Origin of the sequence: Methylotuvimicrobium sp. KM1 (assembly GCF_044788715.1) — a bacterium.
Lineage (GTDB): Bacteria > Pseudomonadota > Gammaproteobacteria > Methylococcales > Methylomonadaceae > Methylotuvimicrobium.
On the sequence record NZ_CP173170.1, the window covers coordinates 3,747,922 to 3,805,592 of the forward strand.

General features: G+C 48.2%; 57 protein-coding genes and 1 riboswitch (3 of these 58 cut by a window edge). Of the genes, 9 read left to right on the top strand and 48 right to left on the bottom strand.

Annotation, left to right across the window (positions count from 1 at the left end):
* The 8 genes from ACINK7_RS16050 to ACINK7_RS16085 all read right to left on the bottom strand — a co-directional run.
* On the bottom strand, nucleotides 1–566 hold the beginning of the coding sequence (locus ACINK7_RS16050; RefSeq protein WP_404356775.1) for a fused MFS/spermidine synthase. 1,006 nt of this gene lie to the left of the window's left edge; 566 of the gene's 1,572 nt are visible here — the first part of the coding sequence; its start codon is at nucleotides 564–566; its stop codon lies beyond the left edge, outside the window.
* 240 nt (nucleotides 567–806) lie between these two features.
* Complete coding sequence (locus ACINK7_RS16055) at nucleotides 807–1,703, bottom strand: VPLPA-CTERM sorting domain-containing protein (RefSeq protein WP_404356777.1); 897 nt, start codon at nucleotides 1,701–1,703, stop codon at nucleotides 807–809.
* 1,360 nt (nucleotides 1,704–3,063) lie between these two features.
* Nucleotides 3,064–3,816 carry a VPLPA-CTERM sorting domain-containing protein gene (locus ACINK7_RS16060; protein WP_404356779.1) on the bottom strand — a complete coding sequence of 251 codons (753 nt, stop codon included), beginning with the start codon at nucleotides 3,814–3,816 and terminating at the stop codon, nucleotides 3,064–3,066.
* 350 nt (nucleotides 3,817–4,166) lie between these two features.
* The gene (locus tag ACINK7_RS16065; RefSeq protein ID WP_404356780.1) at nucleotides 4,167–4,883 is read right to left on the bottom strand and encodes a VPLPA-CTERM sorting domain-containing protein; all 717 of its coding nucleotides are present in this window, start codon (nucleotides 4,881–4,883) and stop codon (nucleotides 4,167–4,169) included.
* A 225-nt stretch (nucleotides 4,884–5,108) separates the two neighbouring features.
* A riboswitch (cyclic di-GMP riboswitch) is annotated at nucleotides 5,109–5,190 on the bottom strand.
* Nucleotides 5,191–5,968: 778 nt separating this feature from the next.
* On the bottom strand, nucleotides 5,969–6,832 hold the full coding sequence (locus tag ACINK7_RS16070; RefSeq protein WP_404361464.1) for an FAD:protein FMN transferase: 864 nt from the start codon (nucleotides 6,830–6,832) through the stop codon (nucleotides 5,969–5,971).
* A gap of 312 nt (nucleotides 6,833–7,144) precedes the next feature.
* Nucleotides 7,145–7,576, bottom strand: coding sequence for a hypothetical protein (locus ACINK7_RS16075; protein WP_404356782.1), 432 nt, complete (start codon nucleotides 7,574–7,576; stop codon nucleotides 7,145–7,147).
* Between the two features lie 407 nt (nucleotides 7,577–7,983).
* Nucleotides 7,984–10,716, bottom strand: coding sequence for a DUF3570 domain-containing protein (locus tag ACINK7_RS16080; protein ID WP_404356784.1), 2,733 nt, complete (start codon nucleotides 10,714–10,716; stop codon nucleotides 7,984–7,986).
* Nucleotides 10,703–10,930, bottom strand: coding sequence for a DUF4266 domain-containing protein (locus ACINK7_RS16085; protein ID WP_404356786.1), 228 nt, complete (start codon nucleotides 10,928–10,930; stop codon nucleotides 10,703–10,705). The genes ACINK7_RS16080 and ACINK7_RS16085 overlap by 14 nt, the downstream gene beginning before the upstream one ends.
* A 221-nt stretch (nucleotides 10,931–11,151) precedes the next feature.
* Between ACINK7_RS16085 and ACINK7_RS16090 the strand changes: the two genes are divergently transcribed.
* Nucleotides 11,152–11,421: a hypothetical protein gene (locus tag ACINK7_RS16090; protein ID WP_404356788.1), complete on the top strand. Its 270-nt coding sequence runs from the start codon at nucleotides 11,152–11,154 to the stop codon at nucleotides 11,419–11,421.
* A 120-nt stretch (nucleotides 11,422–11,541) separates the two neighbouring features.
* Here the strand turns inward: ACINK7_RS16090 and ACINK7_RS16095 are convergent, their stop codons facing one another.
* The 7 genes from ACINK7_RS16095 to coaD all read right to left on the bottom strand — a co-directional run bounded on the left by ACINK7_RS16095 (nucleotide 11,542) and on the right by coaD (nucleotide 17,385).
* A complete protein-coding gene (locus ACINK7_RS16095) occupies nucleotides 11,542–12,042 on the bottom strand; it encodes a TlpA family protein disulfide reductase (protein ID WP_404356790.1) in 501 nt (166 codons plus the stop codon).
* Nucleotides 12,043–12,383: 341 nt separating this feature from the next.
* Nucleotides 12,384–12,857, bottom strand: a complete 474-nt coding sequence (locus ACINK7_RS16100; protein WP_404356792.1) for a hypothetical protein — start codon at nucleotides 12,855–12,857, stop codon at nucleotides 12,384–12,386.
* Nucleotides 12,858–12,969: 112 nt separating this feature from the next.
* The gene (locus ACINK7_RS16105; protein ID WP_404356794.1) at nucleotides 12,970–13,836 is read right to left on the bottom strand and encodes a HEAT repeat domain-containing protein; all 867 of its coding nucleotides are present in this window, start codon (nucleotides 13,834–13,836) and stop codon (nucleotides 12,970–12,972) included.
* Between the two features lie 50 nt (nucleotides 13,837–13,886).
* Entirely contained in the window at nucleotides 13,887–14,636 is a 750-nt protein-coding gene (locus ACINK7_RS16110; RefSeq protein WP_404356796.1) for a VPLPA-CTERM sorting domain-containing protein, read from the bottom strand.
* Between the two features lie 462 nt (nucleotides 14,637–15,098).
* Nucleotides 15,099–16,619 (bottom strand): DUF4080 domain-containing protein, encoded by a 1,521-nt coding sequence (locus ACINK7_RS16115; RefSeq protein ID WP_404356798.1) that lies wholly within the window; start codon nucleotides 16,617–16,619, stop codon nucleotides 15,099–15,101.
* A gap of 32 nt (nucleotides 16,620–16,651) precedes the next feature.
* Nucleotides 16,652–16,897: a YfhL family 4Fe-4S dicluster ferredoxin gene (locus ACINK7_RS16120; protein WP_125220380.1), complete on the bottom strand. Its 246-nt coding sequence runs from the start codon at nucleotides 16,895–16,897 to the stop codon at nucleotides 16,652–16,654.
* Between the two features lie 2 nt (nucleotides 16,898–16,899).
* The gene (gene coaD / locus ACINK7_RS16125; protein WP_404356800.1) at nucleotides 16,900–17,385 is read right to left on the bottom strand and encodes a pantetheine-phosphate adenylyltransferase; all 486 of its coding nucleotides are present in this window, start codon (nucleotides 17,383–17,385) and stop codon (nucleotides 16,900–16,902) included.
* A gap of 350 nt (nucleotides 17,386–17,735) precedes the next feature.
* On the opposite strand from coaD, the gene ACINK7_RS16130 reads away from it, so the two are divergent.
* The 3 genes from ACINK7_RS16130 (at nucleotide 17,736) to ACINK7_RS16140 (ending at nucleotide 19,953) form a co-directional block, all read left to right on the top strand.
* Nucleotides 17,736–19,028, top strand: a complete 1,293-nt coding sequence (locus tag ACINK7_RS16130) for an IS4 family transposase (protein WP_404361465.1) — start codon at nucleotides 17,736–17,738, stop codon at nucleotides 19,026–19,028.
* Between the two features lie 392 nt (nucleotides 19,029–19,420).
* Nucleotides 19,421–19,633, top strand: coding sequence for an antitoxin MazE family protein (locus ACINK7_RS16135; protein ID WP_404356802.1), 213 nt, complete (start codon nucleotides 19,421–19,423; stop codon nucleotides 19,631–19,633).
* Nucleotides 19,630–19,953 carry a type II toxin-antitoxin system PemK/MazF family toxin gene (locus ACINK7_RS16140; RefSeq protein ID WP_404356804.1) on the top strand — a complete coding sequence of 108 codons (324 nt, stop codon included), beginning with the start codon at nucleotides 19,630–19,632 and terminating at the stop codon, nucleotides 19,951–19,953. The genes ACINK7_RS16135 and ACINK7_RS16140 overlap by 4 nt, the downstream gene beginning before the upstream one ends.
* Before the next feature lie 292 nt (nucleotides 19,954–20,245).
* Here ACINK7_RS16140 and rsmD read toward each other — a convergent pair whose 3' ends face one another.
* The 3 genes from rsmD to ACINK7_RS16155 are packed head-to-tail and all read right to left on the bottom strand — an operon-like array spanning nucleotide 20,246 to nucleotide 23,467.
* Nucleotides 20,246–20,803, bottom strand: coding sequence for a 16S rRNA (guanine(966)-N(2))-methyltransferase RsmD (rsmD, locus tag ACINK7_RS16145; protein ID WP_404356806.1), 558 nt, complete (start codon nucleotides 20,801–20,803; stop codon nucleotides 20,246–20,248).
* A gap of 4 nt (nucleotides 20,804–20,807) precedes the next feature.
* Nucleotides 20,808–22,106, bottom strand: coding sequence for a M16 family metallopeptidase (locus ACINK7_RS16150; protein WP_404356808.1), 1,299 nt, complete (start codon nucleotides 22,104–22,106; stop codon nucleotides 20,808–20,810).
* A complete protein-coding gene (locus ACINK7_RS16155) occupies nucleotides 22,106–23,467 on the bottom strand; it encodes a M16 family metallopeptidase (protein ID WP_404356810.1) in 1,362 nt (453 codons plus the stop codon). The genes ACINK7_RS16150 and ACINK7_RS16155 overlap by 1 nt, the downstream gene beginning before the upstream one ends.
* A 97-nt stretch (nucleotides 23,468–23,564) precedes the next feature.
* On the opposite strand from ACINK7_RS16155, the gene cyoE reads away from it, so the two are divergent.
* Nucleotides 23,565–24,455 carry a heme o synthase gene (cyoE, locus tag ACINK7_RS16160; RefSeq protein WP_404361466.1) on the top strand — a complete coding sequence of 297 codons (891 nt, stop codon included), beginning with the start codon at nucleotides 23,565–23,567 and terminating at the stop codon, nucleotides 24,453–24,455.
* A 6-nt stretch (nucleotides 24,456–24,461) separates the two neighbouring features.
* Nucleotides 24,462–25,454, top strand: a complete 993-nt coding sequence (locus ACINK7_RS16165) for a glycosyl transferase family protein (protein ID WP_404356812.1) — start codon at nucleotides 24,462–24,464, stop codon at nucleotides 25,452–25,454.
* 196 nt (nucleotides 25,455–25,650) lie between these two features.
* Here ACINK7_RS16165 and ACINK7_RS16170 read toward each other — a convergent pair whose 3' ends face one another.
* A complete protein-coding gene (locus ACINK7_RS16170) occupies nucleotides 25,651–26,286 on the bottom strand; it encodes a PilZ domain-containing protein (protein ID WP_404356814.1) in 636 nt (211 codons plus the stop codon).
* A gap of 360 nt (nucleotides 26,287–26,646) precedes the next feature.
* Between ACINK7_RS16170 and ACINK7_RS16175 the strand changes: the two genes are divergently transcribed.
* Together ACINK7_RS16175 and ACINK7_RS16180 are read left to right on the top strand one after the other, a co-directional pair.
* Nucleotides 26,647–27,267, top strand: coding sequence for a transglycosylase SLT domain-containing protein (locus ACINK7_RS16175; RefSeq protein ID WP_404356815.1), 621 nt, complete (start codon nucleotides 26,647–26,649; stop codon nucleotides 27,265–27,267).
* Between the two features lie 263 nt (nucleotides 27,268–27,530).
* Nucleotides 27,531–27,950 (top strand): FKBP-type peptidyl-prolyl cis-trans isomerase, encoded by a 420-nt coding sequence (locus tag ACINK7_RS16180; protein ID WP_404361467.1) that lies wholly within the window; start codon nucleotides 27,531–27,533, stop codon nucleotides 27,948–27,950.
* Nucleotides 27,951–28,444: 494 nt separating this feature from the next.
* On the opposite strand, the gene ACINK7_RS16185 is transcribed toward ACINK7_RS16180, so the two are convergent.
* The 23 genes from ACINK7_RS16185 to ACINK7_RS16295 all read right to left on the bottom strand — a co-directional run bounded on the left by ACINK7_RS16185 (nucleotide 28,445) and on the right by ACINK7_RS16295 (nucleotide 49,941).
* Nucleotides 28,445–28,822 (bottom strand): DUF2802 domain-containing protein, encoded by a 378-nt coding sequence (locus tag ACINK7_RS16185; protein ID WP_404356817.1) that lies wholly within the window; start codon nucleotides 28,820–28,822, stop codon nucleotides 28,445–28,447.
* Nucleotides 28,822–28,995 (bottom strand): hypothetical protein, encoded by a 174-nt coding sequence (locus ACINK7_RS16190; protein ID WP_017842651.1) that lies wholly within the window; start codon nucleotides 28,993–28,995, stop codon nucleotides 28,822–28,824. The genes ACINK7_RS16185 and ACINK7_RS16190 overlap by 1 nt, the downstream gene beginning before the upstream one ends.
* A 57-nt stretch (nucleotides 28,996–29,052) precedes the next feature.
* Complete coding sequence (locus tag ACINK7_RS16195) at nucleotides 29,053–29,529, bottom strand: chemotaxis protein CheW (RefSeq protein ID WP_014149575.1); 477 nt, start codon at nucleotides 29,527–29,529, stop codon at nucleotides 29,053–29,055.
* A gap of 151 nt (nucleotides 29,530–29,680) precedes the next feature.
* A complete protein-coding gene (locus ACINK7_RS16200; protein WP_404356819.1) occupies nucleotides 29,681–30,406 on the bottom strand; it encodes a chemotaxis protein CheW in 726 nt (241 codons plus the stop codon).
* Nucleotides 30,406–31,209 carry a ParA family protein gene (locus ACINK7_RS16205; protein WP_404356821.1) on the bottom strand — a complete coding sequence of 268 codons (804 nt, stop codon included), beginning with the start codon at nucleotides 31,207–31,209 and terminating at the stop codon, nucleotides 30,406–30,408. The genes ACINK7_RS16200 and ACINK7_RS16205 overlap by 1 nt, the downstream gene beginning before the upstream one ends.
* A 142-nt stretch (nucleotides 31,210–31,351) precedes the next feature.
* Nucleotides 31,352–32,245, bottom strand: coding sequence for a flagellar motor protein MotD (gene motD / locus ACINK7_RS16210; protein ID WP_404356823.1), 894 nt, complete (start codon nucleotides 32,243–32,245; stop codon nucleotides 31,352–31,354).
* A gap of 15 nt (nucleotides 32,246–32,260) precedes the next feature.
* Nucleotides 32,261–33,013 (bottom strand): flagellar motor protein, encoded by a 753-nt coding sequence (locus ACINK7_RS16215; RefSeq protein ID WP_404356825.1) that lies wholly within the window; start codon nucleotides 33,011–33,013, stop codon nucleotides 32,261–32,263.
* Entirely contained in the window at nucleotides 33,013–34,116 is a 1,104-nt protein-coding gene (locus tag ACINK7_RS16220; RefSeq protein ID WP_404356827.1) for a chemotaxis response regulator protein-glutamate methylesterase, read from the bottom strand. Before ACINK7_RS16220 ends, ACINK7_RS16215 begins: the two co-directional genes overlap by 1 nt.
* Before the next feature lie 10 nt (nucleotides 34,117–34,126).
* Complete coding sequence (locus ACINK7_RS16225; RefSeq protein WP_404356829.1) at nucleotides 34,127–36,394, bottom strand: chemotaxis protein CheW; 2,268 nt, start codon at nucleotides 36,392–36,394, stop codon at nucleotides 34,127–34,129.
* Between the two features lie 10 nt (nucleotides 36,395–36,404).
* On the bottom strand, nucleotides 36,405–37,130 hold the full coding sequence (locus ACINK7_RS16230; protein ID WP_404356831.1) for a protein phosphatase CheZ: 726 nt from the start codon (nucleotides 37,128–37,130) through the stop codon (nucleotides 36,405–36,407).
* 15 nt (nucleotides 37,131–37,145) lie between these two features.
* On the bottom strand, nucleotides 37,146–37,532 hold the full coding sequence (gene cheY, locus ACINK7_RS16235) for a chemotaxis response regulator CheY (RefSeq protein ID WP_341326107.1): 387 nt from the start codon (nucleotides 37,530–37,532) through the stop codon (nucleotides 37,146–37,148).
* Between the two features lie 849 nt (nucleotides 37,533–38,381).
* Nucleotides 38,382–39,125 (bottom strand): RNA polymerase sigma factor FliA, encoded by a 744-nt coding sequence (locus ACINK7_RS16240; protein ID WP_404356833.1) that lies wholly within the window; start codon nucleotides 39,123–39,125, stop codon nucleotides 38,382–38,384.
* Nucleotides 39,122–39,955, bottom strand: coding sequence for a MinD/ParA family protein (locus ACINK7_RS16245; RefSeq protein WP_404356835.1), 834 nt, complete (start codon nucleotides 39,953–39,955; stop codon nucleotides 39,122–39,124). The genes ACINK7_RS16240 and ACINK7_RS16245 overlap by 4 nt, the downstream gene beginning before the upstream one ends.
* A gap of 31 nt (nucleotides 39,956–39,986) precedes the next feature.
* Nucleotides 39,987–41,441, bottom strand: a complete 1,455-nt coding sequence (gene flhF / locus ACINK7_RS16250) for a flagellar biosynthesis protein FlhF (protein WP_404356836.1) — start codon at nucleotides 41,439–41,441, stop codon at nucleotides 39,987–39,989.
* 16 nt (nucleotides 41,442–41,457) lie between these two features.
* Nucleotides 41,458–43,551 carry a flagellar biosynthesis protein FlhA gene (gene flhA, locus ACINK7_RS16255; RefSeq protein ID WP_404356838.1) on the bottom strand — a complete coding sequence of 698 codons (2,094 nt, stop codon included), beginning with the start codon at nucleotides 43,549–43,551 and terminating at the stop codon, nucleotides 41,458–41,460.
* Between the two features lie 709 nt (nucleotides 43,552–44,260).
* Entirely contained in the window at nucleotides 44,261–45,391 is a 1,131-nt protein-coding gene (gene flhB, locus ACINK7_RS16260; RefSeq protein ID WP_404356840.1) for a flagellar biosynthesis protein FlhB, read from the bottom strand.
* Nucleotides 45,392–45,400: 9 nt separating this feature from the next.
* Nucleotides 45,401–46,174: a flagellar biosynthetic protein FliR gene (fliR, locus tag ACINK7_RS16265; RefSeq protein ID WP_404356842.1), complete on the bottom strand. Its 774-nt coding sequence runs from the start codon at nucleotides 46,172–46,174 to the stop codon at nucleotides 45,401–45,403.
* Between the two features lie 4 nt (nucleotides 46,175–46,178).
* On the bottom strand, nucleotides 46,179–46,448 hold the full coding sequence (gene fliQ / locus ACINK7_RS16270; protein ID WP_014149590.1) for a flagellar biosynthesis protein FliQ: 270 nt from the start codon (nucleotides 46,446–46,448) through the stop codon (nucleotides 46,179–46,181).
* A 17-nt stretch (nucleotides 46,449–46,465) separates the two neighbouring features.
* Nucleotides 46,466–47,212 carry a flagellar type III secretion system pore protein FliP gene (gene fliP, locus ACINK7_RS16275; RefSeq protein ID WP_404356844.1) on the bottom strand — a complete coding sequence of 249 codons (747 nt, stop codon included), beginning with the start codon at nucleotides 47,210–47,212 and terminating at the stop codon, nucleotides 46,466–46,468.
* Nucleotides 47,205–47,642: a flagellar biosynthetic protein FliO gene (fliO, locus tag ACINK7_RS16280; RefSeq protein ID WP_404356846.1), complete on the bottom strand. Its 438-nt coding sequence runs from the start codon at nucleotides 47,640–47,642 to the stop codon at nucleotides 47,205–47,207. Before fliO ends, fliP begins: the two co-directional genes overlap by 8 nt.
* Nucleotides 47,642–48,079 carry a flagellar motor switch protein FliN gene (gene fliN, locus ACINK7_RS16285; protein ID WP_404356848.1) on the bottom strand — a complete coding sequence of 146 codons (438 nt, stop codon included), beginning with the start codon at nucleotides 48,077–48,079 and terminating at the stop codon, nucleotides 47,642–47,644. The genes fliO and fliN overlap by 1 nt, the downstream gene beginning before the upstream one ends.
* A 378-nt stretch (nucleotides 48,080–48,457) precedes the next feature.
* Nucleotides 48,458–49,438: a flagellar motor switch protein FliM gene (gene fliM, locus ACINK7_RS16290; RefSeq protein ID WP_404356850.1), complete on the bottom strand. Its 981-nt coding sequence runs from the start codon at nucleotides 49,436–49,438 to the stop codon at nucleotides 48,458–48,460.
* A gap of 2 nt (nucleotides 49,439–49,440) precedes the next feature.
* Complete coding sequence (locus ACINK7_RS16295) at nucleotides 49,441–49,941, bottom strand: flagellar basal body-associated FliL family protein (protein ID WP_404356852.1); 501 nt, start codon at nucleotides 49,939–49,941, stop codon at nucleotides 49,441–49,443.
* A 1,597-nt stretch (nucleotides 49,942–51,538) separates the two neighbouring features.
* Between ACINK7_RS16295 and ACINK7_RS16300 the strand changes: the two genes are divergently transcribed.
* Nucleotides 51,539–52,411 (top strand): diguanylate cyclase, encoded by an 873-nt coding sequence (locus tag ACINK7_RS16300; protein ID WP_404356853.1) that lies wholly within the window; start codon nucleotides 51,539–51,541, stop codon nucleotides 52,409–52,411.
* 220 nt (nucleotides 52,412–52,631) lie between these two features.
* On the opposite strand, the gene ACINK7_RS16305 is transcribed toward ACINK7_RS16300, so the two are convergent.
* Nucleotides 52,632–54,383 (bottom strand): TadG family pilus assembly protein, encoded by a 1,752-nt coding sequence (locus ACINK7_RS16305; RefSeq protein WP_404356855.1) that lies wholly within the window; start codon nucleotides 54,381–54,383, stop codon nucleotides 52,632–52,634.
* Between the two features lie 391 nt (nucleotides 54,384–54,774).
* The gene (locus ACINK7_RS16310; protein ID WP_404356857.1) at nucleotides 54,775–55,053 is read right to left on the bottom strand and encodes a DUF3613 domain-containing protein; all 279 of its coding nucleotides are present in this window, start codon (nucleotides 55,051–55,053) and stop codon (nucleotides 54,775–54,777) included.
* A gap of 32 nt (nucleotides 55,054–55,085) precedes the next feature.
* Complete coding sequence (locus ACINK7_RS16315) at nucleotides 55,086–55,838, bottom strand: tetratricopeptide repeat protein (protein ID WP_404356859.1); 753 nt, start codon at nucleotides 55,836–55,838, stop codon at nucleotides 55,086–55,088.
* On the bottom strand, nucleotides 55,825–56,760 hold the full coding sequence (locus tag ACINK7_RS16320; RefSeq protein ID WP_404356861.1) for a type II secretion system F family protein: 936 nt from the start codon (nucleotides 56,758–56,760) through the stop codon (nucleotides 55,825–55,827). The genes ACINK7_RS16315 and ACINK7_RS16320 overlap by 14 nt, the downstream gene beginning before the upstream one ends.
* A 9-nt stretch (nucleotides 56,761–56,769) precedes the next feature.
* Nucleotides 56,770–57,671, bottom strand: partial view of a type II secretion system F family protein gene (locus ACINK7_RS16325; protein ID WP_404356863.1) — the 3' portion only. 1 nt of this gene lie beyond the right edge of the window; 902 of the gene's 903 nt are visible here — the last part of the coding sequence; the start codon is cut by the window's right edge — 2 of its three bases fall inside, at nucleotides 57,670–57,671; the stop codon is at nucleotides 56,770–56,772.
* Nucleotides 57,665–57,671, bottom strand: partial view of a CpaF family protein gene (locus tag ACINK7_RS16330; RefSeq protein ID WP_404356865.1) — the end only. It continues 1,283 nt past the right edge of the window; only the last 7 of its 1,290 coding nucleotides appear in the window; its start codon lies off the right edge, out of view; it ends in the stop codon at nucleotides 57,665–57,667. The genes ACINK7_RS16325 and ACINK7_RS16330 overlap by 8 nt, the downstream gene beginning before the upstream one ends.

Here is a 57,671-nt window from a genome sequence, read left to right on the forward strand (position 1 = left end):
CCATACAGCACCGCGCGTGATCCGGTTATCGGCAATAAATAAAAACCCAACGCGATCGTGCCGATCACGCTACCGATCGTACTGACTGCATACACCGAACCCGACAAGGCGCCGACATTCGCCAATTGCCGGGCGGCCAGCTTGATTACATAAGGCCCCGTCATCGCCAACAAGGTCAAAGGCAGCGTAAACAGTAAAAAAGCGCTGAAAAAAGCGCCGGCTCTAAGACCCATCGGATCGGTCAGCAGCAACACCGGCCGGGTCAAGGCCGGAATGATCACGGTCGTCAACGCGGCCAAAGCGATCAAATAAGACAAACGAATACGCGGCATGCGGTCGGCAATCCGGCCGCCGAGCCAATAGCCGAACGCCAACGCGATCATCGTTACCGAAATCAACGACGACCAAACATACAAACTGACGCCGTAAAACGGACCGATTAGCCGCGTGCCGAGCAATTCCAGCACCATTACCGAAGCACCGGTCAATGAAACGGTCAAATACAGTACGATCCTATCGAAAACTGAGATAGTTAAACCGGAAGAAAGAGCACGCGATTTAGACATAAAATACCTATAAAACAAGAGTCATCATCAAGTCAATTAAGATTCCAAACAGAACACCGCAGACTAGGATGCCAACGCCGTAGTGAATCGGAAAAATTATAAAATAAGAAATTCATGCATCGATTGAAAATCGACCTTGAAAGATGACATCCTTGTCCGGGGGATGCCGCATCCCAGCGGCATTAACTGATGTAAAAAAGCCCGAGGGCTTTTTCAAAAAGGCTAAATTCTAGAATTGAATTAAGCGACCGACGAGCGTCTTCTAAACCCGATTAAACCGACTAATGCCGATCCCATTAACCAAACTGCGGCCGGAACAGGAACGGGCTGTAGCGATGCCGCCCTGACTGTTAAATCGACATTAAAGCCTCTATTAGCTAGATCTAGATCATTATGAGTGCCCAAATAATTATGAGCCGTCAGGTCAGGAGCGCGGCCGTCGCCCGCAGTGTAGTAATTCCAAGCTTCGCTTGAAGTGCCGCCAACAGCTACGGAATACCAACCGGCGGTTAGGAAAATATCCGCAACAGAGATCGAATCGGCCGTAGTGTTCACACCGCCAGCAAAGTAGCCGGTAAATGCTTGCGTACCGCATTCCCCGGCATTATTACACATGGTGATATCGCCCAAGGCTCTGAACGCACCTTCTTTACCGAAATCGGCGGCATTATTAAATGTAGTCCAATCAAAAGAGCTGCCGGGCACTAAGTTATGATCATTATGCGCACCCGCACTTGCATCATGATGCGCACCGTTTCCTTTATAAATCGAAAACGCAGGGTTCAAATCGGCCAACAAAGAAGAAGGATCCATCATATCGTCATCATTTCGATTTCTGACTTGATCGGTCCCCCAAACGTCGACATTAACAAATGAATCTTGCTCTAAATAGAATTTGGTAAAACGAATGCGATGGCTATCGCCCCAATCGGCATCCAAACCGTCAGCCCAACCGAAATTACCCGCAACTACACCCCGGTCGAAATGATAAGTGGTCGAACCGTCACCGTTATTCGTCGAAGAATAAGCATCGGTTATTAAATCGCGACCATTCCAGCCCACATGCGCCGAAGCCTCTTGTATCGACACCAAGGCGGTAACGCCTATTGCCAATGCAGCAAATATATTTTTATTCATAGATCACCATTTTTGTTATTAAGTTACGAATAGAAAGGAATTTGCAAAACAACGATCCGGCAAGTCCCCCCGTTGACTTATAACAACGCCATGTTATTTCACACCCTTATTACTTATTCATTTACTGTGCCAAGCATAATTTTTTTAGTCCTTATTTTTTGCTACTACTTCACAAATTCAACAAAACCAAGTAAATAGCTTGGAATTAATTTTAATTTCGACTCTCGCCCTAAACTAACTCCAAGCCTAATTCGCAATATCACTCAAAAGATTTACGTCATATGCCACAATAATGCGTGAAATGACACACATTTTCTTTGAGCGCCCTTTATTCCTCGTCATAGACATAAAGCTAGTAGGGTGTGCATCGCGCACCTTTTTACAAGATATTGACAAAACTTTGAAAAACACCAAATGGCATGTCCGGGGAAAGGGTGCGCGGTGCAGCACCCTACTTCAATTGTTTCGGCGCAGGAAAAGGAATAGCTTGGCGCTAAGCATCGCGCAACTTTCCTAGAAAAATACAAACGGAATAAATGGCGAAAGATGGGCGGCAACACCATACTAACTCCAAGCATAATTCGCAATATCACTCAAAAGATTTACGCCATATGCCGCAGTAGTGTGTGAAATGACACGCATTTTATTTGAACCCCCTTGCTCCTCGTTATAAACATAAAGCTGGTAGAGTGCGCATCGCGCACCTTTTTACAAGATATTTCCTGATTAGCAAGTTTCTTCAGCTAAAGCCCAAAGATCAGCATATCCTTAGCAGGACGGGGTTCGCAAGCCATGCGCGTCAAGCTAAAACGGCCACCCCACATCACGCTCTTTCCCAAGCTGGAGCTTGGGAAAGACACACCGGAAGCTCCCCCTTCGACAAGCTCAGGGCAAGCCTTCGACAAGGCTCTCCTGAGCGCAGCCGAAGGGCTCAGGGCAAGAGCTTCCTGAACAGGTTACCCAAGCTGGAGCTTGGGTAACAGCATATTGTAGTTTTTGCGACTACGACTGGCCCCTGCTCGGACACTTGGCTTCGGCAAGCTGAAGCATCTTGCTAATCAGGAGATATTGACAAAACCTTGAAACACACCAAATGGCATGCCCGGGAAAGGGGGCGCGGTGCGGCACCCTACTTCAATTGTTTCGGCGCAGGAAGAGGAATAGCTTGGCGCTAAGCATCGCGCAACTTTCCTAGAAAAATACAAACGGAATAAATGGCGAAAGATGGGCGGTGCCACCTTACGAATTAGAGAGAAAAGGTCGGAGGTGGGGCGGATTTTGGTACACGCAAAACCCGATCCCACTCCCAATCACAGGGAAAGAAGAACAATATCGATCTTTAAAATACGACAGAACACCATTAAACGGCTAGAGTACGCTTTCTGAAAGCCCCCAAACCAACCAAGCCCGCTCCCATTAGCCAAATCGCAGCCGGCAAAGGGACAGGCGCGACGGTCAAGCTAATATCGAAACCGCGCATTGCATTATCGGCATTAAATCGATCGAAAGCACCGCAATTCTCTCTTTCATAACACGTTCCTCCGATTGCAACGGCATAAATACCGGCTTCGAGCGCGCCCATCCATGAAACAGCCGTCGCCAAGCCGTCGATTTCGCCGGCATGACCGATGTAATGGATTGTGCCGACTTCACCCTCGTCGTTACCCATAGTAGTCGTGCCCTGCCCGTTCCAGGCTCCTTCTTTTCCAGCCGGCGGTGGAAATGCATCCTCATAGGCTTCATCAGGCAAAACGCCGTTATAAAGCGAGAATCCCGGGGTTAAATCGCCTACTCGTAAAGGAAAGGTATTACTGCCTATCGTAATAAAAGTATCTTGATAATCAGACTCGACATGTATTTTGACATTCGATGATTCGGTCAATGTAAACTGCGCCCAAGCACCTTGATGGCTATCGCCCCAGTCTTCATCCATCGAATCGGCCCAACCGTAGTTGCCAGACACAATACTATTGGCCGAATAAATATGCTTATCGCCGTCGATGGCCGGCGTTAAATTTGTCAGGTTGATCCAGCTGATATGCGCAGACGCTTGCTGGGTTGGAAAAAAACCGACCGCAGCCGCACAGGCCACTGTCGACAACAATTTTTTCATAGTTTTTTCCTCAAAATAAACGTTAATACAAAAGACCGCAAATCAATAACAGCCATGTAAAGTGATGAAATGAATGAACAACGATTTTTCTTCTGTTAGATTGAATTCCGGCAGCCCATGTCGGAATGACGGTCTTTAAAGCAAGCCCATAAAAGCTCGTTCCTCATCCGGCTTTACGTCGCCCCCGTCTCATCAACCGCCCTTACGCGTGCAATTCAACAAGTGTGGTATTACTAAGAAGCGATATTAGACATCCTTGTCCGGGGGATACCGCATCCTAACGGTGTTGATTAACTGAAAACCAGACCGGAAACTGACCTGGATTTAATTGATTCGGTACAAGAATTGAATCAAGCGGCGATAGCGCGTTTTCTCATGCCGATTAAACCGACTAAAGCCGACCCCATCAACCAAACCGCAGCAGGAACAGGCACGGGCTGGACGCTAGCAATTACACCATATGCGCCACCACCGACCCCGTCAGCGGCCGCACCACCGACTACCAGTGAATATACGCCGGCAAGTAAAAAGATATTGCTAAGCGATTCGGTTGCGCCTACGCCATAATCGTTAACGGCAGTAATAAATTCAATCGTGTTAATAACACCGCTGTTATTACCCATCGTGGTATCGCCAACCGCATTAAACAACCCATTATTTCCGTCAGCAACTGGCCAGACAGGCTCGCCTTCAAAATTCGCGTTTTCGAAAGCCGATAGCGGCACGAGTCCTTTGTACAAACTAAAACCGACATCGAGATCGGCTAAAACAGGAAAGGTATTGCCGGAATCAACGCCTGCGCTATTGTAGGTCGGATAGGTTCCCGGGCCTGCATTTTCGACGCTGATGTTTACATTAGAATCCTGCTCCAACGTAAAGCTATACCAGCGAACAGTATGACTATCGGCCAAAGTGGGTTGAGTCCCTTGATACCAGCCATCGTCGTAACCGACTGACGCGACAAACGGATTCAAGTTATCCAGATTTCTATAACCCACATGGGCGTAAGCTTGACTACCTAACAATAACCCTACAAATACAACAACAGACGATATTATTTTTTTCATTAAAAAGTCCTCTTTACTGTTAAACGCTAAAAGTTAACAGTGATATTCGCGGAACCGATACAACAACAAAACATACAGTCCCCACGCCCCCATCACAAAAACAAGCATACGATTCAGCTAACGCCCACGATTCGTCACCAATAAAGACGACAAACTAGCCCAAGCTAACTTGAAAGTTAAGTGAGTACTACCCTCTATCGTTAAACTCAATCAATACTTAATTAAGGAGGCAGCCCGGCCTTCTTGATTGCATACAAGAACCGTGACTTTCCGGCCCCGTCTCACAACGAGTGTGGCTAAATTGAAAAGGCTATTAAATCCGAATTGAGTCTTAAAATTGACGTCAGCTGAACCCAACATCTAGCCCCTCGCTTTTAATTGAAGCAGACTACATGCCAATACCTAGTATTTTACTTGGTTTCAATAATTTAAAGTATTGAATAAAATACTTATAAACTCTTAATTTTATGATAACTGTGTCATATGCCACAGTTACTGCGGCATATGACACACAACCTCACTCATGAATAAGCGCTCGACTCATCGCTGAGAAAAAACGAATAGCAATAGGGATTTATGAAAAAATGGGCCTTTATCCTAGAAAGAGAATAAGAAGTTAATTCAATAGGTTGTCGCGCCTTTGCTAAACAGTTTCGCTCTCCGGAAAGGTTACTCCAAGTTTATGGATAACCTCTTGTAGGACGAAGCCGCTTACTGGTTCCCACGATCCTCCGTGAGAACCCATACTTCTGCTGTTTCCCAAGTTCCTACTTGGGAAACAGATAAGTGAAGCTCTAGCTTCGCGAGACAAGATAGGTATGCGTTTCCACGCTGAAGCGGTGGGAACGAAAAAAAATTGATCGGGTACGCTGCGCGTATCCGCATGCAGTTTAGCACCACAGACCAAACCCTAAGGACTTGAATTAACATTGGCGGGTTGCCATGGTACGCGAAGCGTACCCTACGGAGTTCCAGCGATTGCGTGATTTCGCCATCGCGCTAGATACCCAACCGTGTATCTTGAAGAGATGTTTATAACGATTTGCGAAGGATCGCCAAACCCAAAAAAGGGTATATTTTTACGATTAGATCAGAGACCCGCCGACATTGCCATGGACATCGACCCAAAGACAAGGTAGCCCCAACGATTCCAACCAAGCAGGACCTTGGTCTTCCTTCAGCATCGCAATCGTCGCGGCACTCCCGGAAACGACGCAAAAATCCCCGACAACACTAACCGAAGCCATAAAGCGCACCGGCCAACCGGTTTTGGGATTGAGCACATGACCGTAGCGCACGCCATCGATTTGCAAACAGCGCTCGTAATCCCCGCTTGAAGCCAAGGCGCCACCCGAAAGCGCCAAGGCTTGAATCACCTCCCCTTTTTGCCGGGGATGCGCGATACCGACTTGCCAGGAAGAGCCGTCTGGCCGGGGGCCGATCAGTTTGATGTCGCCGCCGAGATTGATCAAGCCGTGCTTGATGCCGGCCTGTAAACACAAACCGGCGGCCCGATCGACCGCATATTCCTTGACGATACCGCCGAAATCGAGCTCCATGCCCGGCACCGAAAAAGTCAGCTTCGGCGGCGTCCAATCGATTTTATGCCAGCCGATTTTATCCAGTAGCGCTTGAATCTGCTGCTCTTCCGGCAAATTATTGCGATCGAATCGCCAAGCCTGGCGCAGAATACCGGAGCTGATATCGAACAATCCGTCGCTTTGCTCATAACAGGTCAATGCATAATTCAACAAACCGGCGGTTTCGGGATCGACTTCTATCGAATTGGCGCGCGCGGCCGCGCGGTTGATTTCGGATAAAAAACTATCCGGGCGGTAGCGGGAATAGCGTTGCTCCAAGCGCTCCACATCGTCGATGACGATATCGGCAACGTGTTGGGCCGTTTTATGCGAAACCGCGAATAACTGGATTTCACAAGGCGTGCCCATGGCCTTGAAGTTGAATCGATAGAATTTTAGGCGCTTGGGTTTTTTCAAGGCTATGTTTGCGTTAATCGTTGAAATTAATACTATGCGAATGCCGAAAAGACTGTAGGGTACGCTGTGCGTACCACAGGAGCCCCGCCCGTAGCTTAACGTGCTCTCATGTGTTCCGTTGTGCCGACATTAGGTACGCGTAGCGTACCCTACAATTCGTTTTGAGTTGTTAAGTGTTTCCGGCAACAGGGGCAACTGTTACCGCAAATATAGCCTTTTTTCAAGGTATGCGTGAATTGAGGCGGCTCGAAAACCCGGCCTTGTTTACATGAATTTAAGGACGGCTATGACGGCGGAGATGGTCAAACCTAACGACCAAAACATGAACCTATCCATGCGGGTCGTAATCTGAATGAGATGCTTATCGACTTGTTCGAAACGTTTATCGATTTGTTCGAGACGCTTTTCGACCTGCTCGAAGCGTTTATCGATTTGCTCGAAACGTTTTTCGACCTGTTCGAAACGCTTATCGATTTGCTCGAAGCGTTTATCAACCTGCTCAAAACGCTTTTCCATTTGCTTAAAGCCTTCGAGCATCAATTCGCGCTGATGCTTCAATTCCTCTTCCACACGAATCGTGCGCTCCCTGAGTTCCAAATCGTAACGCGAGTCGAAACGGAATTGATCGGGCTGTTCGGCCAATACTTTTCGAATGAGGGATTCTATATAATTGATGTCTTCTTGCGCTAAAGCCATGACCCGGCTCCCTTGAAGTCGTTCTTATCGGTTCGGAGTATAACATAAGCGCCGATGACGGCTAGCACCGTAGGGTGCGCATCGCGCACCTGGTCAGGCTCGTCGGTTCGGCACCTTAGAAAGGTGCGCGATGCGCACCCTACAGTTTCATTGATATCGGGAAGCTAGGGCTTCCTGAACAGATTGGCCATGATGGAGCCTGGGTAACAGCATAAAGTAAATCCGTTCGTCCTGAGCCCTTCGGCTGCGCTCAGGAGTGCCCTGTCGAAGGATGAGAGGATTTACGCTGAGCTAAACGATTTTTACCCGACATTGCAAAAATGACTGAGTACCCGTTACGCGCTTAATTTTCGGCGAGCCGCGCTGAACATCGCTCCAATGGTTTTTCTTACCGATTTCATCCGTGATTAAAACATATAGCTCCAAGTGGCGAATAACGTGCCTTTGCGTTCCAATTGGAAGCCGTTGACATCTTCATGAACCGGCTGCAGCCATTCGACGCTTAGATGATTGCCGGAAAATTCGCCGCCCGGTACTACCACATTCAGGCCGAAGCCGACATCCCAGAAGCGGCCGCCGTAGTTTTGTGGGTGGTCTAATGTAGAACCGAACGGATTGACATTATCGCATGCAACAGGATTATTTAAGTCGGCGGGCTCATTCGTTGCCCGAGCCGTTTCCCAATCAGGGCATTGACCGGATAGTGGGTTGAATCTACCTTTAATAGATCCTTCTACCGTATAGACACCACGCACGGAGCCCGATAACCAACTGAGAAAACTATAACTGCCCCAAGCGGAGGCTTGGAACATATTACCGAGCCGGTAACCCGAATCGTTCCGGTTCTGCATGCGCACTGTTGCATTGGCTTGAGCGCCCCACGAAAACTTGTCGTATTGGCCGAGATAAGTCAGACTAGGCAGAAAGTCCCAGGTGCCGCTGCCAAGCTGCATTTGGTAATGAATCAAACCGCCGTCTTGTCCATGCTGCCGGTTCAGCCGCTTATCGACGTCGCCGGTCGGTGCGCTGAAACCTAGCCCAAGATTTATATGGTGGCCACGGTGTTTGAATAACTTAAACATACCAAACATCAGCGTATCGCCGATGCCGCCGGTCTGATGGCCGCCGTGCAAATGGTCGGCTCCCGTATTCGCCCCTAAATCGAGACCACTAAGCGGGCGTAAATCCATATTCATGTCCATGAACATCGGCATGACCATGATGTTGAACCAGTCGGTCGGCGCATACATCAAATCGATCATGTGCATGTGCATGTCATGGAAGGTTGGAATCGTCCGGTATCCGTTGTTCACCATCGCCGCATCGCTGGCTTTACTCGTCCGGTTCAACATATTGCCGGTTTCCCGTAAGTACTGGTAAACATAGCCGACCATGAAGTCGCCTTCCTGATTGAGCATGTGCCCGCCGACGCACATCAAACCGGCCGGCATGAGCGGTTCGTGTTCGGTCATATCATGGTGGTGATGATCGTGATCGGTCAAACTACGACCGATCGCTGAAAACTCGACACTTACCGAGCCGTTCGCAACCCAATAATCGAAGTCGGCATAATCCGGCTCGCCGCCTCCACCGATTTTCAGTGAGCCTTGATGCGTGTAATACTCGAGGCCGGCGTCGAAACGGACTCCTTTTGTAAATTGTTTACTGACCGAGACGCCGCCGCTCAATGCCCCATAACCGGAAAGCCGATGGTCACTGGAAAAGGTTTGGGTTGGCAGCTTGGCGTTGTCGCTGGATTCTCTTGCGCTATCCGGAACATCAGACGGGCCGGCCAGCAAGAAAGGCGTATAAAAATCGGCTTCGCTCTGCGAGTAATAACGGATTCTCGGCGTAATTGTCCAACCGTACCTCAAAGGCTGCACCCAATCGGCTTCGAAAGTATGCGCATTGATGCCCCAATCGTCGTGATAAAAACGGTAATCGAAATGCATCGCGGCATCGAGTGGACCGACATATTGCACCCAACCAGTATTAAAACTCCATTGATTCCGAACTTCAGGGCGCTGCTCCATGAAGGCTTTTGCTTTCCCCTCGTACACGATACCTTGTCCACACTCGATTCCACCACAATCTAAATTTATATTAAAATCGGGATCAAAAATATCAAAGTTGCTATATCCGACTGGCCTGAGAAAAAAAGCCGTAACTGCTTTATAAGGATTACTTAGATATCCGGTACTACGGGTATAGCCTGCCCCAAATTTGGCCAACGACGATTTAGTGACGACTTGTGTCAAACCCAAATTGACAGCCCAATCCTCGCGCTTACCTCTTAGTAGCCTTTGCCCACCCACTGATTCTGGAATATCCTGTAATTTAGCATACTTTGGATGTAAGTGAGGGAGGCCACCTTCATAAGCCAAAGTATTTAAAAATGGTTGAGCATCATGATTTAACCGAGCCGAGGTTGAACTATTCGCATAACTCAACCCTGCACTGAGAGTAGTCATTTTTTGATTGAAATCGAGTGTTAGTCCAAGATTAGCGAAGCGCGATTCATAATCGTTCTCTATCGATAGTCCCCCACCCGCACTCACCGTGGCTTCATCCCATTCATAAGTCAAATTAAAATTACCTTCCTTACGCACTTCTGGCGAAGCAACTGACATTGTATGTACGTTTCTTCTATCCAAATCCATGCCGTTCAAAATAGGAAAATTACCTAAAAAAGTGGATATCTCACCTCGGTTCGTTTTTACTGGATTACGCTGAGCATCAAAATATACTGAACCACCCGGTCCATCAAAAAAATATGGCGATGCGCCTGCTACCGCCCCCCCTTCATACGCAACATTGCCTTGCCTAGACGATGGGGCTGTTGTGATCGGAGTCGCACCCGACCAGGTATCCTGAATGTAGTTAAACGCAAATTTGATACGATCGGTTAAGCGGACTCTTGCGCTGGCTTGCAGACTATCGACAGTGATCGGGTCGAACTGACTGTTAACTTCTCCTAAGTCGCGCTTGCTTTCTTCATAACGCCCGTATTGAAAACTGAATTCATTATCCTCGGCTGCTTGCGCCGGCGCCAAGCCTGGCAATATCAATGCCGCCGCGGTTAGGGCTTGTAGGCTGCCAAGCGCCGAATTCGCTTTCCGATCTTTCTCAGTAACAGCCACAGCCGCCCCCGCTCGCCGAACTGCCCGCGCCCGCCGCTTCGCGGCTGCCGTAACTGTGTCCGCGCAACTCGCTTTGCAAAGGGGTTCTTTCCAGCGCCATTTGCGGTTTAGCCAGAACGCCGCGCTCCCATGGCTGGACCACCGCGCATCCTTGTAATAAAGACAACCCCAGCATGAGCACCGGCCAAGGTTTATGTTTAATCGATGAGTTCATACTGCGTACAATCATGGTTTAATAGATTAAAGCGCTTACTTCGTAAGCACGGCAACTGTTTGTAACAAGCAAAAATAATATCGCATAGGGTTTCAATACCGTGCGCCCGCCGGTATAAATAAATCGTAGGGTACGCATCGCGTACCTTTGCACCAGCCTTCCGACTGGAAAATGCTTACAAAAAGGTATGCGATGCATACTCTACACAGATTGTGGAACCGATGTGGGAGCCACGCCTTCGTCGCGATTTTCAACGATATTCCGCACAGACGCCAAAAAATCCCCATAATGCCATGACAAGCCGACAGCCGATATCCACTTTTTTCGTGGTGGGTAAATTCGTACTTGTAAATAACGACTGGGATTTAGGGGAAAAGCGGAAAAATAAAAACCCGCTAGCAAAATATACCTTTCGCACTTCAAATTTCGGCAGTGCCGGAGGAGGCCTCGGGGTGCTCGGTAAAGGCTTTGCCAGCATGGAGCAGGCATAGAGCCTACATGGACGTATTCACGGCGTCCTTTGACGGGCACCCTGAGGCCGAATTTTCATCTACGATGAGTATACAACCCAATAACCGCTGACCGCTTACGGCTACCCGCTCACTAAAATCCTACTCCGCCAAAATCTGCTCGACAACCTTTCTAAAGGCTTCCGCTTCTCCGCGCCTAAAGCCTAAATGCACATCCCTGACAACGCCTTGACGGTTGATCACATAAGACGACGGCATCGCTTTGACATTGTATTGTTTCGCGCATTCCTGATTAGGATCGGCGACCACGGTGAATCCGGCCGGGTAACGCGACAAAAACCCTTCGGCATCCTTAAGCTCCTCGTCCACATTCACCGCGATCACGACCAAACCTTGATCCTTGAGTTCGCGTTGCATTTGCGTCATGAACGGAAAGGACTGCACGCAAGGAATGCACCACGAGGCCCAAAAATCGAGATAGACGACCTTGCCTTCAAGCGACGCCCAGTCGAGCGACTGCCCGTCGTACATAACCGTCAATTCACAGTTCGGGGCCGATTGCCCGGCCCAATCGGCACGAACAATGCTTAAAGAAAAATAAAGCCCTAAGAATAGGATAAAAACGGATTTGATAGAAAACATGTCTCTCGTTTAGGAAGCGATAAACGGGTTTTATAACCGAAATCGAAAAAATGGAAGAGTATATATCGTAACAAGATAAAACGCTAAGCTGATGGCTCCGCAGAACCGGCTAATCCTTTTGCCAAAAACTGCACGCTGTCAAATATAAACACGAATACGCCATTGCGAATCTTTTAATTTAAAAAACACGCCGCAATACCGCTCTCCTTGAGCATAATCAAAGAGAAAACGGTATTTTGGGGCTTCTTCACTAAGCCGAGGATCCTTGTAGCCCCTTCCGGTTTAGACTAGACATAACACGAACGATCGGGCTTACAATAAATGCCAGAGCTCTTTTAGGATTATTGGTTTTGTAGAGTTACCAAGCTAGTTCCGGTGTGAGCGCCACCCGCAGATTCGCAATGATATTCGATAGTGTAAAAACTATTGACGGCATGCGTTTGACTAACGGTCATCATATAATTTCCGTTACCTTGCTGAGGCGCAACCTGGATCCATGGGCTCCAAACATTAGGGGTTTGACCAATAACTGTTGATTTCGCCACACCGTCCTTCATCACACTAACATTTAAAAAACTACTGCTACCCTGCGATTTTCTTACCCTTAAAGACAAGCGCGCAGCTGCGGCCCCCCCTCCTAAACCAGGATCGCTAAAGCATTGAATCATAGATAAATCGGTTGCACTTGCCCCGAAAAAACCTCCGATTAACGATTGATTAAGATCATGTGCGGAAACCTGTCCAGTCATGCCTATTCCTAATGATAAAGCCGCTAGAGTTAAAGTTCGTTTAATAAATTTATTAGTTTTTTTCATTGTATTTCTCAATTTAAGTAATTGGCCAGGTAGTTTTGATGTTCAATAACTTAGTCACATTTTGCAATAAGCTGAACATCAAGTTAATCATTTATCCTTTATCTTGATAGTATTAACGCTGCATGATTGCTTGTAATTTACTTGCCGCATAATCGCGTACAGACGAATCTGTATCTTGAAGCGCCTGCTGCAACAATGCGGAGTCAGGTTCGATTGCATCGATCGTCATCAAACGCACACCAAGCTCAGCGTCCTGCAGGGCTTGTTGTAAATAGTCATTCAACGCGTTTGGGTCATTCTCGATTTGCGATAGCGCATATACCGCTTGCCCTCTTACTCTAGCATCGGTATCCGATATTGATCGAGCAACCGCATCATAAACCTCAGGGCTATCGGTTTTGCCAAGTCGCGCCAATCCGGCTAGTGCATTCATCCTTTTCTCCGGATCTTCCGAGTCGACCTGGCGTAGCAATGAATCGACGTCTTGTTCTACACTCAACGCATTATCTAAACCTTCTACCGGACGACTGATTCCCTTAGCTTCAGAACTCCGACAATCGCTTGGCCGTGCTGACGCAATTGGCGGCGGGCTTAGAGAAGACGCTATAATCCATATTTCTTTCGGTTCGCGTTCCTGTTTATTGGCATCATCACCCACTGACTCTGCATAATGAAAAAGCATATTAGCCTCTGCGCCAAGCAAACACCGCAGTATCCTTACCACAGTTGGGCCAATGCACGTTGCATCAACTTTCACGGTAGGCAACGCGGCATAATGGATCTTTATCGCACTCCGTTCCGACAAACTTCTGAGCAATCCGTGCAAATCAGCTTGTTCAGCTTCTAACAACCATTCAGCTTCGGGTATAGCACTTTGTCTTATAACAAACGAGGCTTGCATAGTCTTATTGCCGCCAGATGCCGTTGCCATTGTGGCAAATAGCAACGCTGATAGAGATATCCGTTTAATAAATGTCATTAGCCTTATCTTAATTACCGCATTACCTAATAATCTAAACAAGACTGAATTTAAGCCTGCAACACAGTGGATTTTTTACGTCGCAACACGCCCAATCCCGCCAAAGCCGAACCCATGAACCAAATTGCAGCCGGCACAGGCACCGGTTGTACAATAGCTGAAGAACCCGCGGAAGCTGTTATGGTTAAATCGTGAAAAGCTACTTCTTGAACGAGATCGATAAGGGCGAAACCACCGACCGTCCAATTAAAGCCATCGGATAATTTAGCTCCGACTGCATCAAAGACACCCGGATGTCCATCCGGATGGGCCCCAAATATAGTAACCAAAGCCATATATTCGCCGACATCGAAATGATCTCTTAGTCCGGCAGGCGAAACGCCTGGATTCGTTTCACTAACATAGTCCACAATAGGAACATCAAAAATATTTAAAGAGCCGCCTTCTGCCTTTCGCTCCCCAGCGGCGGATAAATTCGTTAAAGTCCAATCGCTTCCGCTTGTATCTTTTTGAAAAACCCAGATAGAAGTAACGCCCCATAGTGCATCTGTATAGGCACTATAAACATCCAAATTACCTGCCTCGGTCACATTGAACGAATAAGCGGCCGCAGTTCTTACTCCACCACCTAACGATACATTGGTAGCCGTACCGGTACCGTCTACCCAAGTCATTTCAGGATGAAATAGCGTATAAGGTTCGCCACCGCTAAACTCATGCTCGCCATGCGCATAAGCCGTATTGATAGATAATCCGATAACAGCCGCCGCTGTTATCAGCATTGATTTTTTCATTTCCATTGTGTACCTCTTTAATATTATTAAATTGAAGTAAAAAGACCGCAATATACCGTTTGCGGAGTTTTAAGACAACGCCCTGCCCTCATGCTAGCTTTATTACACAACCATCATACTAAGCTAATCGGCGTTGTAATTAGCTATCGTCTAAAGGCAGGATAATCGATCTAATCAGCAATCTAGGAGGAAATTGATATAGAAAAGCAATATGCCCTTTTACAACAGTCATCACCCTACCTCCGATATATTACGCAAAAATGAGACCACTTTTAAAAATCCGAGACTATCCTCACAATTTCTTGTCCGAAGCTCATTCATTCCCACCCACAGGGGGATTCTAGTTTTATTTTGGCTTAATTAAGCGCTCTCGATCTTCAACATATCTTCACCAAAAAGTGTGTCATATGACCTATTGATTAGGTCAAATAACACAGTTTAATTGAGCCGATTCTTCACAGGTCGTTTTTACCTGGTAGAGTGACCGAAGGCTTGCTGGCGCTTATTTGCTCGACTTTGACGAAGGGTACTGCTTTTTTCATAGCCTTCGGTTTTCATGAACGACGGCAGACCTTTTTCGCCGGTTTTTCGGTAATCCGCTTCGAGAACGTGCTTCGCTTCAACCGTAGGAATCGCCAAGAATTCCGTCATGACTCGATAGAGCAGATCAAACAATCGCCGAAGCGCTATCTTCCAAGTGCTGCCGCTGAGTTCGTATAGGGCATCGCTTAACCGCAAAAAGCGTTCGAAGGGCGCGTCGGCCAGTATCAACGGCAGGGTTTCGGCAAAGCGGCCGGAATTTCCGATCATGTCCCAATAGCGCGCGAAGCGGTTGATGCGTTGCATGTCGTTAAATCCGATATCGCGGGTGCTGAGGATGTTGTAAGGCGGTTCGGGGTTGTAGCGCATCCGGTAGGCTTCGTTATGCCGATTGAGCGGCGCACCGCGCAAGCGCTTTAAGATACCCAGTTGAATTTCATGCGGCTGTAATGCGGCTAATTGATCGAAACTGCCCGCGAAATTGGCCAGCGTATCGCCGGGCAGCCCGAAGATTAGGTCGGCATGGATGTGCGCATGGGTGTTTGCCTTGAGCCAACGCAGGTTTTCTTTGGTTTTTTCGTTATCCTGGCGGCGACTGATCAGCCGTTGAATGGCCGGGTCGAAAGTTTGCACGCCGACTTCGAATTGCAGCGTTGCGGGCGGGAATTTTTCGAGCGTTTGTTTGAGCCGGTCCGGCAAATGATCCGGTATCACTTCGAAATGCAAAAATAAGTCGTCGCTTATGCGCTCGAGAAAAAATTCCAGTATCGCAACGCTGGCGGCAATTTTTAGATTGAAGGTCCGGTCGATGAATTTGAAATGCCGAACGCCCCGCCGATACAACACTCCCATTTCGCCCAAGAAACGATCCAATGCAAACGGCTTGGCCGTGACATCGAGCGCCGAGAGGCAAAATTCGCATTTGAACGGGCAGCCGCGCGAGGCTTCAACATAGACGATACGGTTGCGAACGTCTTCGTCGTTGTAATAGGGATAAGGCGATGCCAAACTTTCCAGCGGCGATTCGACACCGGTTATGATTTTTTCATCGGACGCTTCGCCGTTTAGGATTTGTTCGCATAATGCGCGAAAACTGATTTCGCCGACGCCGGTGACGATGTAGTCGGCCAACTCGGCGACCGGCGGCAAATCGGGCGGGTGACTGACTTCGGGCCCGCCCAGGATCACGATGATTTCCGGCGCGATTTGTTTGAGCAGGGCCACCGTCGAGCCGATTTCGGCGACATTCCAGATGTAAACGCCAAAACCGATGATTTTCGGACGATGCTGCAAAAGCTTTTCGACGATGTCGATCGGCCGGTCTTGTATGCCGAATTCGAGGATTTCGGCTTCGCTTTGCAATTCTCCCAAATTAGCGTAGAGATAGCGCAGCCCGAACGCGCTATGGATATACCGGGCGTTAAGCGTGGTCAGTTGTATTTGCGGCATGCTTAGCCCGAAAGGTTTACGCGGCGCGTACTCTACGCGGTCAATTTAAGGTATTTTTGATACAGCGTGTCTTTGCTTTCGGCATGCTCCGGGTCTTTGTCGATGCAATCGACCGGACACACTTCGATACACTGTGGTAGATCGTGATGCCCCACGCACTCGGTACACAAATTCGGGTCGATGATGTAAATCTCCTCGCCTTGGGAAATCGCGCCGTTCGGACACTCCGGTTCGCAAACGTCGCAATTGATGCATTCGTCATTGATAATAAGAGCCATGGTTACTCCTGACTAAATTTTTGGATTAAACTTTGTTTAACAATATCGGGCACGAAACTGGATACGTCGCCGTTGAGGCGTGCGATTTCCTTGATCATGCTCGACGATATGAATTCATATTGTTCGGCCGGCGTTAAAAATACCGTTTCGAGATCGGGTGAAAGCCGCCGATTCATGCCGGCCAATTGAAATTCGTACTCGAAATCGGAAACCGCCCTTAGGCCTCTGATAATGACATGGGCGCCTTGTTCTTTGGCGCAATCGACCAATAGATTACCGAAACCGATAACCGAAACGTTATCGAATTCTTCGGTCACAGCCTCCGCCAGCGCGACACGCTCTTCGATCGTGAACAACGGCGTTTTTGTGGTGCCGACCGCGATGGCAACGATAATCTTGTCGTACAGCTTAGCAGCCCGAGCAATCAAGTCCAGATGCCCGGCGGTCACGGGATCGAAAGTGCCCGGATAGATTGCGGTAATATTCATGATAAAGCCGGAACTATGAAAAAAGCAGCGGATTATAACGTTTTGGGGGGATTTTTTCATCTGTTTGATTTTTTAGCACTAAAGCATCACGCGGGGCGGGTTATTTAATTCGCACCGAACGTTTTGATTTGCTTTGGCTAAGGACGAAAAGCTTCCGTTCCTGATCACCCCCTCAACTCAATGCTGTTGACTTAAGAAAAATAAAGACATAATACCTTGATTTTATTATAATAAGCACATGAAATCACTACAGAGAGACTCATTTATGACCAGCACCGCAAACATGGCACAAACATCGCTTTGAAAATTCATGCCAACTTTCGTCTTATCTTGAACAATTTCGCCGTTTAATTTCACACACGTTAGCCGATGATCAAAAGCAATCGGCTGAGCACTTTACCCGCACACGCAAACTCTCCTTACCCAACCTAATTACCTTGGTGTTATCACTGGTTACCAGTGATAAATCCGCTGGCGTGGACATTCACTCCGGTGAATTCTTCAAACAAGCGCGGCGAAGCGGTTGTTGGCCTGAGGCTGAAGCCGTGCATCGGAGTGCAGTGACGAAAGCCCGAAGTCGATTACCGTGGTCCGTCTTTACTGATCTATTAGCCGATAGTGTGCAGTTAGCTTATTCGCTTTGGCCGGAGTCGCCGGAATATACGTGGCATGGCATGACGGCGGTGGCTTTTGACGGTTCCAAATATCACTTGCCGGCCTCGCCCGAACTTCGCAAAGCCTTCGATCCCAACAGCGGCTTGACCGTTCCCGGCAAAGGCCACTATCCGCAATGTCTGGTCTCGACCGCATTCGATGTCTTTCGACGGTTACCGATCGCTCGCGCGATCAGTCCCTTAGCGGAAGGCAACGAGCGCGAGGATGTGAAAGAGCTGCTACCGCAGCTCCCCGATCGTCCTTTGGTCTTATTGCTTGACCGCGGTTATCCCAGCTATGACTTGCTTTACTACTTACGAGATACCTCGCCGGATTCGGCTTTCGTGTTCCGCTGTCCGGCCCAATCGACCTTTAAAGCGGTCGAGAACTTTGTCCAATCCGGGCGTTCAGAGGCCGTCATCTGGTTGGATACGGCCTCGCGGATTCGCCGGAAACGACCGGGCCCCAAAAGCATCAAGCTACGCGCGGTCCGTTTGGAAAGCCCGGACGGCACGCTGTCGGTCTTATTAACCAATCTTACCGGCAGCCGTCAGTATCCCGCCGAATCACTGGTTGAACTGTATTTCCGTCGCTGGCGAATTGAAGAACAATATCGTGATGAAAAATTGCACCTCGATATCGAAATGTTCCACAGTCACAGTGAAAACGGCATCAGACAAGAACTGTTGGCCGTCCTGGTCATGTGCGTGATCAGTCGCACCTTGATTGCCCTGCTTACCTACCCGAATCCCGATCGCTTATCCACGCCCCAGTTTAAAAATGCCGTGCGGGCATTGGCGAGTGAGGTCGTGGTGTTTACCGCAGCTTATCCGGAGATCGCACGCAACGTGTTTCAGGAGCTTTTGGTGGAAATCACGCGCGTTCAGTATTACCATCCGAAGAAGCCCAGGAAGTCCTATCCTCGTGTATCCCGTAAACCTATCAATAAATGGCAGCAGGATAAATCAAAACGGATCGCTGATGCTTAAGTCAACAGCATTGCCCCCTCAACTACTCCCTTTTGATTGAAAAACCGTCTAAGGAATATGCACAAATTTACTTTTACAAGTTTTAGGCATTATGGTGGTTCGGCGACTCGCTTGACAGGACGCCGTGAACCCAGCACCTAAATTCCATAGCCTTTTGGCTATGGTAACTATCTTGCATAATTTAGGTGCTGGGCACGGCGTCCTTTAGCGGACTCCCAGGCGCCGAATTTTGATCTACGACGGGTATAGATAACGTTTATGACGATTTTATAAATCCCGTCCTTCCAAGACAAGGAGTTACAGCAACTATAGTTAGACATCGGATCCGTTGCATTTTCTAAGCATGAAGCATATTATTCAGTTTCATGTAACAGTAAGCATTGGAGGTGTTCATGGGTGCTAGTATTTCGGCAAGAGTACAAAAACATCGTGCCGCGTTGCGAGAAGCGGGTTTGCGTCCTTTACAAATTTGGGTTCCGGACACTCGAAGTATAGGTTTCGCCGAGGAATGCCGACGACAATCGTTGCTTTTAAAAGACGACAGCCATGAACAAGAAATCACCGATTGGCTTGAAACCGCAGCCGACCGAGACGGCTGGATATGAGGCGCGGCGACTTAGTCACGGTGGCTTTACAGGGCGACATCGGCAAACCGAGGCCCGCATTGATTATCCAATCCGATTTATTCGATGCGCATCCTTCCATGGTTGTTTTACCGGTAACCAGTGAATTACGCGATACGCCGCTTTTCCGGATTTTAGTAAACCCAAGTGACCGGAACGGTCTGACCAAACCTTCGCAAATCATGGTGGATAAGCCTCAATCGGTTTCAACCAAGAAGTTGGGAACAGCTTTCGGCCGGCTAGATGATGAAACGATGTTGGCAATCAACCGGGCGCTGGCTGTGTTCCTTGGATTTGCTTAAACGGAGCTGGTCTTACCCAGCCGGAACGTTCTCAGCTCCGCCATACAGAAAGAAGCGAGAGTATTCGGGGCCGGCTTCCCAAACTGGAGAGGCCGTGAAAGTATTCAATATGACGAACTAGCCATGAAGTGACATCATGAATTAGCTCGTTGATTTTTCTTGCTTTTTTCTTCATTACCTTCATGTTCTTCATGGTGAATAATTTTTTTACGATGTATTCACCAATACTTTCACAGCCTCTGGAGCTTGGGAAATAGAGAAATAGGCTTAAGTTCAAAGCCATCAGAGCATCTTATCCGGCGAACCTTTCGAATAATCGATACGCGACCTCGCCGGCCGTTTTATCTTTCAGAAGTTGCCAGTTTTCCGGGATGCCGGTGAGATCGAGCCCGGTTTCCGTTTCGAGGTAGATTTTAGCCCGCGCGGACAACCAGCCTTTATCTTCGAGCCATTGGCAGGTTTGCACGGCGAGACCTTTGCCGAAAGGCGGATCGAGAAAAACTAGGTCGAATGATTCGGCGTCACCGGCCAAGTAGCGGAAGACATCCTGATTGACGATTTTGATTCGGTCGGTCGATAAAATAACGGTATTCTCTTTTAAATGTCGGCAAGCCTGTGGGTTGTTTTCGACCTGTACGACCGATTTTGCGCCTCGCGAGGCAGCCTCGAAACCCAACGCTCCGCTGCCTGAATAAAGATCCAGGCAACGGCTGCCATAAATATCGCTTCGCAACCAATTGAACAAGGTTTCCCGAACTCTTGCCGGCGTCGGGCGCAATCCCGGTGCGTCGGTAAAACGCAGATTGCGACCGCGCCATTCGCCGGCGATGATTCTTAGCTTGTTTTGCACGGATTTATTGAGTTTCGCCGACGGTGATCGTTTGCAATAACTCGGAATCGACGCGACGCTGAAACGCGTCCTTGATCGCATCGACGGTCACCGCATTCACCTTCTCCTGAAAAGTTTCCAAGTAGTCGAGCGGCAAACCGTAAAATCCGATCATTTCGACATAACCGATCATTTTACTATTGGTATCGAAACGCATGACAAAACCGCCGGTGATGTTTTGTTTTGCGGCTGTGAGTTCTTCCTCGGTCGGCCCTTCCTCAATGAACTCGGTCAAGGTTTGATTCAAGACTTCCAACGCTTTGTCGGCTTGATCGGTCCGTGTTTGCAAGCCCATCGCAAAAGGTCCTTTGCGATACATCGGTGCAAAATAACTGTAAGTGTTATACGCTAGACCTCGTTTTTCCCTGACTTCCTCGAATAATCTCGAAACCAGCATGCCGCCGCCCAGTATGTGATTACCGACAAATAATGCGAAATAGTCGTCGTCATTGCGATAGGATCCCGGAAGACCGCTCATTACATGAGTTTGCGCGGAAGGAAACGCGATATGTTCGCGGCGGCCTTGCTTGGGCATCGCCACTTCCGGTAATTCGGCGGGTTTTTGTCCAGCCGGTAATTTCGCCAACAATTTCTCGGCGGTTTGTTCAGCCTGTTTACGGCTCATATCGCCGACGATGGCCACCATCGCATTGGTAGCCACATAATATTTGCTATAAAAGCTTTTAAGATCCTTGGCCTGCAAAGGTTCTACAGTCTCAATTTCGCCGGCACTTGGATGCGCATAGGGATGTTGTCCATAAACCGCTTTATAAAAGGCAATATCGGCCAGGGTTGACGGCGAAGATTCGCGATGTTTTAAACCGGCCAACGTGCGCTTTTTTTCGCGCTGAAAATCGGCTTCCTCGAAGCGCGGTTGAGTCAAGATGGTTTGCATCGTTTCGACCGACTTATCGAACAATTTCGGATCGGTCAAAGTCCGTAGCGACAGCCAAGCCATATCGCGGGATACTCCGGTTCCGAAACGGGCGCCGACGCTTTCGAAACGTTGCGCAATTTGGTCGGCATTCCATTCGCCGGCGCCGGTATCGAGTAATCCTGAAGTCAACGCGGCGATCCCGAATTGCTTACCGTCGCGCGCGCTACCGGCATCGAAAGTCACCCGGATATCGGCCATCGGCAGATTTGGAGCGGGTACGAAATACACTCTAGCCCCCTGTTTGGTTGTCCAGTGTTCAATGTTTGCCGCAGCCCAGGCGGTCTGTCCTGTCAGCATCAATAACAGACTGATCAAAGCGATACGCATTATTTGCTCTCCTTAAGTTTTTTATTGCCGGTTTGTTCAGCGATCGGTTGCGGCACCAAATAGGCCACGCTCAAGTTGTTATCGGTAAAATATTTTTTAGCGACTTCTCGGACTTGCTCGGCGGTCACCCGATTGACCTTGTCGACATATTCGTCGGCTTTTTGCCAACCTAAACCGACGGTCTCATTGATGCCCAGCTGCATGCCTTGATAAAACATCGAGTCGCGCTCGTAGGTGGCATTCGCGAGTACCTGCGCTTTGATCCGCTGCAATTCTTCCGGTTGCACCAATTCATACTTGAGTTTTTCGATTTCTTCCTTTAACGCCGCTTCCAATTCTTGGTGACTCTTTCCTTGTGCAGGCGTCGCATCAAACATAAACAATTCATCGAGTCTGGAACTCAAGTTGTAGCCGGCCCCGGCCGCCACAGCGATCTGTTTGCCCCTCACTAATCCGGACTCCAAGCGTGCACTGCTGCCGCCATCCAAAATACCCGCCATCACTTCCAATGCATAGGCTTCCCACTCATGCTCGGCCGTGTTCAGCACAGGGACTTTATACCCCATGACCAGATACGGCAGTTTGTCTGGCAAATTGACGATCATGCGCCGTATGCCGAGTTGTTCGACTTCGGTTTGCGGCTTCACCGGCGTAATGTCACTGGGCTTGAGCGGTCCAAAATATTTTTCGGCCAACGCGAACACCGCTTTCGGCTCGACATCGCCGATCACGACCAAGGTAGCGTTGTTCGGCGCATACCATTTTTGATACCAGGCCTCGAGATCGGCAATCGTGTAGTTCTCTATGTCCGTCGGCCAACCGATAATCGGATTTCTGTAGGGGCTGTTCGAATAAGCCAGTGCGGCGAAATGCTCCTGGGTCTTAGAGCGAGGCTTATCGTCGGTGCGCATCCGACGCTCTTCGTAAACGACTTGCAGCTCTTTTTGTAATTCCTCGTCAAGCAAGTGCAGATTACGCATACGATCGGCTTCCAGTTTAAAACTGACTTCCAAACGGGATTTTTCCATCGTCTGGAAATAAGCCGTATAATCGCGTCCGGTAAAGGCGTTTTCGTTACCGCCGTTGGCCGCGATGATTCGGGAAAACTCGCCGGGTTTGAGCTCGTCGGTGCCTTTGAACATCATGTGTTCGAGCATGTGAGAAATACCGGTAATACCGCCAGGCTCGTAGCTGGAACCGACTTTGTACCAGACTTGGGAAACCGCTACCGGCGACCGGTGATCTTCTTTGACCAGGATTTTCAAACCATTGTCTAAAATCCGCTCATGTACTTTAACCGCCGCTTGTGCCGGCAGCAAAAACATGCCGGATAATACCGCACTCGCAATTTGCAACTTCATAACGTCCTCTCTGTAGTAAGGTTAACGCGTCCGACTATTTGATAAATCAATAGTTCACTGTATTCTATAGCTTAATATAAATGTTGGAATATTTTCGATAATGACTAACCCATCCGCCCTGCTCTCTTGGCGTGACTATCTTGAACTGTGCAAACCCAAAGTAGTTGCCTTAATCGTTTTTACTGCCGTGGTCGGCATGTTGCTGGCCGTGCCCGGCATACCGCCCATCGACACCTTGATTTACAGCACCGTTGGCATCGGACTCGCCGCCTCGTCCGCAGCGGCGGTTAATCACTATCTTGATCAGAATGCCGATGCCTTAATGGGCAGAACGCAAAACCGCCCATTGCCGAAAGGCTCGTTGCACTCAATGAATGTCATCGTTTTCGCATCGCTTTTGGGCTTGGTGTCGATGCTTATATTGGGCTTTTTGGTTAATCCGCTGACTGCGTTTTTGACCTTATTGTCGCTGATCGGTTATGCAATCATCTATACCGTGTATTTAAAGCGCATGACGCCGCAAAACATCGTGATCGGAGGCGCGGCCGGTGCGGCACCTCCGGTTTTGGGCTGGTGCGCGATGACCGGTGAAGTGCATCCTTATTCGTTACTATTGTTTTTAATCATTTTCGTTTGGACACCTCCGCATTTTTGGGCCCTGGCAATCGCCCGCCGCGAAGAATACGCGAAAGTTAAAATTCCGATGTTGCCGGTCACGCACGGCCCCGAATTCACAAGACTGCAAATATTACTGTATACAGTGCTACTCTTATTGGTGACATTGCTGCCTTATTTAACCGGCATGAGTGGGCTAATTTATCTCTCCGCCGCAGTTCCTCTCGGCCTCGGCTTTGTTTATTATGCGATTTTGATGATGCGCCACAAGGACGACCGAACGGCAATGAAAACCTTCGGTTTTTCTATTATTTATTTGATGCTGATGTTTGCCTCGTTATTGATCGATCATTATGTCGTTATTGGATTGTAATCTGCCATGACAAGACAAGAACATCCTTTCGCTGAATATATCCGCATTCTCGGTAAAGGCAAAAAAGGCTCGCGCCCGCTAACTCGAGAAGAAGCCTATCAAGCGATGAGTATGATTTTGGCCGGCGAAGTGCTGCCCGTGCAATTAGGCGCTTTTTTGATGCTAATGCGGGTTAAAGAAGAAACGCCTGAAGAGTTAGCCGGCTTCATTCAAGCCGCACGCGAAACTTTTAGTCCATTCGGCGAACCTTCTTGCCCCGCCGACTTGGATTGGTCTTCCTACGCCGGCAAACGACGCCACCTCCCCTGGTTTTTGCTGTCGGCATTATTGCTCGCGGAAAATGGCATCAAAGTCTTCATGCATGGCGCCGGCGGCCATACCGAAGGCCGAATTTATACGCACGATGCTCTGAAATACCTCGGCATCGAGCACGCCGCCTCTTTACAAGAAGCGCGACAACAACTCGAAGAGCAGAGCTTCAGTTATTTGCCGCTGGAATACTTCTGCCCGAAACTTCATGAAATCATCGAATTGCGCCCGATCATGGGCTTGCGATCGCCGGTACATACGCTCGCCAGAATGTTGAACCCTTTTAATGCCAAACACAGCATTCAGGCGATTTTTCACCCGGGTTACCGACCGGTGCATCAAGAAGCCGCTTTGTTATTAAACGACCTTCATGTAGCGGTATTCAAAGGCGAAAGCGGTGAAGTCGAACGTAATCCCGACGCCGATTGCTTAGTGCAAAGCGTTAAGCATGGCGAATTATACGATGAGCAATGGCCGAGAATTTTCGAGCGCCGCCATGTCAAATCAGAAACGCTCGACCCTAAGCAGCTCGCTGCAGTCTGGCAAGGCGATATCGAGGACGAATACGGAGAAGCGGCCGTTATCGGTACCGCGGCGATCGCCTTGAAGCTGATAGGCAAAGCGGACAGTCAAGATTGCGCTATGAATATGGCCGAGGATTTTTGGCGGGGACGCAAGCTGTTTGAATAATCCTAAAAAGAACAGTTGGCTTGTGTTGTAGACCATTCGTGCTGAGCAAAGTCGAAGGACTCAGGAATAACGGTAGCTTGAGACTCTCAACTGCTCTTTTTAGATTAATGGATTGCAACTCTTTTTTGATTATTCCGCAAATCTGCTTAAACATGAAAAGTTTGAGCAGAGCATCCGCTTGCTGGACTTATTGCAATTACCCTTTAACCACACCCGGGTTATGAGGGGAGAATCTCGGAATACCTTCAACAAAGGTTTTTTCCAAGTAATTGTATTCCAAACCTAATAAGGTATTCCCGTCCTGGTAAGTCACCCATACGACCTTAACTTCGCCGAGAAGGTCGAGTCTTTTAAAGTTGAACGCGGCAATTGCCCCAGGCTCCACGTCAATACGCTCCGGTAACGTAACCATTAAGCCGTCTACCGACACATTAATCGTGTTGAAATGGTAATTATGGCCGTTAAGGATTATGAGTCCCGGCGCCTCCAATTTTTTCCTGTAGGCATGCCTTGCATAAAACAAGTTTTCTACATCATGCTCGACATTTCTAAAATCCAACGCCAAATAAATCCGACCGTCGATCATATCGGCTCGAACAATTTCGGCTTCGCCGGCAAGTCGCATTTCTTGCAGGTAGATATCAACGATAGGGGATATCTTTACTGTTTTAAACAGATCTTCAACATCATTAATGCGTTCGTGATCGTTCAATTCAGCCAAAAGACCGGTGATCGAGATGTTGCTCAAGGTCATCGGAAGTTCAACCCCATCCAAATAAATTAATCCATGGGAAGTTAGTTTTTTCCGATAATGGCGTTTTTCGTATGGCATTGTTAACCTACATTACATTCATTACATTTTTGTACGACTTTCATTATTGAAGATATGGAGCCGAATGAAACCGGCATCAATACCAGTCGCTCTTCAAATTTCGGCAGTGCCTTAAAAGGCACCGGCGTGCTCGGTCGATTTTTACTCCTCGCCAGACACACTTCTCACCCTTTTTGATTTCCAAATTAGGAAATGCTGACAATAACCGGAAAATAAACAACTCTATTCTCTATTTCCAAACCGAAAAGGGCAAGCATTATGCTCTCATATACAATGAAAATTAAATAATGACTAGTGTAGACTATTATTTTTATTTTTCGCTTCGAATCTCGTCTTTCAGAACTTGATTGTCTATTTTTTATGCTGCTATCCATTCGATCGTTAAAAATAATTTTAACGGCTATCTCGTTTCTTATTTTACAAGCTTGCACCACTGCCCCGCCAAAAAACACAGAAAACATTTGCGAAACTTTCAGAGAAAAAAGCAACTGGTACAAACACGCCAAAACCTCTTATGAAAAATGGGGGGTCCCAATTCCTGTCCAAATGGCGATCATACATCAAGAATCTCGCTTTGTTGCCGACGCCGCTCCGCCAAGACGGAAATTATTAGGGTTCATACCTTGGTTTAGAAAAAGTAGTGCCTATGGATATGCTCAAGCATTGGACGGTACTTGGGGAGACTACATGAAACATAACCGTCGCTGGAGCGCCGACCGCGAAGACTTTGCCGATGCGGTCGATTTTGTTGGCTGGTACAATTACATGAGCTATAAAAGACTCGGACTAGCTAAATCAAACGCTCGGCAACTATACCTGGCCTATCACGAAGGTCATACGGGATACCGGCGCCGAACGTTTTTACAAAAACCCTGGTTACTAAAAGTTGCCGAAAAAGTCGACCGCAAAGCCCGTGTTTACGATTCGCAATTAAATTCATGCCGGAACGAATTTGAAAGCAAGAGCTGGTTTTTTTGGTAAACTATATCGCTTGTTCACAGTTGCGAACAAGCGGCATCACCGGCAAAAAAAGGACAAACCGGTATTGGAGTTAGAAGGCGCTAACCTACTCCCATGGATTAGCTACTTTATTGGGATTAAAAAACAAGCTTTCTTGCTTTTTCTCGCGACTTCTCCAAAAATGGACTCACTTCCTTATAACTCACGACAGGAGGAAAAAATCTGTGACTAAACTGCATATCCGCGTTTTTTCAGTTTTTACCGCTATTATCATAGGATTTACGATGTTCTCAATGGCCAATGCGACCACCCCACAGGAAAATAAAGAAGCAGGCGAAGCCTTTCTTGCCGAAAACGCCAAAAAGGCGGGCATAAAAACCACAGCTAGCGGCCTTCAGTATGAAGTTTTGAACGAAGGAAACGGAGCCACGCCAAATGCCTCCGATAATGTAACCGTTCATTACAAAGGCACCACGATTAGCGGGGAAGAATTCGACAGCTCCTATGGCCGAGGCGAACCCGCCACGTTTCCGTTAAATCGAGTCATTGCCGGCTGGACCGAGGGGCTGCAGTTAATGAAGGAAGGCGCTAAATACCGTTTTTACATACCCTCCGATTTGGCTTATGGCGAACGCGGCGCCGGCCGCGCGATTGGCCCTAATGCCACACTCATATTCGATGTTGAACTGATCAAAGTTCAATAAAGTCAAAACGTTCGTTGTGTTTGGCGAGAATGTCGGCAAGAATTGCCGACATTCGGAGTAGACGGTTGTATATCAACCCATTATCCTAGAAAGAGCAGTTACCATGTGTTGTAGACCGTTCGTGCTGAGAAAAGTCGAAGCATGAAGGGTCTACAACACTTTCACCCGCCTGGTGAAGCCTCAAACTATCGTTCACCCTTCGACAAGGCTCTCCTGAGCCTAGCCGAAGGGGCCCTCCTGAGCGCAGCCGAAGGGGCTCAGGGCGAACGGTAGTTTGAGGCTCTCAACTGCTCTTTTTAGGATTATCCATTGGCTATGATTAACTGTTTGGGATAATTCATCCAGCACCTAAATAAGCCATGATTTTGAATCATTGCCAATGACCTATGGAATTTAGGTGCTGGGTGAACGGCGTTCCTCGATAGATACATCCCATACCTTTTATTCTTAGACGGTTTTTCAATCAAAAGGGAGTATTATCGCAAACAGAGCCTTTATCTAGCTCCATGCAAACGAATCAATAGCACGGCCTCATCACGACTAATTCCGAATTTTTGAATCAATTCAGCCGCATCTGCGCCGCTTCGCACCTTTTGAATGATCGCGCGGTAAGGCTTCGCTTCTTCCTCTCTTTGTTCAAAGTCGTTGATTTTTTCGGTCAATTCCTTGAGTAATTCAGCCGTCTCGGCTAATCGGTTATCGACACCGACCGATGCCGAACATAAACCGACAATATCCAAGTTATGATTATTCAGGTGTTTGGCCAAGGCTCGATAGTTGCGTTTAAGCTTAATATGATCGACTGTTAACCATACTAGCAAAATCGACATAACGCTCAGTACGGCAAGACCGGCATATAAAATCTCATTCATCAAACAACTTCGTCGATATGCTGAGCAGGCCCTGTATCGTCTTGCTGCTCCGATTCAGAACCCTTTTCCTGCTCGTTTTGTTGTTTTTTCTTATCCGGTCGATCTTCGTCATTAGTGACTTTAGCCGGTTTAATAACCGGATATGTCGGGACTATCGGTTGTATTTCGATCATGACCGCCTCTCTTAGCCGCGGCTCAAGGAAGTTGCTGTTTTCAGGTTACGATTAACTTCAAAACATATCCAATTCCGCTTTCTCTTCATCGCTTAAAAACTTATTTAGGTCGACTAGAATCAATAATTCATTATCTCGGCTAGTCACCCCTTGAATATACCTAGAAGTTTCTTCATTGCCGACGTTCGGAGCCGTTTCAATATCTGACGATCTCAGCTCGACGACTTCGGCAACGCTATCGACCAAGATGCCGATAATATGCGATTCGGTTTCGATTATGACAATGCGCGAATTATCGTCGGTCTCCTTCGACATCAAACCAAATCGATTGCGCGTATCGATCACCGTTACGACATTGCCTCGCAAGTTGATGATGCCCAGCACATAAGACGGTGCACCGGGAACCGGAGCGATTTCTGCAACCCGCAGCACTTCCTGCACTTGCATGACATTGATGCCGTACTTTTCATCACCGAGACGAAAAGTTACCCATTGCATCACCGGATTGTTTTGTTTTGTATCGAATTCACTCATTCGCGATCACCGCTTCATTATTCAAAGTTATTATTTTTTGCAAACCGTATCCGCCTTATCTTTTCTGTCATCACTGGACGCTGGAGCGTCCAGGGCTGCATTCCCACGCTGGAGCGTGGGAACGATAAAAGCATCTTTCCCCTTTCATCTTTCATCTTTCATCTTTAACCTTTCTTCGCGGCGTCAACTGTTCGACATCGATCACGGCGGTCAATTCCTCGATTACTGTTCCAATCAACCATGGCCGCTGCTTACGATGGGTACGCCAACGAACTTGCTCGGGACGCACCTTACCAATAGACAAAAGTTCATCGCAAGCCAAGCCCCAATTGCCATCCTGGGTAATTAACATGCTTTTATAAGGCTGCTCAATTAAGTCTCGTTTATTTGCATATCCTTTCCCTAAAATCAATTGCCCGGAATCGAGAATACCGATTTTTCGCTTCTGATCTTCCAGCAAACCGATAAACCACGAGGGTTGCCCAGGGATTTTAGTGATCGTCTTATCAAATTTAATGGCTCTGGATAATTCAACCAAAGGCGTAGCCAGTATGAGCTGGCCTATTCTAAAAAATAAGGCTTGGAATTCATACTGAGCCCAAGACGGCATAACCGCAAGCGGCATGGTAGGCTTTGGAACCAATTGCAGTTCAATCAAGGCCGACGTCTTGGCAATGGTCTCGCTTTTTTTCTTTATTTTCGATTCGACACGTGCTGTCGGTACGGGCACTTTAGCCTCAGGTGCCGATGGCATAATCACCTCGGCTTCCTCAGTCGGCATTTCCTCCAGCAGGGTTTTTAAATAGCTGTCGAGAGCCAATTCCTGGTGAATAATCTGTTGCTCGATATCCAATTTGTTATCGCTAAGACCCTTCATTAAACTGCCGCCGTTTCTTTGACAGTTTGATTATCATGCAATAACAAGCGATCCAGCAAAGCCGAGTAAGCCTCCACGGCTTTCGATTCCGGCCAATAAATCGATAGCGGAATACCTTGTGTGCTGGCATCCCTGATTTTTGTATCGATCGGTATGATCGAATTCCATAGATAATCCGGATATTGCTCTCTCAACACCCTAAGGCTTTCTTGAGCAGCGCGCGTTCGTTTATCGAACATCGTCGGTACAATCGTGTATCGAGGCGCATGGGTACGTGATTTATAAACCATATTGAGCGTATGCATCATACGCTCGAGTCCCTTGACGGCTAAAAATTCGGCTAACACCGGCATAATTAATTGCTGACAAGCCGCCAGTGCATTAATCATCAACACACCGAGCATTGGCGGACTATCGATGATGACGTAATCGTAACGGTCGGATACCTTGGCTAAGGCATTGTTGACTACCAATCCCATACCGCCCATCGATGCGACTTGTCGGTCCAACGTTGCAATCGCGGTCGCGGCCGGCAACACAAACAAACCGTCGAATTTAGTTTCTACGATATAAGATTCGGGCCCCGCGTTTTTCTTTTTCAAACTGGCATCATGAAAAAGATTGTATACGCTCGCCTTGACTTCATCGGGATTCATTTTGAAATAACTCGTCAATGCGCCGTGCGGGTCGAGATCGACTAATAATGTACGAAATCCCCAGGAAGACAATAAACCGCCGAGCGTAACGACAGTTGTCGTTTTGCCTACACCGCCTTTCTGATTGGATACCGTCCAGACCTTCATAAAATGCCTTTTAATCTAAATTCATTAGCTAAACCGCAAAAAACTCGGCTCTCGTAGATTTTTCGGTTCCCACGGTCCTCCGTGGGAACCCATACCTAGGCCGCCTGAGCGGTAGGAACGAGGATGGTAATTATCCACACCACTATGGGGAACCTTGAGTATTGTTCATTTCAGCATCGGTAACCGGCGATATATTCAGTAACTTCGCTCTTTCTTTGTCATCCGCGCCGTAACGAGCAAAAGCATGCGACATTAACACCACCGCAACTCTTCTATTTTGAAATCGACCTGCCTCGCTACCGTTATCGGCTATCGGATGAAATTCTCCATAGCCGACCGCCGATAATCGTGACGGCACGATCCCCTCGTTGACGAATTCTCTTACTACGCTAGTTGCTCGCGCCGAAGACAATTCCCAATTGGATGGGAATTTAACGGTACTAATCGGGACCGTATCGGTATGCCCTTCGACATTGATGACATTCGGCATGCGTCTGACAATTTCTGAAACTTTTTTCAAAATCGGTAACGCTTTTGGCGATAACTCAGCCTCGCCGCTCGCGAATAACAGCTCGCTATTCATTTCTAGCTCGATCCAAAAGTCATGTTTTTTAACCGCTACCAAATCCTTTTCGATAAATGGCGCCAAGACTTCCGACATTTGTTCGGACGCCTCGATCAAATTGCGCCGCTCACGCAATATTTCCTCGCTGAGCTCATGTTTTTTTTCAACCTCTTCCAAAGTCGGATGAGGTAACTCGATCGGCTGAACGGTCATGGGTTCTTCACCGATTTGGATGGGCTGCACCACGGTAAAAGGGGTGCCTTCTCTATCGGAAATCGCCGATTCCGATTGCCTTTTCGAAAAGGCCTCGCCCAATGAGTCGGACAGTGTTTTATATTTACCCTCGTTGACCGAAGAGATCGAATACATTACGACAAAAAACGCAAATAATAAGGTAATAAAGTCGGCATAGGAAATCAGCCATCGCTCATGATTTTCAGGTTCGGCCAATTCTTTTTTTTTTCGCCGCATCACGCCCCCCCCGAGCTAATCCCGATTTTCGATTAAAAAACCGGATAATTTCAATTCGATATTTTTTGGGTTTTCTCCCTCGGCAATGGCTACGATACCCTCAACCAACAATTCCTTAGCTTGCGACATTATCAATATTTGCATCTTCAATTTGTTTGCAACCGGCAAAAAAATCAGATTGGCAAAGCCAACGCCATAGATCGTCGCAACAAACGCTGTTGCAATGCCGGATCCCAGTAAACCTGGCTCGGCCAGATTTTTCATGACATGAATGAGACCAATTACGGCGCCGAGAATACCGATCGTCGGCGAGTAACCGCCCATGGCTTCGAATACTCTAGCCGCCTGTAAATCGCTAAACTCCCGAGTATTAATCTCCAATTCCAAACAATCCCGAATCACTTCCGGTTCGCTACCGTCGACTAAAAGTTGCAAACCCTTGATTGCGAAAGGATCAATTTCGTTATCGAGAACCGACTCCAGACCCAGTAAACCTTCTTTTCTGGCCAACGCGCTCCATTCGACCATTTTATTGACTTGTTGCTTAAATAATTGCTTTTGGGGCTTGAAGATCCATAAACTGAGATTGAGGCCTCGCAAGAATACTGTCGGTGGAAATTGCAACAATGTAGCGCCTATTGTACCGCCCAAAACGATTACTAAGGCCGGTCCGTTTAGCAGCGCCTCAGCATGTCCGCCGTCCATTATCGTACCGCCGACGATCGCTACGAAACCCAACACAACGCCAACGAGACTTAAGTAATCCATTAAGTGATACGGCTTAATTGCCGTCCTATTTCATCGAGGCTGTAAACATTATCGGCTAAGCCTGCATCGATAACCGCTTTGGGCATACCGTATATCGTACAACTTTCCTCGTTTTGCGCCCAAACTATCGAACCGGCTTGCTTCAGTTTTCGAGCGCCTTCTTTACCATCCGACCCCATACCGGTTAAGACCACCGCCAGCACTGCATCGTGAAAATACCGAGCGACTGAAGCCAATGTAATGTCCGCACACGGACTGTAAATTTCTCCGGCTATTTTCGGCCTTAAAACAATCGATTTACGCACGCCGGAGCCTTTGAATTCCAATTGCATGCCTCCTGCCGCAACCAACGCCGTTCCCGGCTCCAAGATATCGCCATCGCGTGCTTCCCTCACCTTGATACGGCATAATTGATCCAACCGCTCTGCAAAACTAGCCGTGAAGTTTTGCGGCATATGTTGAACAATGATCACCGGCAACGGGCATGACTGCGGAACTTGGCTTAACACTTGCTGTATCGCAACAGGACCTCCGGTCGAGGCGGCAATCACCATAATGCGTAATGCGCCGAATTGTTTCGCTGTTTGCTGAATCCCTTGCTTAGCCGGTTTTTCGAGCGTTTTTCCTGCCTGTTCGGTTTTATTCTTAGCCAGCGCTCCGCCGCCGCTTCTTGTTTTGCTTTTTCCGGTTTGCAAGGCAACCATGCGTACCCTTCGCCGAAGCAAGCGTTTTGCCGTTTCCCGGTCGGCATCGATCTCATCCAGTCGCTTCGGTAAAAAATCCACTGCACCGGCATGCAAGGCATCCAATGTCGCTTGAGCACCTACCTGAGTCATTGCCGAGAACATCAAAATAGGGGTCGGCGTTTCCGCCATAATGCGCTTAACCGCAGTAATGCCGTCCATCAACGGCATCTCGATATCCATCGTTATGACATCGGGCGCTAAGGCAGCCGTCAACCTAATCGCTTGCAAGCCGTTATTGGCAATACCCACTACTTCAAATTCGGCGTGTCCTTCGCTATCTTTCGACTCCTCAAGTATTTCTTTGATTCTTTTACAAATGAACCCGGAATCGTCGACTATTAATACCTTAACGGCCATGAACTTCTAATTAGCTTGCATATCGCTTCATTAAACCGGGCACGTCGAGAATCAGTGCAATGCGCCCGTCACCGGTGATCGTCGCCCCAGAAAGTCCATCCAAGCCTTGTAATTTCGCACCCAAAGCTTTAATAACAACTTCTTCCTGACCAATTAATTGATCCACGACAAAACCGACTTGACGCCCACCGGCATTGACCACGACGACATGCGCAGAAGCTTGTTTATTTAGTACATAATTCGGATCCTGCACGAGCCATTCGCCAAGATAAAATAGCGGTAAGGCTTTGTTTCGAACCATGACGACCTGCTGTCCATCTACGACATTAGTCACACGCAGATCCAGATCGAGAATTTCCATCACGCTACCCAACGGTAATGCGAAGGCTTGATCGGCTAGCTTGACCATCAATGTCGGCATGATCGCAAGCGTCAAAGGTACTTTGATGGTAATCGTGGTACCGACGCCTTCCTTTGAATCAACCTCGACCGCACCGTTCATTTGAGAAATGCGGGTCTTTACAACATCCATACCGACACCCCGCCCCGAAACATCGGAAATCTCGGCTTTGGTCGAAAATCCGGGCATAAAAATTAAATTAAAACATTCGCGTTGATCCAGTCGAGCGGCGGTATCGGCATCCATTAAACCCTTTTCGACGACCTTGGCCCGCAAAGCATTGGCATTCATGCCCTTGCCATCATCCTTTATCGATAACTCGATATGATCGCCTTGCTGCGAAGCGGTCAACACGACGACGCCTTCGGCCGGCTTACCTGCCGCAGTCCGCTCTTCCGGGCTTTCGATACCGTGATCGACCGAATTTCTCACTAAATGCACCAACGGGTCTGCCAAAGCCTCGACTAAGTTCTTGTCGAGATCGGTTTCTTCTCCAACCAATTCCAGTCTAATTTGTTTATTGAGACTACGCGCCAAATCCCGGACTACACGCGGAAATCGACCGAATACTTTTTTAATCGGCTGCATTCGGGTTTTCATGACCGCTAATTGTAGATCGGCTGTCACAACATCGAGATTAGCAATTGCCTTGGCCATCTGATCATCGCTATCGGATGCTGATCTCAGCGTCTGAAAACGATTTCTAACCAAAACCAATTCGCCGACCATGTTCATGATATCGTCGAGTACCTGAGTATCGACCCGAACGGTGGGCTCGATTTGCGGAGATCCTGAAGGGGCTGCTTTTGAAGCGGCGGGCTTTTGATCTTTAGTGTCATGCTGCTCTATTGAATTAGCAGCGGACGATGACTTGTCTTTGTTGCCGGGAACAAATTCGGCGACAGGTTTCTTTTCCGGCGCCTTAGGTGCTTGATCGCCGGTTTCGGCAACTACTGAAGGGTTGAACTTCCCTTTACCATGCAATTGATCGAGCAAATTTTCGAATTCGTCTTCGGTAATTTCATCGGAATCCGAAGTCGCCGGCACCGATTTTTTGGCGGGCATCGATACCTTTTCGGCGTTTTCCGATTCGACTCCTGCATTCGATGCGGTTTCGCTTCGATCGGATTTGGGGGATGTCGGCGAACCGCCTTTGCCATGTAATACATCGAGTAGTTGCTCGAATTCATCTTCGGTAATTTCATCGGCTGCTGAAGCAGGTTGCGATTCGCCTTGCGTTATTTTAGGGGCGGTCGGCGAAGCTCCTTTACCATGCAAGGTATCGAGCAATTGCTCGAACTCTTCCTCGGTGATTTCATCGGAGTTTGAACTATCGTCAATACCAGCCGATTCCTCGTCGGCTATATTCAGCATCGATTCGAATTCTTTCTCGACAATATCGATTTCATCGGCGGAGGCAATAGGCGATGGCTCTTGTTCTTGCTCTTTCGCGCCCCTTTGTTCGGTCGCTTCCGCTTCGGTCGCTTTGCCGGGAGACGTAAAAGCCTGAAGTTTGTTCAGTAATGCCGGCGATGCTGGTTCAGGTTCATGTCCGGCACGAATCTGGCCGAACATTTCGTTAACAATATCCAGCACCTGAAGCACGACATCCATTAATTTAGGGTCGACTTTTCTATCGCCTTGTCGAAGCACATTAAAGACATCTTCAGCTTTATGGCAAATTTCAACCAGGGGGTCTATCGCTAAAAATCCGGCACCTCCTTTGACGGTATGAAAACCTCTAAATATGGCATTGAGTAAATCGTAATCATTGGGCATCTGCTCGAGTTGAACCAACTGCTCGCCCAATAATTCAATTATTTCACCGGATTCGACTAGAAAATCCTGTAAAATTTCGTCGTCCAGATCAATCGCCATAATTCAATCCTCAAAAACCCAAGCTGGATAGCAAGTCGTCAACATCGTCTTGGCTAGTCGCCACCTCGTCTTTTTTATCGTCAACACCGGGCACGACCGGTCCCGGTAATTCGACGCTTGACATGCCCGTCTCTTTCGAAGCCGCTTTAACGCTTGATAAACGGATTAAATCGACCATGCCATTTTCCAAGTCTTCGACCATTGCTATTACCCGCCGGATGATTTGTCCGGTAATGTCTTGAAAACCTTGAGCCATTAAAATATCGTTGAGCCCGTTTTGCATAATTTCAAGCGATTTAACAGACTCATTAAAATACTCGGTAATTTCCTGACTCATGTCTTTGAATTCTTCGAAAGGCATTTTTCGAATCAAAAAACGTTCCCACTTTTCGGCGAGTCTTGTGGCTTGTTCGTTGAGCATTCGCGCAACCGGGACGATATCTTCGACAACGGTCAAGGTTTGATCGGCAGCTTGTTCGGTCATCGTAATGACATAACGCAATCGTTCCTTCGCATCCGGAATTTCCTGCGCGGCAATCTCGGTGATTTTTGAGTCCACGGAAAAATGCACCATGGCATCATGCAATTGCCGGGTTAATCGACCCACTTCAATAAACAACTGGCTTTCGCGGATTCCGGCTATTTCATCGAGAATTCTGTCGGCCGTTTGCTCGTCTCCTTCTTCTAATGCCTTAAGCAGGTCTTTAACCTGACTAAGGCGATCTTTATCGGTCATTAAATCCCCTCAGACTTAGCTGTCTATGCGTTCAAAGATTTTTTCGATTTTTTCTTTGAGCGTCGCGGCGGTAAACGGCTTGATGATATATCCATTGACGCCGGCTTGAGCCGCCATAATAATTTGCTCTCGCTTAGCTTCGGCCGTTACCATTAAAACCGGCAGCGTGGCAAGATCCGGGTCGGATCGAACGGCTTTTAGCAAATCCAATCCGGACATGCCAGGCATATTCCAGTCGGTCACTAGAAAATCGATGCCACCGGCTTTTAGTCTCGGCAGAGCGGTTTTACCGTCATCGGCTTCGGCCGTATTTGTAAAACCCAAGTCCCTCAGTAAGTTTTTTATAATACGTCTCATCGTGGAAAAATCATCCACAATGAGAATTTTCATATTTTTATCCAAGGATAGTCTCCAACCCACTCAACTTAATAAATAAAACTTTTTAACGTTTGATGCTACGCATCGCGTATCTCGCGCTCTTTCCCAAACTCTAGCTTGGGAAACACACCCCGGAAGCTCCCCCTTCGACAAGCTCAGGGCAAGCCTTCGACAAGGCTCTCCTGAGCGCAGCCGAAGGGTTCAGGGCAAGAGCTTCCTGAGACCGACACAACCGCTGCACATTTTCAATCAACCCTGACTCCCTCATTCAACCTTCCTTGATTGTCGTGAAGCTAGAGCTTCCTGAACAGGTTACCCAAGCTGGAGCTTGGGTAACAGCGCGTAGCCCGTATGCAGCGAAGCGGAATACGGGAATGGCGTGACCCCGAACTTCCCGGATTGCGCTACGCTCCATCCGGGCTACGCTGTTTAGGCTCGCCGGAAGAAGTCCGTTTTTTTCTGGTTCCCACGGTCCTCCGCTCATCGTTATACATAAGTCAAAAATTACTGTTTTGCAATCTTAGCTAATGAGGCTTCGATACCATTTTTTGTCGCCCAACGTTCCCGACTTCGAAATCGCGATCTGGGGATCGCTCCCACAGAGCATCCGCCCCCTTGTGGGAGCGACGCCTTCGTCGCGATTTCGAAGCCACTGATGTTCAATATCCGCAGATTTATCAAACAGCACCGTTTCCAGGTATACGACGAACTCTGTTTAGCAAGTTTACCGATACTTGTGTATAACGGCGAGTGCTCCAGCTTGGGTAACAGCGCAAAATATTTAGGACCAAACGAAACATTCGGGACGGGTTACATAACCCTTCCCGCAAAAGATCTACGATGGGCATAACGTTCATACCTGCAAAGCCTAATTCAAACGCCATTATCATGACCTTCTCGCCAGTCCGCAAGTCTCGCTCGCAACCTCAACATGGCCTGACTGCTGATTTGACTGACACGGGACTCGCTAATATTTAAAATTTGGCCGATTTCGCGTAAATTTAATTCATCGACGTAATACAATGAAACCACCAGCTGTTCGCGCTCGGGCAAACTTCGAATCGCCTCGATTAAAGCCTGATTGAATTTTTCTCGGCTTAATCGGTTCAACGGATCGTTTTTTAACGGCTGATCATCGTAAAAAGCCGCATCGCCTTCTTCGGACAACTCCTCGACGCTCAAGGTACGACAGCATTGCGTGTCTTGCAATATGCGTCCATATTCGTCGGCACTGATCCCCAAATACTCGGCGACTTCTCCATCGCTGGCATCGCGGCCGGTTTTACTTTCGATATGTCTTATCGCATCAGTCACCATGCGCGCTTTTTTATGAACGGAACGCGGGGTCCAATCGGATCGTCGAACTTCGTCGAGCATTGCACCACGAATGCGAATACCGGCATACGTGTCGAAACTGGCGCCTTGCGAGGCATCAAAATGCTTGATCGCATCCAACAAGCCGATCATTCCGGATTGAATCAAATCCTCGACCAACACCGTTTCGGGCAATTTAGCCAATAAATGATAGGCAATGCGTTTAACTAAAGGCACATGCCGTAGTACCAGGTCTTCTTTTTCACCCGATTGCACCGACGCATACATGGCCGCTCCCTTCATGCAACATCCTTTTGTGCGCCGTATTGGATCATACGTTCGATAAAGAACTCAAGATAACCTCCCGCTTGTCCTTTGATCGGCCAACTATTTATTTGTCTTGCCACATTTTTCAAGGCCAGAGAGGCTTTACTGCGAGGATAGGCAGCGATGACCGGGCTTTGTTGCTGAACGGCTTTACGTAAATATTCATCATAAGGTACCGCACCTGCAAACTGTAACGTCACATCCAGATAACGGTCGGTGACTTTCGTCAATTTTTGAAAAAGATTCTGGCCTTGCTGGGCACTTTGAACCATGTTGGTCAAAATATGGAAGCGGCTCAAACCGTAATCACGATTTAAGAGTTTAATGAAGGCATAGGCATCGGTTAAAGAAGTCGGCTCGTCGCACACGACAACAATGACTTCCTGGCAAGCACGGGCAAAATTAATAACGCTGGACGATATGCCCGCCGCCGTATCGACAATCAGTACATCCAAATCCTGATCGATATCGCTAAATGCCCTGATGACTGCGGCTTGCTCTACCGTCGACAAATCGGACATATGCTGCAGACCCGACGAAGCCGGAATCACTTGCAACCCGGACGGCCCGGTCACGATAATTTCGTTCAATGTTTTTTCACCTTTCAATACATGCGAAAGATTGAATTTCGGATACATCCCCAGCAGCACGTCGACATTGGCAAGCCCCATATCGGCATCGAGCAAGGCAACTCGCTTGCCTTGTTCGGCCAATGCCAAACCCAAGTTTACCGATAAATTTGTTTTCCCAACGCCGCCTTTACCGCTAGTGACTGCGATGACCCGAACGGGATTCGTTTTATTCATTCTTCTGATTCCGGCTGCCTGATCGAATGGATTATGCATAACCTTGCGCCACCCAGTCGTCATAATCAAGTATCGCATTATAATCGCTTTCTTGATCCGACTCTGCTGCGCACTGCTCAATTAATTGCTTGGCCGAGGCCACATGTAGATCCTCGGGTACTTGTTGTCCATCGGTAACATAAGATAGCGGCATGCGCTGTTCGATTAATGCCGATATTGCCGCCCCCTTGGTCGCTGCTTCGTCAAGTTTAGTCAATATGCCTGCTTCAGGCTGAAAAATTTGAAAGGCTTGAATAATCTCTTTCATCGCTTTGTATTGCGTCGCAGCAGACATCACCAAATAAGGTCGAATGCGTAGGTCATCGTGCTGTAACGTTTGGATTTGCTCGGCCAAGCGTTGGTCGCGCTGACTCATTCCGGCGGTATCGATCAAAATAAGACGCTTATCGGCAAAGCCGTCGATCAAATTTCGCAGTTGCTCGGCATCGGCCGCCACGCGAACGGGCACATCGAGAATCCGGCCGTAGGTATTGAGTTGATCATGCGCGGCAATACGATAATTATCGGTCGTGATCAACGCGACCTGTCTCGGCCCATGTTTCAGAATGAAGCGTGCCGCCAATTTGGCGATCGTCGTAGTCTTGCCGACGCCGGTCGGGCCCACCAACGCGGCGATTCCACCATAATCCAAAAGCGCATCATTATAGACAGGCAGCACATTAACCAACATTTCCTGAGCTTTTTTGAAAGCCGGCTCGATGGTTTGATAATTACTCAAGCGACCGGCAACTTTCATACTCAAATTTTTGGCGATCCCCATATCGACCAAACGATGCAACAATTCGACCCGCACCGGATTGCTTTGACTGTTTTGCCTCCAACCGATTTCCGACAGGCGGCTATTCATCGTCATCTTCAGCGATTTCAATTCCTGAAACATGTCTTTGATAAGCTGATCGTTCGCACTGTTTTCGCGGGCGACCGGAACGGACTCTTCGACCCGCGCCGACATCACCGTTTTCTCCTGAACCGCAGGTACCGGCTCGTCGGGAATTTCCTCTATTTTTGCCGATACAGCCGGCACCGGCTTCTTTACCGGATCGGGCTGCAAACGACGCGGGCGATTTATTTGCATTTTTTCCGCATAACCCAAATATTCGTCAAAATCCCGACGCAACGGACGCGGAGGTACCGAGCCGTCCGCTCCTTTTTTTCGAGTGCTGCTAATAATCTGTGCCGATTTGTTTTCAGCCGCAAAATCCTGTAACGGGGGCTGTTTGACTTCGGGGTTTTGAGCTTTCCGCTCAGCCGCATCCTTTTGCAATTTATTATGAATGAGTTGCTCGTCAAAATCGCGAGCAGCGACGATTTCCACGCCGCCATCGACCGAGCGATTGGACATGATGACCGCATCGGCACCCAATTCATCTTTAACCATGCGCATCGCTTGGCGAATGTCCGATGCAAAAAAACGTTTGATTTTCATTGTACTACCCCGTCAATTAGGCGCGTTGTCCAACCGTGGAAACCACTCTTATTTGGCGATCCTCAGGTATTTCATTGTAAGCCAATACATGCAAGCCTGAAATCGAATGACGGACGAAGCGAGCCAACCAGGGACGAACAAAGGACGAAACCAATAAAACCGGCACCTGTCCTTCCATTTCCATTTTTTGAGCACTCTCTTCCAGCGACCGATGCATTTGCTCGGCCAGTCCCGGCTCGATGCCGACACCGCCTTCACCCGCCGTCTGTAATGATTTATGCAACAATCGTTCCAACTCCGAATCCAAGGTAATAACCGGCAATTCCTGCTGTATCCCACTGATTTCATAAACGATTGATCGCCCAAGTGCCACACGGACCGCCGAGGTCAATATATCGGGATCTTGACTCTTGACGCCGAACTCCGCCAAAGTTTCGGCAATCGTACGAATATCCCTAATCGATACATGCTCTTGCAGTAAATTTTGCAACACCTTGACCACAACACCCAACGGCAATGTTTTTGGCACCAGGTCCTCGACCAGTTTCGGGGCGACTTTCGCAAGATTATCGAGTAACTGTTGCGCTTCTTCGTAGCCGAATAATTCATGTGAGTTGCTTTGCAGTAAATGACTCAAATGCGTGGCAATGACAGTACCGGGATCGACGACGGTATAGCCCAACGTTTGCGCATGATCTTTCTGACCCGCATCGATCCAAACCGCCTCCAGACCGAATGCCGGATCGCGACATTCCCGGCCTTTCAACGAACCGAATACTTGACCGGGATTAATCGCCAATTCCAATTCGGGAAATATCTCCGCCTCGCCCATGGTTACGCCCATTAAAGTGATGCGATACATCGTCGGCGACAAATCCAAATTATCGCGAATATGCACCGTAGGCACTAAAAAGCCCAACTCTTGCGACAGCTTTTTACGCACACCTTTGATCCGCGTCATCAGCTGCCCTCCTTGATTTTTGTCGACCAATGGAATCAAGCGGTAGCCGACTTCCAAGCCGATGATATCGACCGGCATCACATCATCCCAACCCAATTCCTTGATCTCCGGTACGGTTTGGCGAACATCGAGCTCCCGCTTGGTTTCGATACTGGCCAATACCTTCTGACGCCTGTCGATCATATAAGCAGAACCGGCCATCGAACCGGCCAGCAGAATGAATACCAAATTCGGCATGCCCGGAATTATACCCAGAGTCCCCATTACACCGGCGGTGATATACAAGACTTTGGAATTTTCGAAAAGCTGCGCACTAACTTGCTGACCAATATCCTCGGTACCGCCTTTTACACGCGTTACTACGATCGCCGACGCACTCGATAGCAATAGCGAAGGAATTTGAGCGACCAAACCGTCACCGATGGTCAACAATACATAGATTTCGCCGGCTTCCGCGAAACTCATTCCATGCTGACCGACGCCGATCGCGAGTCCGCCGATGATATTGACGAATAAAATAATGATACCGGCAACCGCATCGCCTCTGACGAACTTGCTGGCACCATCCATCGAGCCGTAAAAATCGGCCTCAGCTGCCACCTCGGCACGCCGCTCACGCGCCTGATCCTGAGTAATCAATCCGGAATTGAGATCGGCATCGATCGCCATTTGTTTGCCTGGCATCGCATCCAATGTAAACCGTGCGCCTACTTCAGCAACCCGACCCGCACCCTTTGTCACCACGACGAAATTGATCACAACCAAGATCAAAAAAACCACTAAGCCCACCGCGAAATTACCGCCGATGACAAACGAACCAAACGCTTCGATCACCTTACCCGCCGCCGCACCGCCTTGATGCCCCTCAAGTAAGACAATTCGTGTCGATGCCACGTTTAATGCCAGCCTCAATAAAGTCGCCACCAATATCACCGTTGGAAACACCGAAAACTCCAACGGATTCAGCATATAAATGACGACCAGCAGAATAATCAGCGAAAAAGCAATATTGAACGTGAAAAACAAATCCAACAAAAATGGCGGTAACGGCAGGACCACCATCGCCAAAATCATAATGATCAGCAGCGGCGCGCCGAGTCCGGAGCCGCTTATCATTTTTAAGGTGTTGAAAATTCGGGTAAGGTCCATGATTTAGTCTTGGTAATAACTCGGCGTAAATTAATATTGATCGTGGCAAGCAGGAGCCAAAGGTTGGCAACCCCGGTTAAGGCGAATTAGTCGTGGCATTTGCTTTGCTGAATAAGCATTTAACCTAGAAAAAAGTATTTCACCATGAAGATCATGAAGAATATGAAGCCTTTGAACGGCTTGACCCTTAGCAGGACGGGGTTTGCAACCCATACGCATCAAGCTAAAAACGGCTAACCCGCATCACGCTCTTTTTCTCGCGCAGAGGCGCAGAGAGTTCCGCTGTTTCCCAAGCTCCAGCTTGGGAAACAGCATGAACCCCGATTAAGGCGGATTAAGCGTGACATTTGCTTTGCTGAATGAGCATTTAAGGAACCACTTATCCAGTGGTTTTCTGGTCGGGGCGCTCCATCACCCTCGAACCGCAGAGCGGTTCGGGCTGCATTCCCACGCAGAGCGCTCGCCGTTATACACAAGTGCCAAAAACACTTATAAATCAATGCTGTTGCTAAACGACAACAGCATTGATTTCATTGGCTTATTAAGACTTATGTATAACGATGAGCGCAGAGCGTGGGAACGATGAAAGGGCTTGTTATAGCATTGGTGGGGTTGCCATGGCACGCATAGCGTACCCTACGTGGCTTCACCCTTCACCCTTCATCTTTCACCGCTATCTGCTTTCTGCTAACTGCTTACCACCACCCACCTACTCTTTTCGAAACTCCTCAGGAATCGGCAAATCTTGCGGCGGCAACGGCTCGTCCCAACCGTAAGCCTTGGCTGTTTTTAACTGATACACATAGGCCAGCACCTGCGCGACCGCCAAAAACAGGCCTTGCGGAATCTCCTGTTTCAAATCAGTGGAGTAATACAAAGCCCGCGCCAAAGGCGGTGCAACCAATAGCGGCACATTCGCACCGGCTGCCAAATTACGAATTTGCGCCGCAACCAGATCGGTACCTTTAGCAATAACCTTCGGCGCAGAAGACGAGTTTTGATCGTATTGCAATGCCACGGCAAAATGCGTCGGGTTGGTAACAATGACATCGGCATAAGGGACTTCCTCCATCATGCGCCGTTGCGACATTTCCATTTGTATTCTGCGCTGACGCCCTTTGATTTCCGGATTACCTTGAGACTCCTTCATTTCGTCACGCACTTCCTGGCGAGTCATTTTTAACTTTTCATGATGATCCCAGAGTTGATAAGGTAGATCGACCATCACGATTAAAATCAATGACGCACTCAACACCAAAAAACCGAGACCGATATGAAACAAGGCATGCTGAACAGCCTGCCCCAAGGGCTCCGCACTCAACCCGAGAAACTCGTTCAAAAACGACTTATATAAGATCATTGCAACGCCGAACACCAACAAAAACTTGATCAGCGCCTTCAACAACTCGATCAACCCTTGTTTCGAAAACAAACGGACCAACCCCTTGATCGGGTCGAGTTTTTCCAGCTTCGGCGTCAACGCTTCCCAACTGAACACCCATCCGCTCAGAATTAAAGGCCCAATCAACGCCGCGACAACCAAAACCGCCAAAAACGGCGAGATAAGCCAGAAGGCATCGAGCAAGGCCTGCTTAAAAAATTTAATCGGGCTTTCGGGCGCGAAAATAACTTCCCTGCTCAATTGAAACTGGGTTTGCATGATCTCGATCATACCTTGCCCGATGTATCCGCCCATGAATAACAGTAATACCGAGCTGGTGACCAGCATCACTAAAGTATTAAGCTCCCTGGACCTTGCGACTTGACCTTTCTTTCGAGCATCGGCAAGCCGCTTCGCCGTGGGTTCTTCTGTTTTATCCTGACCGGTATCTTCTGCCATGTCGACCTACTACAGACGCAGCACCTGCTCTAGAAGCTCATAACCTTCTACCATGACGCCAGTGAATTGTTGAAGCATAGTCGGCAAGGTCAGCCAGATCAGCAGCAAGCCTAGCATCAACGTAACCGGAAAGCCCACCGCAAAAATATGCAACTGCGGCGCGGCGCGGGCCGCGACGCCGAAACTGACATTGACCATCAATAAACTCGCCATGACCGGCAAAGCCAATAACAAACCCGAGGCAAACAAGCGACTGCTCCATGCAATAATCGACCAGATTTCGGCTTGTTCCAACCCATCGACCGCAATCGGCACGGTATTAAAGCTATCCAACACCATGCTAATCAACATCAAATGCCCATCTAAAACAAAAAAAATCAGCGTACTGACGATAATATAAAACTGTGCCAACACCGGAATTTGCTGGCCGCTTTGCGGATCGACCATCGATGCAAACCCCAAGCCCATGCTATAAGCGATCGTTTGCCCGGCAAATACTACGACGCCAAAAACCATCTGTATGATGAAACCGCTCACCAAGCCGATTAAAATCTGCTGCATCGACACAGCCAAACCCTGATAACTCAACATAGGAACATCGGGCAATGGAGGCAGCAAAGGCATGACGACCAAGGTCAAACCCAGTGCAATGACTAACCTCACCCGAGGCGGCACGCCTTGCATGCTAAACAACGGCGCTGCGACTAGCATCGCGCCGATGCGCATCAACGGCCAAATAAACGATGCAACCCAATTCAATAATTGAGCTTCGGTAAAATTCAATCGCTTACCCAATCATTTCAGGAATATCACGAATCAATTGCTGAAAAAAATCCAAGTACATTTGCAGCATCCAGGGCCCCATCGTCATCATCACGATACCGATCGCGATGAGTTTGGGAACGAAGGTCAACGTCATTTCATTGATCTGAGTGGCGGCTTGAAACATCGCGATAATCAAACCGACTATCAATGACGGCAATAGCACCGGCGCGGTCAACTTAACCGCCACCCACATCGCTTCCTGGCTCACCGTATAAATCGTTTCCGGAGTCATCGCTCCCTCCTTAACAATCAAGCCACATAAAAACTGGCCGCGAGCATTTCCATGATCAGCGACCACCCGTCTGCCATCACGAACAGCATTATTTTAAAAGGCAGGGATATAATCATCGGCGACAGCATCATCATACCCATCGACATCAATACGCTAGCAACCACTAAATCGATCACCAGAAAAGGGAGAAAAATCAAAAAACCGATCTGGAAAGCCGTCTTCAATTCGCTGGTCACATAAGCCGGTAACAATACCGAAAATGGCACATCGTCGACCGATTCGACTTCTTCGTGACCGGAAATCCTGAGAAACATTTCAAGATCGGACTCGCGTGTCTGCCTAATCATAAATTGCCGAAAAGGCACTGATGCATTCTCGACAGCGGTCAACACATCGATCTTTTCCTCGAGATAAGGCTGAATCGCATCGCGATTAACCTTGTCGAATACCGGCGCCATGATGAAAAACGTCAAAAATAACGATAAACCCAACAAGATTTGATTACTCGGCGCTTGTGCGGTCCCTAAAGCCTGACGCAACAGTCCCAAAACAATCATGATCCGAGTAAACGAAGTCATCGTCAGTAACAAGGACGGTAAAACCGTCAACATTGTCATTAACGCGAGGATCTGAATTGTTACCGAATACGTTTCGCCGCCCTGTGCGTTAGTCGTAACCGTAAATGCCTCGACTCCAGTGGCATGCAGCGGCATCGGCAAAATAACGACGAATACGAAACCGCACATCCGCAAAGATTTAGCCATTGCCGCGCCTCTTCATCGCTTGCACCAACTTTTGTGAAAACACGCTAGGGCCACCTTGTTCGCCACGATCGCTAACCAGGCGATCCTCGCCATCTAAGACCAATAACGCCTCAATACTTCCCGGCGTGACGCCCAAGACCAGTTGCTTATTACCGACCTCCAGCAAAACGACTTTTTCGCGCATGCCGAGGGACAAGCCGCCCAGCACCCGCATTTTCGCTTCACCGCCAACCGGCAACCCGCTTAATTTGCGTAACGACCAAACAAAAACCCCAAAGATTCCCAATACGAAGATAAGCGCCAGGCCCCATTGCAACACGTCTTGAAAACCCACATTTTTGACCGCAACTCCGGATACTTCGGATACGGGCGAGGCAAAAACCGACGGAAGGTATGCGTAAAACAAAACGCTTAAGATAAACCTAACCATCAACGAAGCTTTTTAACCCGTTCGGTTGGGCTGACTACATCAGTCAAACGAATCCCAAACTTATCGTTTACCACGACCACTTCGCCATGAGCAATCAGGGTACCATTGACCAGAACATCCATCGGCTCGCCCGCAAGACGATCTAACTCGACCACCGAACCTTCGTTCAATTGCAATAAATTCCTGATGCTCACCTGAGTCCGGCCGATCTCCATCGACATGGTCACCGGAATATCGAGGATGATATCCATTTGAATCTCATTGCCGGGCTCGCGCATCTCACCCGCTTCATGGGGTTGATTATCGAATCGATCGAACGATGCCGTCTCGACATGATTGCTATTTTTGCTGCCCTTTGTTTCGGCTTCGGACTCGGCCTGCTCGTTCATCGCCGCCGCCCAATCGTCACCTAAATCCGAATCGTCTTGTTCACTCATTATTACTATCTCTGCTTAAAACTATTTCCTAAATCCCATCTTCGCTCTTTCCCAAGCTCCAGCTTGGGAAAGACACCCCGGAAGCTCCGGCTTCCCGAGACCGACACAAACTCCGCACATTCTCAATCAACCCCGACTTACACATTCAATCTTCCTTGATTGTCGGGAAGCTAGAGCTTCCTGAATAGGTTACCCAAGCTTGGAGCTTGGGTAAGAGCATATTTTAGTCTTTGTGACCTCGATGCCATTTATTGTAACTTGACATTCTCGGCTTTCCCTTCCAGCATGGCCAAAGCAAATCAAAACGCTTGGGACTGGTTGAATAACCCGCTACAAAACTCATAGCGCCAGGAAATTTTTGGCAAGAAACCTTCACCGTCAAACGTAATCGGGGTTTACCTTTTTAACAATCTTGATCGCGTAATTACCGTCCGATAAACCAATCTTGCCTTCAAATACCGGAACGGTCTGCGCTCTTAAGCGTACGGTATCCGGCATATCGACAGGTATCACATCGCCTTTTTTCAATTGCATGACTTCCTTAACCGTCATTTTTTTCTCAATCAGTAAGCTATCGAGTGTCACGGCCACATTCATGACACTTTTTCTCAGTAACTCTTGCCAACGCCCGTCCGTCTCGCCCCGATCGCTGATCACCTGGTCTAGCAATTCTCGGATCGGCTCGATCATCGTATAAGGCATGACGATATTGATATCGCCGCCCCCGCCATCGAGTTCGACATGCATCGTCGAAATCACGACAATCTCCGATGGACTGACGACATTCGCGAACTGCGGATTAACTTCGGAAGTCAAATATTCAAACTGCAACGCTAAAACCGGCCTCCAGGCTTCCTGTAAATCCTTAAAAATCATATCGATAAACAAACGAATCACCCGCATCTCAGTCGGCGTAAATTCACGACCTTCGACCTTGTTATAAAACTGCCCGGTACCGCCAAAAAAATTATCCACTGCGGTAAAGACCAAACGCGGCTCCATTACAATCAAAGCACGGCCTTTCAGCGGCGTAAATTTAACAATGTTCAGATTGGTCGGCACGAACAAACTCTGAACATATTCGGAAAATTTTTGTACCTGTATGCCCGAGATTGAAATCTCAGCCGAACGTCTCAAAAAATTGAACAAGGTAATTCGAAAATAACGCGCGAAACGTTCATTGATCATTTCCAACGTCGGCATCCGACCGCGAACGATACGCTCCTGACTGGTAAAATCGTACGTTCGAGCACCGGAGTATTCTTCTACATCATCGGTTTCGGTTTCGATTTCGCCATCGTCGACACCATGCAACAAAGCATCGATTTCTTCTTGAGAAAGCAGGTCTGCAGTAGACATAATTATTGCATCACAAATGAAGTAAAAAACACTTCCTTGACAGGCTGTTTACCGGTCATTTTTTCTAAGACCGCACTCACCTCCCCTTGCACTGACTGCCTAAGCGTCTCTTTACCTTCCCGAGAACTGAGTTCATCGGAACTTTGCGCGCTAATCAACATTAAGAGATTATTTCGAATCATAGGGTCGTGTTTTTTTAAGTCTTCTATGGCTTCTTGACTATCAACCAACAACGATATAGAGACCTGCATTAACCGCATTCTCGAACCAGTAGGAAAGTTTACTATGAGCGGTTTACTAAAATCGTAATAAAAAACCTCGGGCTTGGCTTCCGTTTTTTGTTCGGTCTCTGCAACGTCAGCCACATTCTCGGGATCATCACCGGCAAGAAAAAAATAAGCGCCGCCCGCGCCCGCCAATACCAGTAAAACAGCCAGTATGATGATAATGAGTTTTTTAGACGATTTCTTTTCGCCTTCCGCTTTTTGATTTTTTTCCGCCATATATATTTAACCTTTTATCTCAATTCATCATTGAGCAATAAACAAACCATAATTAACTTATAATTATAGATCAAAATCTTAGCCCGACACCTTAAAACCTTTACCATAAAAATGACGGTTTTCGGTTTTTTTCAGGCGACCATTCCATTAGCACAGTATAAAGTAGACTCGCCGCCTTCGCTCCGGGATATATACCTTTCGCACTTCAAATTTCGGCAGCACCTAAGGAGGCGCCGGGGTGTGCGGCAAAAGCTTTGCCAGCATGAATGCTGGCATAGAGACTTTATAGACGTATTCACCCAGCACCTAAATTCCATAGCCCGTTGGACATGGTTAATTGTCTTAGCTAATTTAGGTGCTGAGCCTTTGACGGGCACCTCGGTGCCGAATTTTGATCTACGATGAGTATAACGAGCCCTCATGCTTTGCCTTGTGCCGACATTTGGTACGCGTAGCGTACCCTACATTCACATTGAACTTTTAAGTGCTTCCGATAGAGGTGGGTGTTTTCAACTATTACCGCATATATCGCTTTTCCAAAACCCTATTTTTTGGCTATGTTTGCGTTAATAGTTGATACTTTTGAACTTAAAGCCAACATGAAAACCAAGGATACAAATCTGAATAACTTTCCTTTTTCAATATCGCGCCAATGGTTGAAAGGAGGGAACGGTTGCTCGATTGACAGGTGCCGGCGGCAGGGATAGCCGCCGTCAAGCCTACATGGACGTATTCACGGCGTCCTGTTAAGCGAGTTACCGAACCGCCCCAAAGCCTACTACTTGTATAAGTTATTTTGTGCATATTCCTAAATGGCTTATTCAGCAATAAAGGAAATTATTTCAACTGCTAACGCAAACATAGCCTATTTTTTCGTCACTCGTTCCGAAATACCGGCGCCATAACTTGACGACCCCCCGACGGTTAAACCCCAAAGAGGCACCAACTTAAATAGAAAACGCGTCATGCCGTCAGGGATTCACTCCGGACTATCCTGCCCGGTGCCCTTCGGGTAAATGCAAATCCGTTCCATACCGTTTTGTGGCGGAATCCAGTGCCACGGACGGCAATGCTTAGCTTCACATCCATGTAACCAGGATATCGGCAATCCATGCCGATATGACGAATAAAAGTGTCAAATGCACCATAGAATAAGCACTAAGTTGGCGCTTATGCGGTTAAACCCTAGTTTCTATAAAATATTCGATAAAATACTGCTATCGACCTTGATCATATTTGCGCCGTGAAGTCTTAGGTAATCGCAATATTTATGCCGACCGGTTATTATTTGGTGCAGATTACAACACTGGGAACTGCATTTGAACACCATGCTTTGATAACAGGATAAACGACTTTGATTAATCCCCACCGACTTTCCACGCAACTACTTCGCCATCTCTATCGGCATTCAACCAGGGCTTTTGCCGTCCATTGCGTACATACCTCGCTTTTTGCGGCCTATCTTTGGTTCGAACTTCCTTTAACGATTTGGGGGGCATGGCTCGCTTTTGCATTGCTTGGCGGCTTTTGGCATTGGTATCGAAGCAGCAGAGCGCTCCGCCACATTACCGAGGATTCAATAAAGGGCGACTCTATCATGCCCGACGTCATAGCGGCAGGAGTAGCTGGATTTAGTTTTGGTATCACCGCGATACTGTTTCCATTGTTATCGCTTCACACTTGCTTATTTATCTTCGTGATGCTAAGTGCGATCGCCGCAGCCGCGATGCCTAGACTCAGCACGTTACCGTCAGTCTACGCGGCATTCTTATTCGGGATAATGGCGCCGCTAATTTCCATTTTAATCGTGATGGATAGCGAGCCGAGCCTTAGTACCATTCCGGCTGTATTGATAATGGGTTGTAGCCTCTTTTATTCGGCACGCCAACTGCACAGCGATTTATTGGATGGTTTGCTTTCTCGTTTCGGACTGGAAAACGAGGCAGGAGAAGATAAATTGACGCACCTTGCCAATCGCCGCCGTTTCGATATCGTTCTGGAACAAGAATGGTTGCATGCGCTTCGATCAGGGACTCCGCTTTCATTGATCATGTTGGATGTGGATTTTTTTAAGAAATTCAATGATCGTTATGGTCATCAAGACGGCGATGATTGCCTCGAGCAAGTCGCAGGCGCGCTTGCTCAATCCGCCAAACGTGCAATCGATCTAGTTGCTCGTTATGGCGGAGAAGAATTTGTTGTATTGCTTAGTCAAACAACTCGTGACGATGCTTATACAATGGCCGAGCGAATGCGACAGGCCGTCGAGCGCCTCAATATTCCTCACCAGGACTCAACGCTAAGCCATGTGACCATCAGCCTCGGAGGATATACGACTTTTGCCGGGGAAGACATGAAATCCGAAGACTTAGTAAAAATCGCCGACAAAGCCTTATACCGCGCCAAAGCAAACGGGCGGAATCGAGTAGTATGGTACGATCCTAATTTAGATGGAACTAACGAAGAGTGAAATCAGGAGATTTCCGGCAAAAAGCACACCTATTGACGAGTCTTTATGCTTGTAAGCCGCTTTAGTCGAGCCTTGATAAAATCAATTAAGCGAGCCGATAGCAAGTCATTCGATATTCCTAGATCAATAAGTCAGGCCGCCCTATCTTGACCTCAAACAATTCAACATCTACGTAACCCAACACTGACGGTCACGCAAAGCCATGGGACCGGAAAAATTCTCATATCAGCAAGTTCGGCCGGCCCAAATCCAGATCAATCAACTGAACATCTATGGCACCGACCTCTATTCCCAGTAGACGCAACAACGGATCCAAGACCGAGGTTCCAAGCCCGGCCAAAAGCGGCTGTAATAAACTGCTGAGAACAATAGACAAAATATAATTAGCATTTATACCGAGAGCACTAAGCCCGTTTAGAACAAGCCCCCCCAGACCACCAAGCATATTCACGTTGACGACCAATCCTTTATCCAATTCGGCAAAACCATTATTAAGACTACCGCCCGTGTCACTCGATAACCGCTGCATCATCGGCAAGGCATTGGGATCATTTACATCCACATAAAAAGTCAAATCCCCTTCATCGGGCTCCAACGGTAAATTTAAACCAGCGGTTACGTTAGCCACTGAAACATTACCCAATAATCCGAGATCAACGACAACCCCAATATTTGCAGGCGGGGCAGCAATCGGAGGACCATCATAGTCCGATATTGTTACAAAAACATTGGCGATACCTGGCTGCGCGCCGATGGACACAACAGACGTAGTGTCAATCGCGTTTCTGCATTGGACGCTGTCCAACCACGCCTCGCCCTGCGCTATCTGAACATTCAATCCCAAATCGACGCTCAATTGCAGCAGCGGAACATTAACACTGGCAGACACATCGGTTTTCAATCGTACTTGAGCGGTCTTCGCTTTAGTTCTCCAATCTCCGTCTTCGTTTTTACCTGGCGGGCCGATAGCGATTTGCGGTGGCTCTATCACCATCAGTTCAGTATTTACTGTTATCAAGCCAGGTATTCCCGTATTCAGAGGCAAAATTATTGCACTCTCGCCATTGGCGACCAAAGCCGTCGTGGTAATCAGATCGAGCAAGTTAACACCGACTGAAGCCGCTTCTTCCACATTCGTCGGAGCGGTGGTCACATTCAAAACCTCGCCTAAGGTCAACGCCAAATCGGAAACGGAAGCCGCGATCAAAGTATTCATAGCTGCGGAAACCCCGGCATCCGCAACACCGGAAGCATTCACCGCATCCGCATAGACCTGCAATAACTCACTCGCACTCACATCAGCGTTTAATAGCTCCTGAACAGTCCCTGCATAGGCAGCGGCGTCTACCAAGTCCAAAAGCTTCACATTGGTCGCGGCAATCCCTCGATAGGCAACCGCGTCGAGACTCACGGACGAACCGAGAACCCCACCCAGCAAATTATTCAATAACCCCGCATCATCATCATTGAGCGACACCAACAGACTACCGACGGAAAAACCGGCCAACGCCTGCCGTTCAGCGACTGCTGTCGCCTGTAGTGTAGCCTCGCGGCCGAGCAAACCACCGGCAAACAAACTCGCTGGCACAGTATTTCCGGCCGTCACCTGAACCGACATCGACGACTCGGGGTCAGCTTGTGCGAAATTTCTGATGCCGCCCGTCCCTACTGAGACATTGCCTAACAATACATCGAGCGTTCTAGCATCCGCGATCGAATGATTATTACGTGCGGCACTGGTCTGTGCCGCCGCCTCCGCGAGCGCTAAAGTTCCGTCGCCGCAACCGCCAGATTGAGATGAGGCATCCAATGCCGCCATGTCGGCAACCAGTTGCAACCGGCGGTGTTCCAACATCAGCCTTCCGGTATCCACCGCCAATGCCGTAAAAAGGACAGAGAGAAACAGAACCAATCCGCCTAGAATTCCCAAGGCACCGCGTTGACGAGGCGGCGTACCTTTATGGAATGGCATCTCTAACCTTGAAGTAAACGGCTTAGTAGTCATGAAGTGTTCATCAATTTTTTAACACAGGCGTGTCTTTAATCTTACTCCCTTTTGACCGAAAAAACGTTTAAGAACGAAAAGGTGCGGGGTATGCCTAGCGAGGATGTCGGCAGCAGGGCAGATTTTGCTCCATGCAAAATCTGCATTCACGCCATCCTTGGCGTTCGATCTGCCGTCAAGCCCTCATGGACGGGTCTACGGCGGTCTTCGATAGGCATACCCCATACCCAACAAAGTTGAACGATTATTCAGTAAGAAGGGAGTAAAAAGAGCAGTTGGCATGCGCTGTCGACAGTTCGTGCCAAGCCAAGTAGCCTAAAGACTCTGTAGCACATTCACCGTTAGGCGTCATTCTATCTCAACGAGCACCATTACCCTCGCCATCTTGCTTACTCTTGTAGAATTCCGGAATCGGGTGTTTAAAGCTATCGAGATAACGTCGGTAAATGGCGTCGGCAACCGGACCCGATACCGTTTGACGCGAGGTGGAAGCCGCAAGACCGCTGCTCTGCAGTTCAAGCCAGCGTCGAGTTTCCTTACCCGAAGACCGCTCCGAAGATGATTCCGCAAACGTAATAGAGGCGTTTAATAACAACACAAGCCCCCCCCCGGTTATAATCGTTTTTTGCAACTTCATTGAATCCCACCTATGTTTTTTAGAGTTACGCATCACAATAAGCCCTGCTCACGCAACATATCAATGCGGCCTGAAGCTTTAAGCGTTGCTTTGATTTCTTCGGCTTGAGCACGAAGTTGCACCATCGTTTCCGAATCTATTTTCATATGCGTCGAGAAAACTCGAATCTCCTGCTCCTTGTCCATCACCGACAATAGCAAGACCATATTGCTAGCCGCCAACCGATCGCCACCATCCAATTCCAAGGCTGTCAAAAACTCGTTACGCGCCGAGTCAAACTGTCCACCAAGCAATAAAGCATAACCCAGATCATTTCGAACTCGAGTATCGACCGGCAACTCATTAGCGGCTTTTTGCAAAAAATCGATGGCCTCATTAATTTGCCGATTCCTTCCGGCTATCAAGCCGAGTCCATGGTAACCCTTCCCTACCATGCAACTTTCCAGTAATTCCCGATATAAGGTAGCGGCCATTTCCGAACGCCCCGTCCGACGCAAGATTTCCGCGCGCAAATAATTGGATTGCAATGAAAGCGACCGAGCATCATCCAAGTGTGCCAATGCCGCATATAGTTTTCCGCTATCCATGAGCTGGCGAATCAAATCTAACTTGACATTTTGCTTCGGCTCCGGATCTTCTCCGCAAGACTTCGCTGGCTTGTAACTTATGGGATCATCATGAATTGCTTTAGTCGGCCAATCCGGCAACGACCAGCCGCATCCGCTCATTACAATCACAGCGATGCCAAGCAAAGCTCTGTGAAACGCAAGCTTAACCATAAACATTCAACAACCCTCGAGCAAGGGCTAGAAATCCCGGCCCCGCGAGAAAAATCAGCAGTGCAGGAAAGAGAAACAGCATCATGACGACCGACATTTTCGCCGACAACCGGTTAACATACTCTCGCAATGCCGACTGCTGACGAGCGTCGATCAGCTGTGCAAACTTTACCAATGATTCGCGAATATTCCCACCGTGTTTGGTCACCTGCTTCAAAATTGCAACGGTATCGGTCAATTCGGATACCTCTAGCGGCGCCGCCATATCACCAAGCGCTTCGACGCGATCATGTCCGGCATCGATGCGCTGTAAAGCCACAGCTATCTCCTCGGAAAGATTCGGCATCAACACACGTCCCTCAGCATTCATTACCCGTAACGCGTGTTCGGTCGAAAGCCCGGCCTCTAACAACATGCGCAACAAGTTGATCGCGACCGGCATTTCCCGGGACAAAGCATTACGGCGCGCACTAGCCCGATAGCGCAATACATAGCGGGGACCTAGATAACCGAATGCAATCGCAAAAAAAACCATCGTTAATTTTTGTACAACGGTCAGATAACCTACCGTGAAAATATAAGCACCGGCACAAACTACCGCGATCATCGGCGCCAACCACGAAATCGACAAAAAAAGCATACGCTTCCGAGCAACATACCAACCCGCTTGTTTCAATAGCCGGGTGATTTCTTCCTGATCGTCACTAGAGAATAATTTTCCCATCCCGCTTTTATTCATGCGTTCGATTGCCGACAATATCCAACCTTCATCAGCAATATTATCTGAGCTCATCCCCGATTTGAGTAAGGCCTGAAAACGTCGCTGCGAAGCATTGGAAGCGCCATCCGAGCGAAATGAAGCCCACAACATCAAAACGCCGGACAAAATCAAAAGTAATGCGATTGCCCAATATGTCCACAATGTCACATTGCTCTCCTAGATACTTTTGATCATTCGCCACAGGGTAAATGCCCCTGCCAGTTGCAGACCTATCGCAATCATCAATAGAATTCTGCCGGAAGCATCTTGCCACATCGTTTCGAGATAGCGGGGGTTCATCAGCATAATATAGACGGCCAAACTAGGCGGCAGTAAACCCAATACCCAAGCCGTTACTCTAGTCTCGCCGGTCAGCGCCCTTAATTCGCCGCGCGCCGCTTCACGATCATGGATCATTTTAGCCACATTCTGAAGCATATCCCGAACACTGCTACCGTAGCTGCGGTTGATTCTGATGGACAGCGCTAACAAGTACAACTCGTTGATGCGATAAAGATCGGCGGCTTCCTGTATTGCCTCGCCCAAATCGGCACCCAATTTGCCGGCACGAAGCACTCGAGTGATAATATCTTTAAGGGGCGCGGGCGTTTCATCCGCCGCCAGACTCAAGGCCCCTTCCATGCTGCGGCCGGTACCGAGACCGCGTAACACCTGATCGAGAAATAACGGTAATTGCGCCAAAATTAGAACGATCCTTTTTTTCGCTTTATGCAATAGCCATAGATAAATCAAAAGCATAATGATAATAGGTGTTGACAATGCAATCGCCAGGCCTTTCCAAAGGCCCACTAGGAAAACAATCATCATCATGGCTAATAAACCCGCCAACACCTGCTGACTTTTCGCGTCTATTCCTGCCCGCCAGAACAGTTGTTCAACCCAAGGCCAGGCATAACGTCTTTCAGGCTTCAAAACCGACGCTTCGATGCCGGACGATTCGACCATACGCCGCGTTACCTTCTCAACAAACGCATCACGCTGGCTTTTTTGATACATAAACAAAGCCAAGGCAAACATGGCTATAGCTATAGCAAAGCTCAGCATGCTGTTACTAATCA

Coding starts and splice junctions, on each gene's coding strand:
- ACINK7_RS16200 (WP_404356819.1), bottom strand. CDS start 30,406: ATGAAGGGTCTTAGCGATAACAAATTGGATATCGAGCAACAGATTATT.
- flhF (WP_404356836.1), bottom strand. CDS start 41,441: ATGAAAATCAAACGTTTTTTTGCATCGGACATTCGCCAAGCGATGCGC.
- ACINK7_RS16230 (WP_404356831.1), bottom strand. CDS start 37,130: ATGACCGATAAAGATCGCCTTAGTCAGGTTAAAGACCTGCTTAAGGCA.
- ACINK7_RS16070 (WP_404361464.1), bottom strand. CDS start 6,832: ATGGGCACGCCTTGTGAAATCCAGTTATTCGCGGTTTCGCATAAAACG.
- motD (WP_404356823.1), bottom strand. CDS start 32,245: ATGCGGCGAAAAAAAAAAGAATTGGCCGAACCTGAAAATCATGAGCGA.
- ACINK7_RS16155 (WP_404356810.1), bottom strand. CDS start 23,467: ATGAAGTTGCAAATTGCGAGTGCGGTATTATCCGGCATGTTTTTGCTG.
- ACINK7_RS16295 (WP_404356852.1), bottom strand. CDS start 49,941: ATGGCGGAAAAAAATCAAAAAGCGGAAGGCGAAAAGAAATCGTCTAAA.
- fliQ (WP_014149590.1), bottom strand. CDS start 46,448: ATGACTCCGGAAACGATTTATACGGTGAGCCAGGAAGCGATGTGGGTG.
- fliM (WP_404356850.1), bottom strand. CDS start 49,438: ATGTCTACTGCAGACCTGCTTTCTCAAGAAGAAATCGATGCTTTGTTG.
- ACINK7_RS16205 (WP_404356821.1), bottom strand. CDS start 31,209: ATGAAGGTCTGGACGGTATCCAATCAGAAAGGCGGTGTAGGCAAAACG.
- ACINK7_RS16170 (WP_404356814.1), bottom strand. CDS start 26,286: ATGCCATACGAAAAACGCCATTATCGGAAAAAACTAACTTCCCATGGA.
- ACINK7_RS16180 (WP_404361467.1), top strand. CDS start 27,531: ATGTTCTCAATGGCCAATGCGACCACCCCACAGGAAAATAAAGAAGCA.
- ACINK7_RS16120 (WP_125220380.1), bottom strand. CDS start 16,897: ATGGCTCTTATTATCAATGACGAATGCATCAATTGCGACGTTTGCGAA.
- ACINK7_RS16300 (WP_404356853.1), top strand. CDS start 51,539: ATGCCCGACGTCATAGCGGCAGGAGTAGCTGGATTTAGTTTTGGTATC.
- ACINK7_RS16175 (WP_404356815.1), top strand. CDS start 26,647: ATGCTGCTATCCATTCGATCGTTAAAAATAATTTTAACGGCTATCTCG.
- ACINK7_RS16225 (WP_404356829.1), bottom strand. CDS start 36,394: ATGGCGATTGATCTGGACGACGAAATTTTACAGGATTTTCTAGTCGAA.
- ACINK7_RS16065 (WP_404356780.1), bottom strand. CDS start 4,883: ATGAAAAAAATAATATCGTCTGTTGTTGTATTTGTAGGGTTATTGTTA.
- ACINK7_RS16195 (WP_014149575.1), bottom strand. CDS start 29,529: ATGAGTGAATTCGATACAAAACAAAACAATCCGGTGATGCAATGGGTA.
- ACINK7_RS16090 (WP_404356788.1), top strand. CDS start 11,152: ATGTGGGAGCCACGCCTTCGTCGCGATTTTCAACGATATTCCGCACAG.
- ACINK7_RS16150 (WP_404356808.1), bottom strand. CDS start 22,106: ATGCGTATCGCTTTGATCAGTCTGTTATTGATGCTGACAGGACAGACC.
- fliN (WP_404356848.1), bottom strand. CDS start 48,079: ATGAGTGAACAAGACGATTCGGATTTAGGTGACGATTGGGCGGCGGCG.
- ACINK7_RS16240 (WP_404356833.1), bottom strand. CDS start 39,125: ATGAAGGGAGCGGCCATGTATGCGTCGGTGCAATCGGGTGAAAAAGAA.
- fliP (WP_404356844.1), bottom strand. CDS start 47,212: ATGGCTAAATCTTTGCGGATGTGCGGTTTCGTATTCGTCGTTATTTTG.
- ACINK7_RS16185 (WP_404356817.1), bottom strand. CDS start 28,822: ATGAATGAGATTTTATATGCCGGTCTTGCCGTACTGAGCGTTATGTCG.
- ACINK7_RS16100 (WP_404356792.1), bottom strand. CDS start 12,857: ATGAAAAAAACTAATAAATTTATTAAACGAACTTTAACTCTAGCGGCT.
- coaD (WP_404356800.1), bottom strand. CDS start 17,385: ATGAATATTACCGCAATCTATCCGGGCACTTTCGATCCCGTGACCGCC.
- ACINK7_RS16060 (WP_404356779.1), bottom strand. CDS start 3,816: ATGAAAAAATTGTTGTCGACAGTGGCCTGTGCGGCTGCGGTCGGTTTT.
- ACINK7_RS16220 (WP_404356827.1), bottom strand. CDS start 34,116: ATGGCCGTTAAGGTATTAATAGTCGACGATTCCGGGTTCATTTGTAAA.
- ACINK7_RS16165 (WP_404356812.1), top strand. CDS start 24,462: ATGACAAGACAAGAACATCCTTTCGCTGAATATATCCGCATTCTCGGT.
- ACINK7_RS16305 (WP_404356855.1), bottom strand. CDS start 54,383: ATGCCATTCCATAAAGGTACGCCGCCTCGTCAACGCGGTGCCTTGGGA.
- ACINK7_RS16310 (WP_404356857.1), bottom strand. CDS start 55,053: ATGAAGTTGCAAAAAACGATTATAACCGGGGGGGGGCTTGTGTTGTTA.
- ACINK7_RS16110 (WP_404356796.1), bottom strand. CDS start 14,636: ATGGAAATGAAAAAATCAATGCTGATAACAGCGGCGGCTGTTATCGGA.
- ACINK7_RS16315 (WP_404356859.1), bottom strand. CDS start 55,838: ATGTTTATGGTTAAGCTTGCGTTTCACAGAGCTTTGCTTGGCATCGCT.
- ACINK7_RS16085 (WP_404356786.1), bottom strand. CDS start 10,930: ATGAACTCATCGATTAAACATAAACCTTGGCCGGTGCTCATGCTGGGG.
- ACINK7_RS16215 (WP_404356825.1), bottom strand. CDS start 33,013: ATGGATTACTTAAGTCTCGTTGGCGTTGTGTTGGGTTTCGTAGCGATC.
- ACINK7_RS16140 (WP_404356804.1), top strand. CDS start 19,630: ATGAGGCGCGGCGACTTAGTCACGGTGGCTTTACAGGGCGACATCGGC.
- flhA (WP_404356838.1), bottom strand. CDS start 43,551: ATGGACCTTACCCGAATTTTCAACACCTTAAAAATGATAAGCGGCTCC.
- fliO (WP_404356846.1), bottom strand. CDS start 47,642: ATGGTTAGGTTTATCTTAAGCGTTTTGTTTTACGCATACCTTCCGTCG.
- ACINK7_RS16105 (WP_404356794.1), bottom strand. CDS start 13,836: ATGACATTTATTAAACGGATATCTCTATCAGCGTTGCTATTTGCCACA.
- ACINK7_RS16190 (WP_017842651.1), bottom strand. CDS start 28,995: ATGATCGAAATACAACCGATAGTCCCGACATATCCGGTTATTAAACCG.
- ACINK7_RS16095 (WP_404356790.1), bottom strand. CDS start 12,042: ATGTTTTCTATCAAATCCGTTTTTATCCTATTCTTAGGGCTTTATTTT.
- flhB (WP_404356840.1), bottom strand. CDS start 45,391: ATGGCAGAAGATACCGGTCAGGATAAAACAGAAGAACCCACGGCGAAG.
- ACINK7_RS16245 (WP_404356835.1), bottom strand. CDS start 39,955: ATGAATAAAACGAATCCCGTTCGGGTCATCGCAGTCACTAGCGGTAAA.
- ACINK7_RS16135 (WP_404356802.1), top strand. CDS start 19,421: ATGGGTGCTAGTATTTCGGCAAGAGTACAAAAACATCGTGCCGCGTTG.
- ACINK7_RS16055 (WP_404356777.1), bottom strand. CDS start 1,703: ATGAATAAAAATATATTTGCTGCATTGGCAATAGGCGTTACCGCCTTG.
- ACINK7_RS16075 (WP_404356782.1), bottom strand. CDS start 7,576: ATGGCTTTAGCGCAAGAAGACATCAATTATATAGAATCCCTCATTCGA.
- ACINK7_RS16115 (WP_404356798.1), bottom strand. CDS start 16,619: ATGCCGCAAATACAACTGACCACGCTTAACGCCCGGTATATCCATAGC.